Origin of the sequence: Amycolatopsis sp. EV170708-02-1 (assembly GCF_022479115.1) — a bacterium.
Classification (GTDB): Bacteria; Actinomycetota; Actinomycetes; order Mycobacteriales; family Pseudonocardiaceae; genus Amycolatopsis.
Window position 1 is genome coordinate 2688782 of record NZ_CP092497.1, and the last position, 57052, is coordinate 2745833.

A 57052-nucleotide genomic window follows, 5' to 3' on the forward strand; every position below is an offset into this window, starting at 1 on the left:
GCAGTTCGTCCTCGACCTCGCCGGCGGCGCGCAGGAGTGCCGCCCTGGCACGGGACAGCTCGTCCTGCCGGGTTTCCGGCCCGGCGTGGAGGCCGGCCAGCGCCTCGTCGAGTTCGGCCTCCGACCACACCTTCCTGACCCTATCGCCGTGCACTTTCGCCCTCCTCCGTTTTGCTCGATCCGTCCTTTGTGGACTCCGGTGCGTTGGCGCGCAGCCATCTCCGGATCCGGTGCAGCCGCGATCTCACCGTCCCGGCTGGGATCCCCAGCGCCTCGGCGACCTCGCCGGGATCCAGGCCCGCCCACGAGACCAGCAGCAGGGTGTCGCGGTCCGCGGCGCTCAGTTCGGCCAGCGCGCCCGCCAGCTGGGCCGCGCGGGACTGGGCGTCGACCCGCTCGGCGACGCGGCCGTCGTGCCCGGCCGAGACCGGCCGGTCGGCGGCCGCGAGCCGGGCCGTCGCGTTGAGGGCCCTCATCTCGGTGCGGACATGATGCCGCAGCAGGTTCGTCGCGATGCCGTAGAGCCACGCCCGCGCCGTCCCGGCCTCCGGGCGGTACGTCTCGCGCCGCCGGAGTGCCACGAGGAACGTCTCGGCGACGAGGTCGTGCGCGGTCTCCGTGCCGACACGGCGCGCGAGATAGCGCTGGAGCGGAGCCGCGTGGGCGTCGAAGAGCATGCCGAAGACGGGAGCGGGATCGGGGCCACCGAGATCCGGCCTGTCCGGTCCACGCGAGCCGGCCTGCTCGTGATCGTCTTTCATCACCTGCACGATCGCTCTTGCCCGATGACCCCTCCAGCGTTCATCCGATCCTACTTTCGTCGTGGGCCGACCGGGGAAAGCGCAGGTGAAGCCGCAGACAAAAGCCGCGGGACCGGCGATCATGTTCACTATTCACCATTCAAAAGTGAAACTGGGGAAGGATTACCATGCGTCGATTCAGGACCGTGGTCGTCGCCGCGCTCGCGGCGTCCGCGTTGATCACCGCTCCGGCGGTGGCCCAGGCGGGCAATGCCGTTGACGTGAACGCGATGGCGCCGCCCGCCAAGGTCGAAGGGGTCCGGGCGGCCGCGGAGCTCAACATCCAGTACCAGATCCAGGAGACCGGGTACTGGTGCGGCCCGGCCGCGACCCGGATCGCCATCTCGGCCAAGAACGGCAACCCGCCGAGCCAGCAGCAGCTCGCGAACGAACTGCCGACCACCACCAACGGCACCGACTGGATCGGGCAGGTCACCCGCGTCCTCAACAACCACGTCGCCGGTGGCTGGTACGAGACCAAGGAGATGCCGAACGACCCGCCGACCCAGGCGCAGCGCGACCTGCTGTGGCGCGACATCGTGCTGGACATCGACAAGGGCTACGCGATCGTCGCGAACATCGTCGCCCCGGCGGACAACCACCCGCCGGGCTACCCGAACTACACGATCTACCACTACTTCACGATCATCGGCTACAACAGCGACAACATGACGGTGAAGATCGCCGACCCGGCCAACTTCGGCGGCAACCAGATCTACTGGCTCACCTTCAACCAGCTCGCCACCCTGATCCCGCCGAAGGGCTACTCGGCCTGATCCCCGCCGCGTTTCGTCCTCTGAACGCGTTACTTGCACGCGCAAGGACCGCATTCAGAGGACGAAACGCGCGGGTTGTACGAATCTTGTACGGGAGGGCTCGAAGCTGACGGGCATGCGCATCAAGACGCTCGGTCTGCTGGCCGCCTCGCTGCTGGCCCTGGCCGCCACCCCGGCCATGGCCGCCGACGGCAACCCGCTCGAGAAGACCAACGGCTTCTACGTCGACCCGAACTCCAACCCCGCGGTCTGGGTCAAGGACCACCCGGGCAGCACCGCCGACAAGATCAAGGCCGCCATCTCCACCAAGGCCGGCGCGCGCTGGTTCGGCAACTGGAGCGGCGACATCAAGAAGGCCGTCGACGGCTACACCTACGCCGCCGACGTCGCGGACAAGCTGCCGATCCTGGTCGCGTACAACATCCCCGGCCGTGACTGCGGCGGCCACTCCGGCGGCGGCGCGGGCAGCCCGGAGGCGTACCGGACCTGGATCTCGAACTTCGCCGACGGCATCGGCGGCAAACCCGCGGTCGTCGTCATCGAGCCGGACGCGCTCGCGCAGGTCGACTGCCTGCCCACCGGTGAGCGCCAGACCCGCCTCGACCTCCTCAAGTACGCCGCCGAGCAGTTCGCCGCGAAGGCCCCGAACACCTGGGCGTACATGGACGGCGGCAACTCGACCTGGATCCCGGCCGCGACCATGGCCGACCGGCTCAACGCCGTCGGGGTGAAGTCGATCCGCGGTCTCGCGATCAACGTGTCGAACTACAAGACCACCACCGATTCGGCGAACTACGGCAAGGCGGTCAGCGCCGCGCTGTCGAGCAAGTACGGCTACACCAAGCCGTTCGTGATCGACACGAGCCGCAACGGCAACGGCCCGCTGGGCTCCGAGTGGTGCAACCCGGCCGGGCGCAAGCTCGGGGCGACCTCGCAGACCGGCGGCGGCGCCGAGATGCTCCTCTGGGTCAAGGTGCCCGGCGATTCCGATGGCAAATGCGGGATCGCGCCGAACGTCGAAGCCGGTCAGTTCAGCCCCGATCTCGCCCTGCGCCTGATCAGCGGCACCTGACCGCACCCCTGAAGCCCGTCGCGCCGGCTGCTCGTCTGTGACCTTCGTTCTCCCGAGAAGGCGAAGGCCACGACCCCTTGGACAGCAGCCGGCGCGACGCCTCCATTTCCACACTCCTGGTAGTACGGTGACCTGAGTCACAGTCTCTATCGAGGAGGGCGTCGCCGTGGAGTTCCAGCTGGGGATCGGTACCAGGAAGGGCTTGTTCCTCGCCCGCAGCGAGGACCGCGAGAACTGGGAACTCTCCGAGCCGAAGTTCCCGATGGAGGCGGTGCGCGCGGTCGCGCTGACCCCCGCCAAGGTCTACGCGGCCGCGGTCAACGAGCACTTCGGCCCGACGATCGCGACGTCCGGGGACTTCGGCGAGACCTGGGCCGAACCCGATCACGCCCCGGTGGCCTTCCCCGCCGACACGGAGACCGCGCTCGAAGGCATCTGGCAGATCGTGCTCGCCGGTGACGTCGTCTACGCCGGTGTCGAGCCGTCCGCGCTGTTCCGGTCCGAGGACGGCGGCGAGACCTTCGAACTCGTGCGCGGCCTGTGGGATCACGAGCACCGTCCACACTGGACTCCCGGTGGCGGCGGCCAGATGATCCACACGATCCTGCCGCATCCCACGGATCCCCGGCGGATCACCGTCGCCATGTCGACGGGCGGCGTCTACCGGACCGAGGACGGCGGCAAGAGCTGGACGGCGTCGAACCGCGGGATCAGCGCGGGATTCCTGCCCGACGAGGAGCCCGAATTCGGGCAGTGCGTGCACAAGGTCGCGATGCATCCGGCGCGGCCCGAACGGTTCTTCCTGCAGAACCACGGCGGTGTCTACCGCAGCGACGACGACGCGAAGACGTGGAAGTCCATCGCCGGCGGGCTGCCGAACGATTTCGGATTCGCCATGGTCGTCCATCCGAGCAAGCCGGACACCGTCTACAACTTCCCCTTGGTGGCCGACGTGCTCCGCTTCCCGCCGGAGGGCCGCTGCCGCGTCTACCGCAGCGAGGACGCGGGCGAGACCTGGACGGGGCTCGGAAACGGCTTGCCGGACAAGGGTTTCTACGCAGGCGTGCTCCGGGACGGCATGTGCGTCGACGCGCGGGACGGTATCTACTTCGGCACGCGATCCGGTGAGGTGTGGGCCAGTCCCGACGGAGGCGACAGCTGGCATCAGGTGGCCGCGCATCTGCCGGACGTGCTGTGCGTTCGGGCCCAGGTGGTCTAGATGGTCCGGGTCCTGCTGCCCGCGATGCTGCGGCCGCTCGCGGGCGGCGCGGGGACGCTCGAAGTCGACGCCCCGACGCTCGACGCCGTCCTGGACTCGCTCGGCGCCCGTTACCCCGCGCTGGAGCGCCGTCTGCGTGACGAGACGGGCGCGCTGCGGCGATACGTGAACTTCTATGTGGACGGTGAGGAATGCCGCCGTCTCGACGGCGCGAAGACCTCGCTCGCGGAGGCTGCGGAAGTGCAGATCATCCCGTCGGTCGCCGGGGGCTGAAGGGGACTTTCCCCGCATCCTGTGCGGGGAAAGCGCCCTTCACCTCTTGAGACGCGGGGAAAGCGTCCTTCAGCTCCTATTGGGAAAGCAGGTTCGCGCAGCGGATCAGCCCGATATGCGAGTACGCCTGCGGGTGGTTGCCCAGCGACCGCTCCGCGATCGGGTCGAACTGCTCGGGCAGCAGACCGGTCGGGCCCGCGGCGTCGACGATCTGCGTGAACAGTTCCTCGGCCTCGGTGCGCCGCCCGGTGAGCAGATACGCCTCGATGAGCCAGGCCGCGCAGATGTGGAAACCGCCCTCGCCGCCGGGAAGGCCGTCGTCGCGGCGGTACCGGTACACGGTGGACCCGCTGCGCAGCTCCGCCTCGATCGCGGTCACCGTGGACTGGAAGCGCGGGTCGGCCGGATCGATCAGCCCGGTCAGCCCGACGAACAGCGAAGCGGCGTCGAGGTCCGTTCCGTCGTAGGCGGTGGTGAAGGCCTGGACCTCTTCGTTCCAGCCCTTCTCCAGCACGTCCGCGGCGATCTCGTCACGCAGCGAAGGCCACGCGCCCGGCACCGCACGGCCGTAGACCTCGCCCAGTTTGACCGCCCGGTCGATGGTCACCCAGCACATCACCCGCGAGTACACCCGGTGGCGCGGCACGTGCCGCTCCTCCCAGATGCCGTGGTCCGGCTCGTTCCAGCGCCGCGTGACGGCCTCGGCCATCGCGCGCACCATCTGCCAGTCCTCGTCGCGCAGCTCGCCGCGCGCCTCCGCCAGCGTCTGCACGAGCTCGACGACCGGGCCGAACACGTCCAGCTGCACCTGGTGGTTCGCCAGGTTGCCGACGCGGACCGGCCGCGAACCGGCGTACCCGGGCAGCGATTCGATGACCGCTTCGGCGCCGATTACGCTGCCCGCCAAGGTGTACAGCGGGTGCAGCCGTTCCGGACCGGCCAAAGTGGACAGAACGCCGTGCAGCCACCGGAGGTAGCCTTCGGCCTCTTCGGTCGAGCCGAGGTGGACCAGCTCGCGCACGGTCATGGCCGCGTCACGGATCCAGCAGTAGCGGTAGTCCCAGTTGCGGACGCCGCCGATCTCCTCCGGCAGCGAGGAGGTCGCCGCCGCGAGCACGCCGCCGGTGTCGGTGTTCACCAGTCCGCGCAGGGTGAGCGCCGACCGGCCGACGAGGTCGGTCTGGACGCTGGGCAGCTTGAGCGTGCGCGCCCAGGTGCTCCAGTAGTCGCCCGCGCGCGCCCGGCGGTCCACTTCGGACAGTTCGTGTGCGCCGAGATCCGATGTGCCGCAACGGAGTTCGAGCACCACCGGGTTCTCCGGGGAGGGGGTGACGAGCGCCGTCGCGGTGTCGTTCATGCCGTCGGAGGTGATCTCCCACTCCACGCCGGGCGAGCGCAGCGCGAACGGTTCCGAGGTGCCCTGCACCAGGAGCCCGTCGCCCTCGGCGACCAGCTTCACCGGCACGCCGCCGAATTCGGGCCGCGGCGCGAACACGATCTCCGCCGCCGTCTCGCCCGAGATCACCCGGACGAGATCCGTGCGGTGCGCGGGGCTCTCCGGTTCGAGGTAGTCGGTGACGAGCAGCCGCGACCAGCGGGTCTCGACCGTCATCGTGTTCGGCAGGTAACGCTGCCCGAGCGGCAGGCCGTTGCGGTGCGGCTTGATCGAGAAGTGACCGGCGCCGGCGCCGCCGAGCAGGTCCGCGAAGATCGCGGGCGCGTCGGGGCCGGGGTGGCACAGCCAGGTCAGCCGGGCGTCTGGCGTGACCAGCGCGACCGAACGTTCGTTGGCCAGCAGGGAAAGCCGCTCGATCGGCGGCGCCTGCTCGCCGTAGAGCCAGTTGCGCCGCTCTTCGAGCAGGAAGGCGAGCGCCATCGCGACGTCGACGGTGTCCGGGACCCGGTACTGGGCGAGGCTTTCGCCGTCGCCGACCTTCACACCGAGGTCCGGGCCGGAGATCCGGGCGAACGCCTTCTCGTCGGTGACGTCGTCGCCGAGGAAGACCGCCGCCGTCGCGCCGACCTGGTGGCGCAGGGTGTCCAGCGCGCGGCCCTTGTCCGTCTGGACGACCGCGAGCTCGACGACCTCCTTGCCGTCGGTCGTGGACACGCCCTCCCATTTCGAAGGTCCATTGTGGACATCACGGAGAACCCGGCGGCCCGCCTCGTGTTCGGCGCGGCGGACGTGCACCGCGATGCTCGCGGGCTTGACCTCGAGCGAGACGCCCGGCACGTCGAGCACCAGGTTCTCCAGCTCGGCTTCGAGCCGTCTGTGGAGTTCGCGGGCCTTGTCGTCGAGCGCGTGGATGAAGCCGATGTCGAACTCGGACCCGTGGCTGCCGACCAGGTTCACCTCGGCCGGGAGACGGGACAGAGTGGCGAGATCGCGCAGCGCGCGGCCGGAGATGACCGCGGTGGTCGTCTCGTGCAGGCCGGCGAGCGACCTGAGGGCGCCTACCGATTCGGGCAGGGGACGGGCTTCGTCCGGGTTGGCCGTGATCGGAGCCAGCGTGCCGTCGTAGTCGCAGGCGACCAGCAGCCGCGGGGTGCGCGCGACCTGGACAATCGCGCGCCGCAGCTCGGCGGGCAGTGCCTCGGCGGTCAACGATTTCTCCTCGGGAAAGTATGCGGGGTAGGGGGATCAGTCGGCCGGTTCGGCACCGAGCGCTTGGAGGAACGAGCGCGCCCAGCGGTCGACGTCATGCGTGAGGACCTGTCGACGCATGGCGCGCATACGGCGGCGTCCCTCTGCGGGGTCGAGCGTAATGGCAGTCTCCAAGGCGTTCTTCACCCCGTCCAGATCATGCGGGTTGACCAGGAGCGCACTGGTCAGCTCGGCCGCGGCGCCGGCGAACTCCGAAAGCACGAGCGAACCGCCCAGGTCGTGGCGGCAGGCGACGTACTCCTTGCAGACGAGGTTCATCCCGTCACGCAGGGGAGTGACCACCATGACGTCGGCCGCGGAGAAGAAGGCGGCCAGCTCCGTCCGGTTCACGGACTGATGCAGATAATGCACGACCGGGTGACCCACGCGGGCGAACTCGCCGTTGATCCGCCCGACCATCTGCTCGATGTCGCCGCGCATCCGCTGGTAGTGCTCGACGCGCTCGCGGCTCGGTGTGGCCAGCTGGACGAACGTGACGTCCTCCGGACGGACGCGGCCCTCGTGCAGCAGCTCGTGCAGCGCCTGCAACCGCAGGTCGATGCCCTTGGTGTAGTCGAGCCGGTCGACGCCGAGCAGGACCTTCTTCGGATTGCCCAGGTCACGGCGCAGCTGGGCGGCGCGTTCGGCGACGCCCTTGGTCTTGGCGAGTTTGTCGAGGCCGATGGCGTCGATGGAGATCGGGAACGCGCCGACCCGCACCGTGCGGTCGCCGACCTGCATCAGGCCGGGGCGGGTGCGGATGCCGACCGCGCCGCGGCTGGATTCGAGACCGGCCAGCTGCCGCGCCAGCCAGAGGAAGTTCTGCGCGCCACCCGGCCGGTGGAAGCCGACGAGGTCGGCCCCGACCAGGCCGCGGACGATCTCGGTCCGCCACGGCATCTGCATGAACAACTCGACCGGGGGGAACGGGATGTGCAGGAAGAACCCGATCCGGAGATCGGGACGCAGCTCGCGGAGCATCGCCGGGACCAGTTGCAGCTGGTAGTCCTGGATCCACACGGTCGCGCCCTCGGCGGCGACCTTCGCGCTCGCTTCGGCGAAGCGCCGGTTCACCCGGACGTAGGACTCCCACCAGCTCCGGTCGAACACCGGCCGCGCCACCACGTCGTGGTACAGCGGCCAGAGCGTCGCGTTGGAGAAGCCCTCGTAGTAGTCGCGGACGTCGTCCGAGGTCAGGGAGACCGGGTGCAGTACCAGGCCGTCGTCGTCGAACTCCTCGACGTCGACGTCGGGCACACCCGGCCACCCGACCCAGGCTCCCTTGCGCGACCGCAGGAAGGGTTCGAGCGCCGACACCAGCCCGCCGGGGCTCGCCGTCCAGCGCCTGCTTCCGTCGGCGGTCCGTTCGAGGTCCACCGGGAGCCGGTTCGCCACCACCACGAAATCCGCGGAGGCCGTTCTGCTCGTCTCGGCAATCACTTCGTCCACCAGCCGCTCCCTCGAATCGCGGGTCGCTGCCCTAAGCGGAAACCCTATCGCGCGAGGAGGCCACGACCCGTCGCCGAGCGATCACTCCAAGCGTCGTTCGGCGGGTTCCAGCGGACCCGCCATCCGCGGCCCGGCGAATTTGCGTTCCAGCCTGCCGAGCCCCGTGCGCACCGGCTGCGCCAGGTATTCGCCGAGTACCACACCCGCTGCCAGGGCAAGCCCGATCGCGACCGCGGTCATCAGCGTCGAGATGTTCCCGCCGGACTCGACGCCCAATTGGTATAGACCACGATAGGTGGAGAGGCCGGGGAGGAGGGGCGTGATGCCGGACACAGCCACCACGAGCGGCGTCACCTTGAGGCGCCGGGCGAGCACGCCGCCGCAGAAACCGACCAGCGTGGCGGCGACCGCGGACGAACTGACGGCCTGGAAATCGGTCAGCATCAAGGCCCCGTAGACCGCGCCGCCGACGGCGCCCGCCGCCCCCGCGACGATCATCGCGCGCAGCGTCGAATACGAGGCGAGCGCGAAGCAGGCCGACGCGCCGACGCTGCCGAGGATGATGATCGGCAGGTCCTGCGGCGTCGACGAGACGACCTCGGGCAGCGGCGTCAGGGGGAGATCGAGCAGCAGCGCGATCTTCAGCGCCAGCACCACGCCCGCGATCAGCCCGGCACTCATCAGCGCCGTTTCCATCGTGCGCCCGGCCGCCGTGACGTAGTAGCCGGTGATGGCGTCCTGCACGGCGGAGACCGTGGAGAGCCCGGACAGCAGCACGGTGACGGCCGCCGCGACGACCAGCGTCGGTTTGTCCGTGGTGAGCAGGTCGCTGCTGACTATCGCCATCGCCGACAGGGTCGCGACCAGGCCGCCGATCACCTGCTGGAAGAAGAACGGCAGCGCGAAGCGGTTCAAGAACCGGCCGAGCCGGTCGATGACCGCGCTGATCACCAGCGCGACCAGCGCGACGTCGATGCTGCCGCCGAGGATCAGGGTGATGAACGCGGCCAGTCCGCCCCAGGCGGCCGTGGCCACCCAACGGGGGTACGGGTGCGGCGCGGTCGTGATCCGCTGCAGTTCCTGCTGGGCCTCTTCGGCGCCGATGTTGCCGCGGACGATCCGGCGGACCAGGGTCTCGGTCTGGGTGAGCCGCGTGTAGTCGAGGCTGCGCGAGCGGACGACGCGCAGCGCCGTCACCGGCGCCATGTCGGTGCCGCGGTGGCAGGTCACCGTGATCGATGTGAAGATCACGTCGACCTCGCAGTGCGGGAGGCCGAGCGCCGAGGTCAGCGCGATGATCGTCGCGGTGACGTCGGAGGCGCCGGCGCCGCTCGACATCTGGACCTCGCCGATGCGCAGGACGAGGTCCAGGACGAAGTTGACCGTCGTGTCGTCCGGCGGCTGCGGGCCCATCGCCTCTTCGACGTCGACGGCGGGCTGCTCGGCCGTCGGCGCTTCGAGGATCTGCCAGGCGCGGCGGCGCAGCAGATTCGGGCGGTGCGAGCGAGTCTGGGGGATCGATCGCTCTCCGTCACGCTGGCGCGGCGCTTCCAGCAGCCATTCGCCACGTTCGGGTGTTTCGTCCTGGTTCTTTCCGACACCGCGTTCGCCGCGCTGGGCTCCCTTGGTGTGCTCGTTGATCTTCATGATCGATCCACCTCCTCACTCCGGTTCGAGGGACATTCCCGAGGAGCATCGGGGCCGGTGCCTCGACCGTTGCAGGAAACCCGAAGTGGCGTCCGCCACGTCGGAGGAAGATCATCGCGACCCCGCCGGTTTACGGCACACTGCATGCCATGGCGTCCTCTGTGAGCAGGCGTTCCGTTCTTCGCGCGGCCGGTGTCACCGCCGCCGGAACCGCGGCGACATTCACCCTTTCGGGTGCATCTAGCGGGGCGGAGGCCCCGGTTTTCGCGCACGGGGTGGCCTCGGGTGACCCGATGCCCGATTCGGTTCTCCTCTGGACGCGGATCACCCCTTCGCCCGAGGCCGTTCCGGGATCCGGAAAAGGGGCGGCGGTGGACGTCCGGTGGGAGGTGGCGGAGGACGCCGGATTCGCCAGTGTCGTCGCTCGCGGTCACCTTCGGACCGGCCCGGAACGCGACCACACGGTGAAGGTGACGGCGGGCGGGCTGTGCGCGTCGACCGGGTATTGGTACCGGTTCACGGCTCAGGGGAAGGTCTCGCCGACCGGCCGGACCCGCACGGCGCCTTCGCGCGACGAGGACGTCGAGAGCCTGCGCTTCGGCGTGGTCTCGTGTGCGAACTGGGCTGTCGGTCACTTCGCCCCCTACGGCTATCTGGCCGGCCGTGACGACCTGGACGCCTTCATTCACCTGGGTGACTACCTCTACGAAGGAAATCCCAACCCTGCAAGTGATCTCCGGCCTTCGGTACCGCCCAACGAGTTGATCACCCTGGGGGACTACCGGCAACGTCACGCGATGTACAAGACCGACGAGCATCTCCGGCGGCTCCACGCCCGGCACCCGATGATCGCGACCTGGGACGACCACGAGGCCGCCGACAACGCCTGGTCCGGCGGATCGCCGTCACACGACCCGGCGACCGAGGGTGACTGGGCGGACCGGATGCGGGCCGCGCACCAGGCGTACTTCGAATGGATGCCGGTGCGGCATCGCGGCGACCGCTTGTACCGGCGGCTGAAGTTCGGGAGGCTGGCCGACCTGACCATGCTGGACCTGCGGACATACCGGACGCGGCAGCCCGGCGCGGCTTCGGCGGAGGGCACCATCCTCGGCGCCGATCAGCGTGAGTGGTTCCTGGACGGCCTCGCGCGCGGGACCGCGTCCTGGAACCTGATCGGGAACTCGGTGATGGTCACGCCCATCAAGATCCCCGCGCTGCCCACCCGCGAACGGCTCGCGCTCGACGACCTGCTCGACGGCCAACCGACCACGGTCAACACCGACCAGTGGGACGGCTACACCGCCGACCGGCGACGGGTCCTCGACGCCATCGCCGCACAGGGCCGGGGCAACACGGTGTTCCTGACCGGTGACGTCCACTCGTCGTGGGCGAACGACGTGCCGCGGGACGGAGCGAGCGTCGCGGTGGAGTTCGTCTGCCCGTCGGTCACCTCGGACAACATCGACGAGCAGCTCGGCGTCCCGCCGCGGACCGGCTCGCTGAAGGTCGAGGCCGCGATCCGCGCGCTGAACCCGCACGTGCGCTTCGTCGAACTCGACTCGCACGGTCCCGGCGTCCTCGAAGTGACCCCGGAGGCCGTCCGGATGAACTGGTACTACGTCGCCGACCGCCGCGACCCGGCGACCTCCGTGACGTTCGCGCACGCCTTCCGGGCGGTGGCCGGGGAGCCCCGGGTGCGCCCTGCGGAGCGCTGAACGGGCGCCGATATACTGGCCTTGCCCAGGCTGCCCTGGGCAAGGCCGCTATAGCTCAGCTGGTAGAGCATCTGTCTTGTAAACAGAAGGTCAGGGGTTCGAGCCCCCTTGGCGGCTCACTTCATCTTCCACCGAAAACACTCATCTACTTGGCGTTTTCTATCTTCAGCTGTTGCTAGCGGCCTAACGCGTGGGTGCCCGTCGGCGTTACCGAGACCTCCGGGGTGCCCGTGGGGTGCCCGGGCGTTTTCCGTCGCGGTACGACGGCCACCGTGGCTTCGGCGGCCGAGCGCGCCAGCTCAGGCAGAACGCTCGTGTAGGTGTCCCGCGTGACGACCCATGACGGGTGTTCCTGGACCACCTTCAGGTCGATGCCTGCCTGGAGCATGAGTGTGGCCGCGACGTGCCGGAGATCGTGCAGCCGGATCGGCGGAAGGCCCGCGGCTCGGCAATGCCGCTCGAACTCGTCGCCGATCCACGACGGCCGAAGGGCCGATCCATCCGGCTGCGTCCAGACCCGCCCGGAGTCCACCCATGCCGGGCCGACGCGCAGCCGTTCACGACGCTGCCGGGCGCGGTGCTCACGCAGGAGCCGCTTCCCCTCATCGTCGATCGGCACTCGCCGGGTCGACGCCTCCGACTTCGGATCGCCCTCCTCTACCTCGTACTCGACTTCGGTCAGCTGCGTGTTGATCTCGATCTCGGCCGCCTTGTCGTAGACCTCGGTCCATCCGAGGCCGGCGTCGGCATCATCACCGCCGACCAGAACACCGCCTTGCAGAGCCTGCTCGTCGCCGTCATCGCACTCGTCGGGGCGGCCACCAGCGCGGCCGCAGCGTTCGGCGTCCGCCGCCAGGCCGAACCGCTCGTGACCCCGGTCGCCGACCCGCGCGACGACGACGGCACCCGCCTCGTGCCCATTCCGGGCGCGTAGGACCCACCGAAAGAGGACGCTCGCATGAGCGAGACGAAGCTGACCCGTTCTGAGGTCGAAGCCCATCCGGCCGACCCGCACTTCAACCCTGGCCACCCCGACCACAAGGCGTGGGCCAGCGGCCCGAAACCACCGGACATGCCGCCGGGGCTGGCATCGTCGAGCAGTTCAAGGACGATGAAGTCGCGCTGGCGAACGCCCCGGCCGAAGCCGGGATCGTCGCGGCGCACACCGACGCCGAGGTCGACGCTGAAGACCGCTACGCCAGTTCGCGCCGACCGGCCTCGGTGAGCATGTAGTACGGCCGCCCGTCGGAGGTGGACGCGTCGAACTCGCGGTCGACCCAACCGAGGTCGCGCATCTGCGCGAGCATGTCCGCCAGCCGCCGATGACTGACGGACGCTGCACGCCGGAGATCCTGGGCGTAGAAGCGCCCTTCGGTGCCTCCCGCAAGGAACACGTCCGCCAACCGGCTCATCTCTCGGGCTGACCGCATGGGCCGATTCTAGTCGTCCTCGTCGCCTCCTGGCGGCCGTGGAAGCCAAGCGAAGCGCCATGACGTACCCGTGTCACCCGGGCGAGTTGGCCCGGCCGGTTGCACCGGTGGCCAACTCCCCGCGCTCCCGGGAACCGCGTTTCCGGCCTGGCCACCGACAAGGCAGCTTCGGCGGTCGCGTTGCCGTCGTCGTTTCTTGGGCACGGCTACCCCTCTTCGGAGGGTCCGGCGGCTTGGGGACGTTGGGCGGACCAGAGTTTTTGTCGGTCGGCCGTGTGGGTGTGTCCTTGCCCGGCCCCGGATTCGTGGGGCTGGTCCCCGCAGGGTTGCGTTCGCGCGCCATTACCGGCCTTTCCTGGTTGTGGCTGAAAGGCCGGGGGCGGGATGGGGTCCGCCCCCGGCACCCGCCGCGGGTGCATTCCCCAGACGCGGCGGGAGAGCCGGGAGCAGGTCGCCGCGTGCCGCTCCCGGCTGCCCGCCGTCCTCTGGCAACCAGGACGGCGGGGATCTGGAACCTGGTCGGCGCGCAGGGGAGGACCCTTGCGCCGACCAGGCGACCCGACGCCACGCGGGTGAGAGGGGTCCGCGGCGCCGGGTGGACTAGTGAAATGGCCGTCGCGAGCGGCCTAGATCCCCTCGTGGTGGTGTTCGCACTTCCAGGCGTCGCCGCCGTCCTTGTAGACGATCTGGCAATGCAGGCACCGGCGCTTCAGGACGAGACTCTCAGGCCACGTGGTGTAGATCGACGGATCGACCCGGCGGTGCTTGAGTGAAGCGAGCGGCGTGGCTTTCGTGACGACACCACGCGTCGCCTGGAGCTGTACCGCGGTCACGGTCCACGGCCCTTTGTCTCCAGGCGGACGATGTCGTCCTGCGCCTGCCTCAAGTTCGTGACGACCCTCGCCAATTTCGCACCCGGCAGAACCGCCGTAGGCCCATCGCCCAGCGCCATCGCGACCACGAGCCGCCCGCCGCCGTCTCTGGTCAGGCCGACCATCACGTCAACCGGTCGCCCGACTGTGTCGACCGTGCGCACCTGCCGCTCAAGACGCCATCCCCGAGTAGTCACATTCTTGACACTAAGAGCGACAATGCCTGGTGAGAGGAGCCCCGAGGGGTGGCCATTCTGAGGGGTGGCCAGAATCCGGGGCCGGGCGACGTGAGGGGTACCTGTGGAGCAGAACAGCATTGGCGAACTGCTCCGAACCCTGCGAGGCGGCACGGGTCGGTCGCAAACCGATCAGGCCGCCGTGCTGTCCGAACTGTCGGGACAGGCCATCACCCGAAACGAGATCTCCCGTTGGGAGAGTGAGAAGAGGCTGCCGACGCCGTTCTGGCAGCGATACATAGCTGGCAGTTTCGGAGTAGAAGAGAAGAGGGTCAGCCGTGCCGTTTCGGCTGCACGGGCGAAACGGCGAAAGGGGAGGGTGGGCGGAGTGCAGCGGCGGGAGTTCATCGGAGCAATGGCCGCGTTGGCAATTCCGCTTGCTCGTACCGACCAGCCCACTGCCCGCCGGATCGGCCGTTCCGATGTCGCCGAATTGCGCCGCCGAACGGCTCGGCTCCGGCGTCTCGACAACATCATGGGGGGCGCCGAAACCTTCCCGGTCTACCGGGCCGAAGCGGACTTCACTCAGCGTTTGATTCGCGAATCCAGGCACACCGAGGACATCGAGCGGGAACTGCTCGCGTTGCTCGCCGAACAGCAGCAGCAAGCCGGGTGGGCGGCATTCGACCACGGGCAGCACGCACTCGCGGAACAGCTCTACGAAGACAGTCGCCAGAACGCCGAGGATGCGCGGGCATTGGATCTCGCGGGGAATGCGCTCGCCTACGCGGCGTACCAGCAGACCACGAAGCAGCAGAGCGGAACCGCCCTCGCCGCGGACTCGTACGAAGTCGCCCGGCGGGTGGCAACACCGAAGGTCTCGGCGCTGCTGCTCGAGCGGAAAGCATGGGCACATGCAACCGCCGGGGAAGCGGCCGAGGCGGATCGCGCGCTCAACCTCGCGCGCGAGACGCTGAATGAGCCGTCCGACCGGCCAGAACCCGACTGGGTGTTCTGGGTCGACGACGCCGAAATCGACATCATGGCCGGTCGTTGTTGGACCGAACTCCGGCGGCCGCTGCGCGCGGTCCCGGTTCTCGAACGGGTCCTGGCGGGCTTCGACGACACACACGCACGGGACAAGTCCCTGTACTTGACGTGGCTAGCCACGTCCTACCTTCAGGCGCGCGAAGTCGAGCAGGCCGCGGCCACACTGGGCCACGCGGCGGACCTGGCGGCCGGTGTCACGTCGGTCCGCCCGGCACGCCGGATCGAAACGGTGGCGCGCCGTCTCGCCCGCCACCGTTCGACCCCGGCCGTCGCCGACCTCCTGACCCGTCTGAAGGCCTAGCTGCGGCGGGTGGACTCCTCGGCCCACGCCAGGTAGTCCGCAGAGCCGCGGACCAGCTCGACGGCCGTAACCTCCGGCTTGTCCCACGGGTGGTTCGCGATGATGTACGCCTCCAGCTCGGCGTACCTGGCGTCAGTCGTCTTGAACGTCACGTTGAACTCCTCGCCCCGTCCGCTTTCACCGAGGTGCCAGAAGAATGACGTGACCGGTCCACCGACCTGCGCGGTACCCGCGAGACGGGCCGCAACGGCCGCGCCCGCCAGCTTCTCGCCAGACTCGCGATCAGGGGTAGCTGTCGTCACGACAAGGTGAACAGTCATGCCGCCAGACTAGAGCGGTTGTCAGCGGCTAGCAGCGACGATCACGCACCCCAGCCACACCAGCCCGGAGATCACGGCGGTCGCGATCAGCCGCACGTCGGCCGCGGCCGCGACGATCTCCGCGTGGTCGTGCCCGACTGCCGCGTACAGGTCGCCGGCGCTGGTCGCCCGGAACTGCCATACGTGCGCGACTTCGTGCGCCACCGTCGCCGCCGGATAGCGGCACTGGATCCCGGTGGAGAACGTCAGCAGCTCGGGCTCGGAGTAGCCGTACACGTTCGCCGCGCCGATCTCGGCCTCCATCGCCGCTGGCGAGATGAGCCGCACTTGCACCTGGTGCTCGCGAGTTGCTCGAGCGACCACCGGATCACCGATGCTGGATCGCAACTCGTCGCGGCTGCTCGCGTGGCTGCTGGTTGGCTCGCGCATACGATGCCGAAGAGGAGAAGGAGCCCGGCAAGTCGGCTGGTGAATCGGCGTAAGAACTGATCCCGCATTGAAGTTCGCTCCTCCGCTTGGCGGAGATGAGGATCTTCAGTGGGTGCCCGGACGTTAGAGAACATGCGGGCACCCCACGGTTCTAAGCGGCACGAAAATGGCCTCTGACCTGGAATCGCAGGTATCAAGCAGTATCGCCCGGTGCCTGCCAAACCTGACCTGGTACGTCTTGTAAACAGAAGGTCAGGGTTCGAGCCCCCTTGGCGGCTCAAGATCGAATATCTCCGGGCCAGGCGAAGGTGGCGTGTCGCGAAAGCCACTTTCGAGACGTGTGATGTCCCGAAAGTGGCTTTCGCGACACGAACGCGGATGGGGCCGCGAGAGGCCACCGGGCACATTCGCTAGCCCCGTTGTCACTCAAGACCCCGGTGCTGCTCGCAGGGGGTCCACCGCCCTCAGGGGTTGATCCGGCTGTACGCCGGCTTCGGCCGCAGGTTCGCGTCGAACAGGCAGGCCGCGCCTTCGCCGGGGAACGTGTCCGGCACCCACGAGTGGCGGTCGGTGAAGCCCCACGTCGTGAACTCCACACACCGGGCGACGGCGTGGCAGCCGTCCCAGAGTTGCTTGAAGTAGGTCGCCTGCGTGTTCAGTTTGGTCGAGTCGGCGGGCATCGGGATGCGAACGTCGGCCTCGGTGATGGCGACGTCGACGCCGAGTGCGGCGAAGCGGGCGAGGTTCGCCTGGTAGCCGCCGGGGAAGCCGTACCGCGTCGCGAGGTGTGCCTGGAAGCCGACGCCGTCGATCGGCACGCCTTGCTGCTTCAGCGTCCGCACGAGGTTGTACAGGGCGTCGCTCTTCGCGTTGAGTCCTTCGGTGTTGTAGTCGTTGATGTACAGCTTGGCCGAGGGATCCGCCGCCCGTGCCCAGCGGAACGCGTCGGCGACATAGCCGTCGCCCAGTTTCTGCTGGAACACCGACGCGCGGCGGGTCCCGTCGTCGTTGAACATCTCGTTCACGACGTCCCAGGCCCGGATCTTTCCTCTGTACCGCCCCATTTCGGTGTTGATGTGCTGTTGCGTCACCGAGCGCAGTTCCCCGGCGGAAAGGTTGTTGACCCAGCCGGGCAGCTGGCTGTGCCAGACGAGCGTGTGCCCGCGGACGGATTTGCCGTTCCGCTGCGCGTAGTCGACGATCGCGTCCGCGCCGGACCAGTTGTACTGGCCGCGGTTCGCCTCGACGACGCCCCATTTCATCTCGTTCTCCGGGGTGACGCTGTCGAATTCCCGGGTGAGCACCGAACGGTAGTCGGCTTCGTTGGCCAAGTGGTTCGCCGCGACGGCGCTGCCGACGTAGCGATTCGTGATGTCCTTCAGCGGGCCGGCGGCCGAAGCCGTTGGTGCGTTCCAAAACGCGACACCCGCCATGGCGGTCAAGAGAGCGACTGTTCGTTTCAGGGAAATGGTGTTCATCGTGGATCTCCTTTCGGAAATTGAACGGTGAAATCAGCCCTTCACGGAACCGGTCAGCCCGCCGACGATCCGCCGTTCGGCGAGCACGAAGAAGGCGAGCGCGGGGATCATCGACAGCGCGGTGAACGCGAGCACGCGTGCGGTGTCCTGGGAGTACTGGGATTGGAACGTCGCCACGCCGAGCGGCAGGGTGAAGTTCGCGGAGTCGTTGAACACCAGCAGCGGCAGCAGGTAGAAGTTCCAGCTGGTCACGAACGCGAGCACGGCGACGGTGGTGAGCGCGGGCGCGGAGAGCGGCAGCAGGATCCGCCAGAAGAACCCGAGCCTGCTCGCGCCGTCGAGTACGGCGGCGTCCTCGATCTCGCCGGGGATCGCCCGCATGAACGGCCGGAGGATCACGATCGTCACCGGCAGCGAGAAGGCCGCTTCGGGGATCGCCACGCCCCAGAAGGTCTCCAGCATCCCCAGCTGACGCAACCACAGGTACAGCGGCAGGGTCGCCACGCCGAGCGGGAACAACAGGCCGAGCGTGAACAGCGTGTAGAACCCCTCGCGACCCTTGAAGGTGTAGCGGGACAGGGCATACGCGGCCATCGATCCCAGTGCCACGGTCAGCGCCGTGGCGATCACCGCGATCAGCGCGCTGTTCCCCAGGAACGTCCAGAACGCCGGTGAACCGAGGATCGCCGCGTAGTTGTCCCAGACCCACGGGCCCGGCAGGCCGGTGGGCGAGGCGTTGATCTGCGCGGTGGTGCGGAACCCGCCCAGCACCACGAACAGCAGCGGCACCACGGTGATCCCGAGGACGGCGATCGCGGCGACGTAACCGACCGGCGTCCCGGCGCGGCGCATCAGTCCACCATCCTGGTCAACGCGCCATCGGTGTCCCGGCGCAACGCGAACCTCTGGTACAGCAGCGCGAACACGAAACAGATCACGAACAGGATCACCGCGACCGCGCTCCCGAAACCGAATTCGTAGCGTTTGAATCCGTGGTCGACCAGATAGGTCGCCATGGTCGCCGACGCGTTGGCGGGCCCGCCGAGGGTCATGATCCACACCAGGTCGAACAGCTGCAGCGAGCCGATCACCGACAGGAACACCCAGATCCGGATGGTCGGTCCCAGCAGCGGCAGCACGACGTGCCGGGTGGTCTGCCAGGCCGACGCGCCGTCGAGCGCGGCCGCTTCCCGCAGTTCGGCAGGCACGCCTTGGAGCCCGGCGAGCAGCAGGATGATGCCGAAGCCGATGTACTTCCAGGTGATCACCGCGAACAGGGTGTAGAGCACGATCCCGGGGTCGGCGAGCCAGTGCTGGACCAGCCCGCCGAGGCCGATGCCGCGCAACATCTGGTCCACGAAACCGTTCGGCTGCAACATGAGCAGCCAGATCACCGCGGTGATCGCCTCCGACAGCACGTAGGGCGCGAACACGAGCGCGCGGAGGACGGCGCGCCCGCGCAGCTTGCGGTTGAGCAGCAGCGCCAGCCCGATGGACAGCGGGAGCTGCACCACGAGGGACAGCCCCGCGATGATCAGGTTGTGCCCGATGGCGCCCTGGAACACCGAGCCGGACAGGGCGTCGGCGTAGTTGCCGAGGCCGACGAAATCGTCGAGCGGGCCGAAACCGTTCCACTCGTAAAGGCTGTAGAACGCCGCGATCCCGATCGGGACCAGCACGAATCCGGCGAACAGCACCAGTGCCGGCCCGAGCAGGAAGGTCAGTTCCAGCTTCTTGCGCACTCCCGGCGTCCGCGTCCGGACGGCGGGTGCGGACGGCCGCGCCGCCGCCCGCACCCGCGTGGCCGTCGCCGTCACTTGTCGCCCGCCGCGGCCTTGTTCACCGCGTCGACGATGCCTTCCGGGGTGCCCTGTCCGGCGAAGAAGTTCGCGACGGCGTCGTTGAGCGCGGCGCCCACCGCGGTCGGGAACGCCTTGTCGAAGTACATCTGCACGTACGGCGCCTTCTGCCCGTAGTCGAAGACGGACTTCAGCGACTCGGTCTTGAGGGATGCGGCCGCCGACGCGGTCATCGGCAGTCCGGCGCCCTTCGCCGCGAGCTGGTTCTGCACCGGTTCGCTGCCGAGATACCGCAGGAAGTCCGCGCACGCCTTCACCGCGCGGGTGGTGCAGGAGAAGCCGTCGCCGCCGCCGAGCACCGCAGCGGGATCGCCTTGGCCACCGGGGACCGCCGGGAACGGGAACCAGCCGACCTTCGAGTCGAGGTCCTTGTCTTCGGTGAGCGAGGACATCGTGCCGGGCTCCCAGTCGCCCTGCAGTTCCATCGCCGCCTTGCCGTTGGCCACCAGCCCGGCCGAACTGCCCGCGCCCTGCTGGGCGGGGGTGCCGGTGAAGCCGGGCTGGAACGGCTGGGTGGCCAGGAACGCCTGGAGGTCACGCCCGGCCTTGGTCCAGCAAGGATCATCGAGTTTCACCGCTTTGACCGACTGTTTCAGCGTGTCCGCCGAGCAGGCCCGGAGCGCGAAGTAGTTCCAGTAGAACGCGTCCGGCCACCGATCCTTGCCGCCGACCGCGATCGGCGTGATGCCCGCCTGCTTGAGCTTGGCGACGGCGGCGTTCAATTCGTCCAAAGTGGACGGAGGAGCGGTGATGCCCGCCTGCGCGAAAAGATCCTTGCGGTACCAGAAACCGACGAAGTGCTGCTCCCAGGGGATCCCGTACTGCTTGCCGTCGACCTGCCAGCTCTCGGCGAGTTTGCCCACCGTGGAGAGCCAGTCCTTGGCCGCGTCGGTCAGATCCGCGACCTTGCCCGAGGTGGCCTGCGACGCCAGCTCGCCACCGCCCCAGGACTGGTAGACGTCCGGCGGTTCGTTCGACTGCAGGGCGAGCGGGACCTTGGTGGTGAACTCCTCGTTCTGCAGCGGCTGCCCCTTGATCGTCACCTCGGGATGCGCCTTCTGGTAGTCCGCGACGACCTGGGCCCAGATCGACTTGATCGGGTCGGTCGTGCCGTTGTGCCACCAGGTGAGGGTGACCGGTCCGCTGGGCTCGGCCGCGGTCTCGGTACCCCCGGAGCAGCCGGCGAGCGCGAGCGGGATGGCCGCCGCCAGCGCGGCGGCGGCGGGGATTCGGCGGTTCGAAAGCATGGTGAGTCCACTCCTGACGACTTCGGCCGAGTAGGACAGGGCGTGACTGCGCCCGGACTGGCGATGAGTTTGCGCGCCTGAAATTCCGATGTCAATCGTTGTCGATAACGTTTTACATGGCTAGTCTGACCGTATGCAGCCCAGTTCGAGGGTCACGATCCGTGACGTCGCGGCCCGCGCCGGCGTCTCCGTGGCCACGGTGTCCAAAGTGATCAACGACCGCTACGGCGTCGCCGCCGCGACCCTGGCCAAGGTCCGCGCGGTGATCGACGAACTCGGTTACGAGGCGAGCCTGGTCGCCCAGAGCCTCCGCAACCACAAGACGAACGTGATCGGGATCCTGGTCGCCGACCTCGAACCGTTCTCCACCGAACTGCTCAAGGGCGCCGCCGACGCCATCCGCGGCACCGGCTACGAACTCGTCGTCTACTCCGCCGGCGGCCGCGTCGGAGATCCATCGGGCTGGGAGAAGCGCTATCTGTCAAGGCTTTCCGGCACGCTGGTCGACGGCGCGGTGCTGGTCACGCCGGTGGCTTCGCTGGAAGCCGTCCCCGGGACGCCGGTGGTCGCGGTCGACCCGCACACCGGCCCTTCGACGGTGCCCACCATCGATTCCGACAACCTGCGCGGCGCCCAGCTGGCGACCGAGCATCTGCTGGAACTCGGCCACCGCCGGATCGGTTTCCTCGCCGGACGGCCGGATCTCGAATCGGCCGAACTGCGCAAGACCGGGTACCTGCGGGCGCTCACCGCGGCCGGGGTCCCGATCGACGAGGACCTGATCCGGCTCGGCGCCTACGATCCGGAGATCTCCGCCCGGTCCGCCCGCGAACTGCTGACCGGCGCGGACCGCCCGACGGCGGTGTTCGCCGCCAACGACATCTCGGCGATCGCGACCGTCGGGGCCGCCGGGGAACTCGGCCTGTCCGTGCCGGACGACCTGTCGGTGGTCGGCTTCGACAACGTCCCCGAGTCCGCGCTCTGCTCCCCGCCACTGACCACAGTGGACCAGCCCATCCGCGAGATGGGCCACCGTGCCATCACCCTCCTGATCTCGCTGATCAGCGGGGAACCCGAGAAGGAAACCCACATCACGCTGTCCACGGGTCTCGTGGTGCGCCGCTCGACGCGTGCCCTCGAAGCCACGACGAAGGGCGGACGACCTTGACCACCCAGCCCAGCGAGCCGCCCCGGCCATGGCACGACACCGCCGCGGATCCCGCCGAGCGCGTCCGCGCTCTGATGGACCGGATGACCTTGCGGGAGAAGATCGCCCAGCTCTACGGCGTCTGGGTCGGTATCGACTCCGGCGGCGAGATGGCCCCGCACCAGCACGACTTCGCCGACGCGGCACTGGACTGGGACGAACTGGTACGTCACGGGATCGGCCAGCTGACCAGGGTGTACGGCACCCGGCCCGTCGATCCGGTGGTCGGCGCGCACAGCCTGGCCCGCTCCCAGCGGGAGATCGTCGCCAACGGGCGGTTCGGCATTCCGGCGCTGGTGCACGAGGAGACGCTCACCGGCCTCGCCGCCTGGCAGGCGACGGTGTATCCCTCCCCGCTGTGCTGGGGAGCGAGCTTCGACCCGGATCTCGTGTACCGCATGGGCGCGCGCATCGGCGGCACCATGCGGCGGCTGGGTGTCCATCAAGGACTCGCGCCCGTGCTGGACGTCGCACGCGACCTGCGCTGGGGCCGCGTCGAGGAGACCATCGGCGAGGATCCCCATCTGGTCGGCACGATCGGCAGCGCCTACGTCGCGGGTCTGGAGTCGGCCGGGGTGATCGCGACGCTCAAGCATTTCGCCGGCTACTCGGCCTCGCGCGCCGGCCGCAACCTCGCCCCGGTGTCGGTCGGGCCCAGGGAACTGGCCGACGTCCTGCTGCCGCCGTTCGAGATGGCGTTGCGCGCGGGCGCCCGTTCGGTGATGAACGCCTACATCGACAACGACGGCGTCCCCGCCGCCGCGGACGAAGCGCTGCTGACGGATCTGCTGCGCGGTACCTACGGCTTCTCCGGGACCGTGGTCGCGGACTACTTTTCCGTGGCGTTCCTGCACAAACTCCACGGTGTCGCGGCCGATCGCGGCGACGCCGCCGGGCAGGCGCTCGCCGCTGGGATCGACGTGGAACTGCCCACTGTGGACTGTTACGGCGAGCCGTTGCTCGCGGCGGTGGAGGAGGGCGCGGTCGGCACCGCCGTCGTCGACCGCGCCCTCGAACGCGTGCTGCGGCAGAAGTGCGAACTCGGGCTGCTCGACGAAGACTGGGTGCCGGAGGTGCCCGACGAGATCGACCTCGACGACCCGGAATCCCGCGCGCTGGCGAGGGAAATCGCCGAACGTTCGATCGTGCTGCTGCATAACGACGGCGTGCTTCCCCTCGCTTCGACTCACAAGGTCGCCGTCGTCGGGCCGCGGGCGGACGAACCCGGCGCGATGCTCGGCTGCTACTCGTTCCCGATGCACGTCGGCGTGCACCATCCGGAGGTGCCGTTCGGGGTTTCGGTTCCGACAGTGCTCGAAGCGCTCGGTGAATACCACGAAGTCACCCATGCTCTCGGCTGCCCGGTGCTCGGCGGCGAGGACACGGACATCGCGGAGGCCGTCACCGCCGCGAAGGACGCGGACGTCTGCGTCGCCGTGCTCGGTGACCGCGCGGGGCTGTTCGGCGGCGGCACGTCGGGCGAGGGCTGCGACGCGCCGGACCTGAAACTGCCGGGGCGGCAGGAAGAACTTCTCGAAGCCTTGCTCGGGACCGGGACGCCGGTGGTACTGGTGCTCCTGTCCGGACGGCCGTACGAGCTTTCGCGACAGGCCGATCGGCTCGCGGCGATCGTCTGTGGCTTCTACCCCGGTGAAGAGGGAGCGGTGGCGCTCGCCGGTGTCCTCAGTGGACGGATCAACCCCTCCGGCAGGCTCCCGGTCGGGTTCCCCGGAGAGAAGGCGTCACAGCCGTCGACCTATCTCACCGCTCCGCTCGGGCAGCGCAGCGAGGTCAGCACGGTCGACCCGACACCGCTGTTCCCGTTCGGGCACGGGCTTTCCTACGGCGCCGTCAGCTGGGACGACGTCACCGTGGTGGACCCTTCGTGGCGGACCGACGGCCGCTGCCGGATCCGGGTGACGCTGAGCAACACCGGCGACCGCACCACGACGGAAGTCGTCCAGATCTATCTGCACGATCCGGTGGCCGAGGTCGCGAGGCCGGTCCAGCAGCTGATCGCGGCGAAACGAGTCGAACTCGCTCCCGGCTCGACCGAGGTGGTCGAGATCGGGCTGCACGCCGATCTGACCTCCTACACCGGACGAGCGGGCACGCGGCTCGTCGAGCCCGGCGACGTCGAACTGCGGGTCGGCACCTCCAGCTCGCGGATCGTCGCGACGCTGGCCTGCACGTTGACCGGGCCGCGCCGCGAGGTCGGCTTCGATCGGGTGCTGACTCCGGACTTCGGTTGAGGGTACGGAGAAGCTGGTGCGCCGCGGCGGCGTTCCGGCACTCGACTCGCCACCACGACGCCACCAGCAAGACGCGAAGGGGCCCATCACCGCATCAGACGCAGCGAAAGCACCCTTCAGCCCAGCTGACGCGCCTTACCCCTCACTGGAACGATCATTGCCCGAGCACCGCGCAACTGGTCGCGTTCAGCACGAAGGCGCTCGGCGACGGATTGCCGCCCGTCCACGAACCGGTGAAACCGATCGTGACCGAGCCGCCCGCCGGGATGCGGGCGTTGTACGAAGCGTCGGCCGCGACGACGTCCGCGCCCGTTTGTGACGGCACCGCGTGCCACATGTTCGTGACCCGCTGCCCCGCCGGGAAGGTCCACCGGATCCGCCAGCCGTCGATCGCGGTGGCCTGCCGGTTGGTCACCGTCACCTCGGCCTGGAAGCCGTCCTGCCACTGGCCGGTCACGCGGTAGCCGACGGCGCATCCGCCGGGGTCGGGGCCGGTGCCGCCGTACACGGTCGCCTCGCGGGAGGTCGCCTTGATTCCGTCGGCGCCGTTGAAGATCCGTTCGCCCCAGGCGGTGAGCCGCGCCGGGTCGAAGCCGGTCACCATGTCCAGGTACTCGACGCCGCCGCCGTTTCCGCTCCAGCTCCAGCCCAGATAGCCGATGCCTTGCGCCCGCGTGGTCGCCAGGATGGTGTCCTCGTCGGGGTTTCCGTCGGAGTGGTCGTGCCCGAACTCGCCCACCACGATCGGCAGGCCCGCGGCGCGGAAGCGGCCGAGGTAGTCGTCGATCTCGGCGGCCGTGTCGAAGACGCCGTACATGTGGATGGAGAACACCGTGTTGCGGTCCGGATCCGACTCGAACACCGCGGCGGCGTTGTCGCGCATCGTGAACGTCCAGTCCTGGCCCCAGTTCGGGGCGTCCACCATGAGCGTGTGGCCGAAGCCCGCCGCGCGCAGACGCTGAACGGCGGCCGAGGTGTCCGACGCCCAGGTCTGGTAGCCGCTGTTGCCGTACGGCTCGTTGCCGATGTTGACGATCACGTACTTCTCTTGCCCGGCGAGCGCGCTCCGCACCGAAAGCCAATAGTCCACGGCCTGCGCGAGGGTCGCCGCGCCGGACTGTTCGCCGTGGCCGGTGGTGTCGTGCACTTCCAGGACGCAGATCAGCCGGTTCTGTTTGCACGACGACACCACGGCGGCGACGTCCGCAGTGTCGTTCTTCGCCCACCGCTGGCCGGATGCGAGCACCACCCGCACCGTGTTGGCGCCCAAGGCCTTGATATCCGCCAAAGCTCCGGTCCTTTGTGGATACCAGGTGTGGGCGTGGTTGACACCGCGCATCACGAACTCGGCGCCGTTCGACTCGTACAGTCTGCCGCCGGACACGTGGAACCCGGCCGGAGCCGCGGCGGCGGATACCGGCGGGCATACGACTGCTATCAGCGCGGCCACGACGGCCAGCGTTCTTCTCATCGCCGTCCTCCTCGTTCACGGGGGCCAGGTCCCGCCGGGGGCGGCCGGCGGGACCTGGGGCAGGGGCTCAGCCGAACAGTTGCACGTGCAGCGAGAACGCGGTCGCGATCTCCGCCTGCGCCCAGAACCGGTGGTAGGTGAACGTCGGTGCCGCTCCACCGTCCAGATAGGACTGCACCTTCGGCCACTGCGGGTCGTCCCGGTAGAACGACCGGATGGACAGGAAGTCCGCGCCCGCGGCGATGGGATCGCCACTGGGCATCTTCCCGGTCCAGCCTGGCGGCACGTACACGCCTTCGCCGGTGGACGAATCGTATTCGTCGTCGAACCGGTTGTAGTCCGTGCGCGTTTCCGGGACCGCGATGCCGATCGAGTCGGTGTGCGCGAGCATCGCGTCGAGGAGACCTTCGCCGACCGTCCGCGCCTGCGCGTTCCCGGACCGGGCGGCGTAGTTCAGCAGGATCTTCGAGTACGACGCCGCGACGCCGACGTCCTGGCTGTGGTTCAGCACCCGGACCCGCAGATTCGCGTTGCTCCCCGGCGCGGCCGGGTTCCACGTGTCGGGTTTGCCGGTCCAGTCCAGGTCGGACGGGATCCGGAATTCCCCGCCGGAGCCGACCGTCGTGTTCGCGATGGCCCACGGCACCCACTTGTCGAGGATGCGTTTCGCCCGCTCGTCCCCGGTCAGCTGGTACAGCGCGGCGACCCGCTCCAGGCCCCACGCCTGGAACCCGAACCACCGGTTGGACGGCGGGTCGTGCCAGACGGGCTGATGGTCGTAGTACATCCCGTAGAACGTCGGCGAACCGGCGGGCGGGGTGGCGTACTGGCCGTCCCAGCTGTTCGTCGCGCCGCCGGCGATGCCGCCGTCGGCGGATTGCAGCCACTGCAGGAATTCCAGCTGCCGGTCCAGGCTTTCCGCCCAGTCCTTCGCGCCGGTCGCCGAGAGCGGCTTGAGCGCCGGGTCGTTGGCGAGCGCGTGCGCGGCGAGCGGGTTCTGGTAGCCCTGGTGCGCCGCGCCGTCACCGATGCGCCACGCCCAGCCCGCGGACGTGTCGGTGGCGCCACCCCACGCGTAGTACCACGACATGAGGTAGTGCGAGCTGTTCTTGCCGCTGCCGGCCGGGCACGTGCCGGGGCCGACGCAGTCGCCGATCTTCTTGAAGTACTTGTCGAACATGGCGTACCGCAGATAGTCGCCCATCTTCGACGCCTTCTTCACCACGTCGGCCACCTGGGCGCCCTTGCCCTGCGCGGTCGCCCACTGGTTGGCGAGGTGCGCCACCTGGACGGCGCGCGCGTCGGCGTCGGGCGCGTTGGTGTACTTCCACTGCTTGGCGTAGCTCGCGTCCTTGGTGAACAGGTCGAGGTACCCGTTCGGCCCGCCGTGCGCGAACGTGTCGCAGGAAGGCTGCGGGATGGTCTCCCACACCGATTCGCTGGACCCGCGCTGATAGGTGTTGATGTACGCGGGCGCGGTGGTGCCGTCGCCGCACCGGCCGAAACCGTACGTGTTGTCGACGTCCAGCAGCCAGTGCATGCCGTAGACGTCCGAGGTGCCGTAGGCCTGGCGCAGTTCTCCGGCGATCGGGTCGGACCCGACGGGGACGCCGCCGTCCAGAACCGCCGGATACCGGTCCATCCTCGGGTGCTCCGGCGCGTAGGTCGCCGGGTCGGCGGCGTTGTACTTGTCGTTGGTCGGCTGGTCGGCGTGCGCGGGGATGATGAACTTCTCCATCGACGCCCACGCCTGGTTGAACGGCGCCCAGTCACCCTCCAGCTGTCCGTACGCGGCTTCCAGCCACAGGTAGTAGCTGAACGCCTCGGAAGTGGTCTGGTGCCCGTGGTCCGGCGCCTCGACCAGCAGCGTCTCCACCGAGTGGTACGGCACGAGCAGGCCGTCGAAATTCCGGAAGTAGCCGCTGTCCGCGTCCTTGATCTTGTGGTACTGCTCAAGGAAGGCGGCCCGGTAGTCCGAGGCGGAGGCGTCGATCTCCGCCACGTCGAGGGTGGCCGCGGTGAGGCCGGGCCCGGTGATCGAGAACGCGGCGGTGGCGAGCGCGCCGCCGTTGGGCGAAGAAGCGATCGTCACGGTTTTCGCCGTGTTCCACGTGGTCTGGTCGAACGTGAGCGTCGCGGGCGTGGCCGTGAGGTCGGCGCTGCCCGCCGTGCGTGCCACGTCCAGCGTGACCGGGCCCGTCGGCCGGGTCGCGAGTTTCACGTCCACTCCCGCCGAGCCGCCCTGTTTGACGCGGACCGTCGAGGGGGTGGCGACCACCGTCGGTGCGGCCAGCACCCGCACCGCGACCGGCGCGGAAACCGTTGCCGCGCCGAGGTTGTCGATGGCCCGCGCGGTGACCGAATACTCGCCTGCCGTCGCGCCGGTCCAGGTGTACTCGAACGGTGCGGTGGTATCGGAGCCGAGCCGGGTGGTGCCCGCGTAGAACTCCACCGAGGACACCGAACCGTCGCTGTCGGCGGCCGACGCCGCCAGCTCGATCGGTGACGACACGGCGAACGCCGCGTTGTTCTCCGGCTTCGTGAGCCGCACCGCCGGAGCCGTGTTCGGGCCGGCGCAGCTGACGCCGTTGACCTTGAAATCGGCAGGCACCCGGTTCGCGGTGCCGGTCTTCGCCGCGTTGAAGCCGAATTGGACGGACGCGCCGGGGCCGATGCCGCGCTGCCAGTCCGCGCCGCGGACGCTCACCGCACCACCGGACTGCGTGTACGTACCGTTCCACAGCTGGGTGATCCGCTGGCCGTCGGCGAAGCTCCAGGTCAGGTTCCAGTCGGGGATGGCGTCGCCGCCCTCGTTGCGGATCGAGACCGTCGCGCCGAAGCCGTTGTCCCATTCGCTGCTGATCTTGTACGTCGTCGTACAGGAAACCGCGGCCGCCGTGGCCGTCGGCGCGACACCGGTGACGACCGCGGCCGCGAGGGCGACGGTGGCGGCCAGCGCCGTGACGGGACGTGCTCTGGTGGAGCGCGCCAGTGGTCGTGATCTCACAGGTCCTCCTCGTCCGAGCGGATTTCCGGCAACCTCAAAGAGGTGGAACCGGCCCAGGGCCACGTGGGCAGGCAATGGCCCTGAGCCGGGGTAGCGGGAGCGGATGAGTCTGAGAGCGCTCTCATGAGCGTAGCGGCGGACCGTCCGATTTGTAAGGGCGTCTTTCGGCGAAGTGTTGTGATCCGGCCGTTTTCGGAGTAGAGCAGAAAAGCATGAGGCGACTCGCCACCACATTGTTGATCTCCGCCGGAATACTCGCCGGCTGTTCCGCGCCCGCGCCGACGGCCACCACCGGCGCCGAGGCGCTCGGCCCTAGACTGACCACAATGGACGGTCTCGTCGAATGGATCGACGAGACCGCGGGGAATTGCGCCGAGGTCTCCCGCCGGGACGTCGGAGAGCTGCGCACGTTCGTCGGGCCGGATATCGCCGCGCGCTTTCAGCCGCATGTGGCCGAATGGGCCACCTGCCGGGTGTCACCGGAATTCCCGGTCGTCGGTCTCCTTCTCTTCGACGGCGACGAGCAGCGAAGATTTCAGGAATCCTGGCATAAGGCGATGGTGGCGGGCGAGATCGCCGACGGGCCGACCTTCGCCTTCGGCAACGGTTTCGCGGTCTCCGCGGGGTTTCTCGGGGTGAGCAAGCTGGGGCTGTACTACTTCCGGTGCGGAGCCGTCGATCCCCGGGTGCGTCAGGTGCCTTCGGACGTGGCGGGGTGCGTGTTCGCCAACCCGGAGCACGGACATGGGCACCACTGAAACCGCCGTCGGGTGCTCGCGAGCGGTGGGGGCTGAAGGACGCTTTCCCCGCATGCGATGCGGGGAAAGCGCCCTTCGCCGCGTGAGACGCGGGGAAGGTCCCCTTCAGCCACCGGTGCTACGGGCTCGCGCAGGTCAGCTCCGGCGCGGCGATACTCCCCGTCGCGTTGGCGCTCAACCCGAACGAGCGGGTGGTGCCCGCCGGTAATGACCCGTTCCAGCCCGCGTTGCCCACGGTGGCCCGCGCGCCGTCCAGGGTGAGGGTGCCGTTCCAGACGCTGCTGATCGTCTGCCCCGCCGGAACGGTCCAGCCGACCCGCCAGCCGGACAGCGTCGTCGTGCCCGGGTTGGTGACGGTCACTTCCGCCTGATAGCCGCCGTTCCAGCTGCCGGTCGTCGTCCATTTCGCCGTGCACGCGCCGTTGGGCGGTTCTCCGGGATCGGGGGGATCGTCGACGACGCCGACCCCGGTGACCTCGCCGTTGCCGCCGTCGAACACGACGTCGGAGCAGCCGTAGAACGTCTCGGTGCTGTCGGATCGCTTCCAGACCGAGTAGACGACATGCTTGCCCGACTTGGCTGCCGGGAAGCTGCCGGTCCATTTGTACTGGCCGTCCACGCTGCCGACGTTGCCGCTCACCTGCGGGTGATCGACCGTGAGGAAGGGCTGTTCTTCGAGGTCGTCCCAGCGCAATGGCCGGCTCGGGTCGTATCCGTCCTTGGTCACGTACAGGAAGAACCAGCCGGGGTGGGCGGCCCACGCGTTGTAGGAGAAACCGAACGACGCGCCCGCCGTCAAATGGGTCACCGGCCAGTTCCCCGCGCGGTCGTAACCCGCGAAGTTCGGATTCCCGCCCGAGCAGAGCTGCCCGTCCGGGATGAACCCCTCGGTGCGGCCCGCGCCGTCCGAACGGAGTACGGAGAACCAGTTGTAGAGCGAGTTCTCCCCGCTTTGTGCGACGGCCGCCTTGCACGCCGAGTTCTTTCCGACGATGTTGCCCTGCGGTGTCAATCCGTCCTGCCAGCAGAAGAACGTTCTGCTACCCGGTTTCATCAGGGCGCCGTGTGCCGACGCCGATGGAGCGTTCAGTGTCGCGGTCACGAGGCAGGCCGCCATCGTGGTGACGACGGCCAGTATCGCGGTCATTGCCTTTCTGCGTCTCATCGCGCCTTCTTTCCGACAAAAGGACTGGGAGCGCTCCCAGTGTCGGCACCTTAGCGCGGGCCCGGCGCCGGGGGAACAGGGCCGAACGAGTGAGAATGGTCCGGTATCGGCGATTTCGCGTAACGGTCTTCCCTGCCGGGCGGTGCCGGGTTAAATTGTGGGAGCGCTCCCAAAATTCGGCCTTCCGAAAGGATCACGACGTGGTGATCGACAAGTGGCGTGTACTGCTTCCCGCTGTGCTCATCGCGGCCGTCGTCGTTCCGGGGGCGTCTTCCTCGGCGGCGGAGGGGGCGGCCGAGTACGAGCGGATCGTGAACGGCGACTTCTCGGCGGGTGGCGCCGACCCTTGGTGGACCGGGGCGAACACCCGAGGCTCGGTGACGGACGGGGAGTATTGCGTCGACGTCACCGGCGGCACGGCCAACGGGTACGACGCCTTGTCCGGCCAGAACGGCGTGCCGTACGAGGCGGGCCAGTCCTACACGCTGAAATTCGACGCGCGGGCGACCGTCGCGCAACCGCTTTCCGCGGTCGCGGGAGAAGCCGTCGATCCGTACCGGCAGATCGCGCGGACCGACGTGACCGTCACGCCCGTCAAGCAGACCTTCACGCTTAGATTTGTGTCCACATTGGACTTTCCGGCTGCGGGCAACGGCCAGTTCGCGTTCTGGTTCGGCGGTCATTCGTTCGGCAACACCGTCTGCGTCGACAACGTTTCGCTCGTCGGTGGCGTGCTGCCGCCACCGGGCGTGGAACCCGCCGGGCCGCTGCGGGTGAACCAGGTCGGTTACGTGCCCGGCCTGCCCAAGCAGGCGACCCTCGCGACCGGCTCGGCCACCCCGATGACCTGGACGCTGCGGGACGGCGCGGGGGCGTCCGTCGCCACCGGCCAGACCACTCCGAAGGGCCACGACGCGGCGTCGGACGAGAACGTCCACACCATCGACTTCTCGTCCTATGACCGGCAAGGCAGCGGCTACACGCTGAGCGTCGGCGGCGACGTGAGCCGCCCGTTCGACATCTCCCCGACGGTCATGAACCGGCTGCGGTCCGACTCGCTCGCGTTCTTCTACCACCAGCGCAGCGGCACACCGATCGAAGCGCGCTACGTGGGGGAGGAATACGCGCGGCCCGCCGGACATGTGAACGTGGCGCCGAACCGGGGCGACGACGACGTACCCTGCCGGGCGGACCTCGAGTGCGGATACACCCTCGACGTGCGCGGCGGCTGGTACGACGCCGGCGACCACGGCAAGTACGTGGTGAACGGCGGCATCGCCGCGTGGCAGTTGCAGAACGCCTACGAGCGGGCGGCGCTGTTCGGCGACAAGGCGGCGCTCGGCGACGGCACCCTCGCCGTTCCCGAGCGGTCGAACGGCGTTCCGGACGTGCTCGACGAGGCGCGGTGGGAACTCGAATTCCTGCTGAGCATGCAGGTTCCCGACGGACGGCCGCTGTCCGGGATGGCCCACCACAAGATCCACGACGAGCAGTGGACCGGCCTGCCCACCTTGCCGCATCAGGACGCGCAGCCGCGCAGGCTGTCCGCGCCGAGCACCGCGGCGACCCTGAACCTCGCGGCGGTGGCGGCACAGGCGTCGCGACTGTGGGCTCCCTACGACGCCGCGTTCGCGGCCCGCGCGCTGTCCGCCGGCGAGAAGGCCTACGCGGCGGCGAAGGCGCACCCCGGCATGATCGCCGACCCGGACGACGGCGTCGGCGGTGGCTCGTACAGCGATCCCACGGTGACCGACGAGTTCTACTGGGCGGCCGCCGAACTGTACGTGACCACCGGGCGGTATCGCGCGGACGTGACGGATTCCCCGCTGTTCGGCGGAAAGAGCTTCAACGCGCGCGGCTTCGACTGGGGTGCCACGGGCGCGCTCGGTGACGTCTCCCTGGTGCTGGCACCGCGCGAGGTGTCCACAGAGGACATCAGGTCCGCGATCGTCACGACCGCGGACGCGCACCTCGCGACCATGGCGTCCGCCGGGCACCCGGCGCCGTACCGGACCGGCGACGGCGGGTACGAGTGGGGATCGAACGGCTTGGTCGCCAACAACGGCATGCTGCTGGGCCTCGCCCACGACCTGACCCGCGCGGTGAAGTACCGGAACGGCGCCTTCGCCGCGATGGACTACCTGCTGGGCCGTAACCCGGTCGACTTCTCCTATGTCTCCGGTTGGGGCGACCGGCCGGTGCGCAACGTGCACCACCGGCACTGGGCGAACCAGAAGGACCCGTCGCTGCCGACCGCGCCGCCCGGTGCGCTGTCCGGCGGGCCCAACAGCGCGTTGCAGGACCCGGTCGCGCAGCGGCTGCTGCCCGGCTGCGCGCCTCAGCGGTGCTGGGCCGACCACATCGAGGCGTACTCGCTCAATGAGGTGACGGTGAACTGGAACTCGGCGTTCGCGTGGCTGTCGAACTGGGTGGCGGAACACTCGGCCGCGACGACGGCGGCGGGCTGCCAGGTGACGTACACGGCGTCGACCTGGCAGACCGGGCTGTCCGCGGCGCTCACCGTGAAGAACACCGGCACGACCGCGTGGGACGGCTGGGCGTTGACCTTCGCCTTCGGTGGTGACGAGCGGATCACGCACGGCTGGAGCGCCGCGTGGAGCCAGACGGGCGCGGCGGTCCGGGCAGGCAACGCGTCGTGGAACGCCGTGGTCGCGCCCGGCGCGTCGGTGTCCATCGGCTTCAACGCGGACAACACCGGTACCCATCGCTCGCCGTCGGAGTTCAGCGTCGACGGCGAACGGTGCGCTCCCGCCTGAGTTTCCCGACGATTCCCCGGAGGTAGGAATGGCGCTCAAGACATGGACCGCGGTGATCGCCGCGCTCGCGGTGGTCCCTTCGACCGCGGGGACGGCGCAGGCCGCGCCGGCCGGGTTCTACGTCGACCCGCAGACCAACGCCGCCCGCTGGGTCGCCGCGAATCCGGGCGACGGCCGGGCCGCGGTGATCCGCGACCGGATCGCGACGGTGGCGCAGGCGCGCTGGTTCACCACGACGAACACCGGCACGGTGCGAGGGCAGGTCGACGCCTTCGTCGGCGCCGCGGCCGCCGCGAACCAGATCCCGATCATGGTGGTCTACAACATCCCGAACCGCGACTGCGGTGGCGCCAGCTCCGGCGGCGCGCCGTCGCACGCCGCTTACCGCGCCTGGGTGGACGAGGTGGCGGCCGGTCTCGGCGGGCGGCCGGCGTCCATCGTGCTCGAACCGGACGTCCTGCCCCTGATGACCAATTGCCAGAACGCCGGGCAGCAGGCCGAGACCAGTGCGTCCATGGCGTACGCGGGCAAGCGGCTGAAGGCCGGGTCGGCGGCGGCCAAGGTGTACTTCGACATCGGGCATTCCGCGTGGCTGTCGCCGGGTGAAGCCGCCGCGCGGCTGCGGGCGGCCCAGATCTCCGCCGCCGCGGACGGCATCTCCACCAACGTTTCCAACTACCGGAGGACCGCGGACGAAGTGGCCTTCGCGGGAGCGGTGCTCGCCGGGATCGGAGACGGCAGGCTGCGCGCGGTCGTGGACACGAGCCGCAACGGCAACGGACCCGCGGGTGGCGAGTGGTGCGATCCGCCGGGCCGCCGGATCGGGACGGCCAGCACCACGAACACCGGGGACGGGCGGATCGACGCGTTCCTGTGGGTGAAGCCGCCCGGCGAGGCCGACGGCTGTATCGCGTCGGCAGGCCAGTTCGTCCCGCAACGCGCCTACGAACTCGCGACTTCCTGACTCAGGCGCGCCTCCCGGGGCGGGGCCGGGTGGTGGGGTGAGGGCTCCCTTCGCCGCGTCTAATGCGGTGAAGGGAGCCTTCGGTGCTCGGCACAGGGCGGATCAGGCCTTCAAGACGGCGGTCTCGGCCGCTTCCCGCGCCGGGCGGATCCGGCTCAGCTGCACGAGGCTGAAACCGAACAGCAGGACACCGAGCGGGACGTGGACCGCCGTCACGTGCGCGATCCCGAGGAACACCTGCAGCAGCGTGAGGCCGAGGAACACGGCCGCGGGCAGGATCGGTCTGGCGGAGCCGCCGCCCGGCCGCCACACGAGGACCGCCGTCAGCACGTGCAGCATCGAGACGACGAACAGCGTGTAAGCCGTGGCGCTGTGCAGGGTGTGGCCACTCGGCATGGTCAGCAGCAGACCGGCGGAGATCGGGGTGAGGAAGACGGCCAGGGTCTGCACGGCGATCGCGACGCGCAACGGGGTCGGCATAGGAACTCCTTCGAGTGGACGTGTCACCACGTGGACGAGGGAGCCATCGAAAACGTGACAGGGCTGTCGGTGGACACGTCGCCCGGGGTACAGCCGCGGTTCCAGCCGTCGGCGACGACCAGCCGCTTCTCGGAGTCCTTGTGGTTGATCACGCGGGCGGGTAGCCGGGGACCAGTCCCGCCGGGACCGTGTGATCATCCGCTCGGCGACGGAGAAACGGAGCGTGTGATGGTTCGTGCTGCTCTGCTCCCCGCGGTCCTCGTGCTCGGCGCCGGACTCGTGACGGGATGCGGGTCGCCTGAGCCCGCGCCGCCACCGGAGCTGCCGTGCCCGGTCACTCCGCAGGCGGTGGAGGTCACCGGACCGGGGCAGCGGGACACGGTCGTGAGCCGCGACGCGGCGGATTACCGAGGGCCCGGCCCGCATCCCGTGCTGGTCGTGAGGGTCGGCGGGCGGAAGGTGGCCGGTGGCCTGTCCTTCGGCCTGGCGAAAGAGGGCGACATCCGCGACTTCCCGAAGGCCTGGAGCCCGCCGTCGATCGCGGTCGCTTCGCCAGGGGTGCGGCTGGTCGCCTGCCGGTACCTCGTCGAACGAGGGACGACGAGAATCGACGAAACCTGCCGGTACACCGGCGGCTATCTGCAGCAGTTCCGGACGGCCCGGTGGGCGTTCCGCGTCTGGGAGGCGAAGACCGGGCGCTTCGTCGGCGGGTTCGATCTCGTGGGGAAGCGGGCCGATTGCCCGCCGTCGGTCCGGGAACAACCGTCGAAGGATCTCGAACCCGGCACCGCCCGGCCGGAGGATCGCGAGGTGATCGACGGCCTCCGTCCCTTCGTCGAGAAAACCGTTCCCTGAGCCGGAAATCAGCGAACGCCGACGGCGAGCAGTTCCTCGGGCGTTTCGAGCCGCGGGCACGTGAACGTCGACGTGTCGCTCTCACGCCAGATGACGTGCACGGGAAGGGCGAACCAGCCGCCGAAGGAGTTGCCGAGCACGGTCACGGCGTCTTTCGAGTCCTCGGCGGCCGCTCGGCTCGGTCAGTTGGGCAAATTGCCGGCCGCCGTCCTCGGTCCCGATCCGGCGGCGTGGCGACGGCCTACGGATCTGTAGACGCTGTACGCGATCACCGATCCGAACGTGAGTATCGGGTAATCGAACGCGAAGCCGAATTCGACGACGGGAATGAGGAACACCGCCACATAGATCAGCAGTGACGGTTCCGGATCCTTGCGGCCCTTCGCTTTCTTGGCCTTCAATTCGGCCGCGTAGCGAGCGGTCTTCCCCCAAGGTTTGACCACCGAGACCCAGAGCATGAAGGCCGTGGCGCACGCCATTCCGCACGTGCCGACCAGGATCGGGATCCTCGGCTCTTCGGCACCGGCTCGCAACGCCTCGATGACCGCCGGCAGCAGCCTGCTCACCACGGTGCTGGCGATGACCAGCGCGGCCACCGTGATGACGAACTTGACCATCACCCAGCGATGCTTGAAGAAACCCCATGACGTCAGCGCGGACAACATCATCCCGGTGTACGCGGCGATGATGGCCGCCGGGTCGAGAATCGTGTTCTCGAGGAATTCGGCGAGTTCGAATGTCGTCAGGCGGGCGGGACTGGCGGAGGCCCAACCGTGCAGCAGCAGGGCCAACTGTGCCAGCTGCATCGTGCACCACGCCACGGCGGCCAGTACATGGAGCCACAACAGCAGTTGTCTGGCGTGTTTCGTCCGGGAATTCGTCTTCATGGGAAATGAGCGTGCTCGAACCGGTCCGGGCGAGCATCGGGGCATCTCCCGAGACATCGGGTGCGGCGCCCTTAGGGGAAATCGCTGCCCGTCGCCGAGGCCTTCCGCGCAATTCCGAAGCGGTTTCACAAAAGCCGGGGAACACGAGGTAAACCGGAGTAATCCGCATCCGATTCGGATGGTCCCTCGGTTTTTGCGGACCGCGCGCCCGTTTTCGTCACGCCGACCGGCTCGGTGAAAACCCTGAACATGTCCTCTGGCTCGGCCCGACGAGGTCGGCGACAGGCGAGCCCTTGGACTTGACATGCAGCCACGCGGCTGCCTAGCCTGCAAAGGCAGCCAAGAGGCTGCATATCAGGGAGAGCGGCATGGACGAGGTCTTCAAGGCATTGGCGGACCCCAGCCGTCGCCGGTTGCTCGACGACCTGAACGCCCGCAACGGGCAGACCCTGCGTGAGCTGTGTGCGGGGCTGGACATGGCGCGGCAGTCGGTCAGCAAGCATCTGGGCGTCCTGGAGGCGGCCAATCTGGTGACCACGGTGCGCCGTGGCCGCGAGAAGTTGCACTACGTGAACGCGGAGCCGATCAACGCGATCGCCGAGCGCTGGATCGACCGCTACCACCAGGGCCGCGTCGACGCGCTCGCCGACCTCAAGAAGGCATTGGAGCAGGAACCCATGAGCACCGACGAATTCGTGTACACCAGCTACATCAGGACGACACCGGAGCGGCTTTGGCGGGCGCTCACCGATCCGGTCTTCACCAAGCAGTACTGGGGATGTGAGTTCACTTCGGACTGGAAGCCCGGGTCCACGATGGCCTGGGAGCAGCTCGGCGTGAAGCTGGAGGACCCCGAGCAGGTCATCCTGGAGGCCGACCCGTACCGGCGGCTGTCCTACACCTGGCACACCTTCACGCCGGAGTTCGCCAAGTCGGTCGGCCTCGACGACGACGTTTCGGCGAAGCTCCAGGCGGAATCGCGGTCGAAGGTCACCTTCGATCTCGAACCCGTCGGCGACACGGTGAAACTGACCGTGGTGCACGACGGTTTCGACCCGGGCAGCACCGCGTTGGAGATGGTCAAGGGCGGCTGGCCGTCGATCCTGTCGAGCCTCAAGACGCTGCTCGAGACCGGTGAGCCGCTGCCCGAACCCGCGTAACCCGGTCGACGTCGCCGGGGTGATCGGGCACGATGCGCAGCGTGCCCCTGGAGATCGCCTGCGACGAGTCCGGGTCCGAGGGCGGGAAACTGATCGGCGGGGAGACCGACGTGTTCGCGCACGCGGGGTCAGGCTGAGCCTCGAAGAGGCCGCCGCCTGCCTGGCCGAACTGCGGCGAAGGATCCGTTCGCCGGCGGTCGAGTACAAGGCGAACCATCTGCTCCGCACGAAGCACCGGCGGGTCCTCGAATGGTTCCTCGGGCCGCTCGGCCCGGTCCACGGACGGGCGCACGTGTACCTCGTGGACAAGAAACGGCTGCTGGCGAACGAGCTCCGCGCGCTCGCCGGCCCGGGGATCCGGCCGGACGACGAACTCCTCGCCGCGTTCAACGACGTGCTGCGGACCAGGAATCGCCGGGATCCGGCGGCGGGGTCGTTCTTCGCGATGGCCGGGGACACCGCGGAATTGAGGGCGAAGGTCGCCGAGGCACGCGACGCCAAGGCCCTCGATCCGCTGGTGCCCGCGATCCTCCGTGCCATCGAGTACTGGAGCGCGGGCGGGGAGCCGGTCTTCCTCGTCCACGACGAGCAACCGTCGCTCAAAGGCGACCGGCTTGCCCGGATCGAGTCGAGCCCGGGATTGGCCGGGGTGAAGTTCGTGGATTCACGGACCGATCCGCGGGTGCAGGTCGCCGATTTCCTGGTCGGTGTCGCCCGCCGGATAGCCGAGGACGCCTTGAACGGGAACGGTGACGAGATATTGACCGGATTGCTCGCGCCCTATGTCGATTCCGCGTCCCTCTGGGACTGATTCACTCCATGGCACGCCGAATCGCTCGGCTGGACGGTTGCCCGGCGCGGCGGCGGGCTGGAAACGTCGGAACGGATCCGACACCGGCCCGGGAGGCAGTCGCAGATGCAGGCTTTCACCTTGCCCGAGTTCTACGTGCCGCATCCGGCCAGGATGAATCCGCACCTCGAAGCGGCGCGGGCGCACAGTATGGCCTGGGCCAGGGAAATGGGGATGCTCGATTCGCCGTCGCCGTCCGGTGACGTCGTCTGGACCGAGCAGGCGCTGGCGAAAATGGATTACGCGCTGCTCTGCGCGCACACCCATCCGGACTGTGACGGGCCGTCCCTCGATCTGGTCACGGACTGGTACGTGTGGGTGTTCTTCTTCGACGATGATTTCCTCGCGCAATTCAAGTACACCCGGGACACCGCGGGCGCGAAGGCGTATTTGGACCGGTTGGAACTGTTCATGACCGGGCCGGGGGAAACGTCACCGGAACCGGGGAATCCCGCCGAAGCCGGGCTTGAGAATCTTTGGGCGCGCACCATTCCCTCGATGTCGGAGGCCTGGCGGCGGCGGTTCGTCACCAGTACGCACAACCTGATGGTCGAATCGCTCTGGGAACTCGACAACATCGACCGCGGCCGGATCGCGAACCCCATCGAATACGTCCAGATGCGTCGCCGTGTCGGCGGCGCGCCATGGTCGGCGAACCTCATCGAGTACGCCGTCGGCGCCGAAGTGCCGGACAGGATCGCGGCGACCAGGCCGATGGAGGTGCTGCGTGACACGTTCGCCGACGCCGTCCACCTTCGCAACGATCTCTTTTCCTACCAACGCGAAGTGCGCGAAGAGGGGGAGAATTCCAACGCCGTCCTGGTCTTCGAGAAGTTCCTCGATCGCCCGACTCAGGAGGCCGCCGATCTCACCAACGACCTGCTGACCTCGCGGTTGCAGCAGTTCGAGAACACCGCGCTCGTCGAGCTACCCGCGCTGCTGGCCGAACGAGACGTCTCGCTGTCCGAGCAGATCGCGGTCGGCCTCTACGTCAAGGGCCTGCAAGACTGGCAGTCCGGCGGACACGAATGGCACGTGCGGTCGAGCCGGTACATGAACGAGGGCGCGGCTTCCGGCGCCCAAGGGACGGGCCTCGTCCAGCGGGTGCGGCAGCAGGCGCCACCGCCGTTCGCGAAGGTCGGACGGCTGCCCCTGCCGGAATTCCGCATGCCGTACCCCGTGCGCACCAGCCCCCACCTCGCCGCCGCCCGCGCATACGCGCCCGGCTGGGCGCGCGAGATGGGGATGTTCGGCGAGGGGGTCTGGGACGAGCGCCGGTATCGCGGCATCGACCTCGCGCATTGCGCCGCGATGATCGACGCGGACGCGGACTTCGAACGGCTGAAGCTGTCGACCGACTGGCTCACCTGGGGCACCTACGGCGATGACTATTTCCCGCTGGTCTTCGGCACGAAACGGGACCCGATCGCCGCGAAACTGTGCAGTGACCGGCTTTCCCTGTTCATGCCGCTCGACGGCGAGCCGGCGCCGAAACCGTCGAACCCGATCGAGCGAGGCCTCGCGAACCTCTGGGACCGCACCGCCGGGCCGCTGACCGCGCACGGGCGGGCGGGGTTCCGGCGGGCGGTCGAGGTCATGACCGCGAGCTGGGTGTGGGAGGTGGGGAACCAGGCGCAGAACCGGGTCCCCGACCCGGTCGACTACGTGGAGATGCGGCGGCGGACGTTCGGCTCCGACCTGACGAAGAGCCTCGCGCTCCTCGAACTCGGCGACGTCGTGCCGCCGGAACTCTTCCAGAACCGCGCGCTGTCCGAACTCGACACCGCGGCGCAGGACTACGCGGCGTTCGCCAACGACCTTTTCTCGTATCAGAAGGAAATCGAGTACGAGGGCGAGGTGCACAACCTCGTGTACGTCGTCGAACGGTTCCTGGAGGTGGACCGGATCGAGGCCCGCGACATCGCCGCCCGGCTGATGAACGCGCGGCTGGACCAGTTCGAGCAGCTCGCCGGCGAGGGCCTGCCGCGGATGTGCGACGACCTCGGGCTCGGCGACGACGTCCGCGCGGCGCTGACCGGATACGCGGACCACCTCAAGGACTGGATGGCCGGGATCCTGGAATGGCACCGGAAGTGCGTGCGGTACCTGCCGGAGGAGCTGGAGCGCGCCCGCACCCCCGAGCCGCCGTCGTTCTCGCTCGTGCCGAGCGGGATCGGCATGTCGGCCTGGCGGATCGGGAGCGGGGCGCGCTAACGCGACCGGGGTGGGTAGTCCCCGTGGCCGGCCGGGCATGTCGCGAAAGCCACTTTCGGGACGTCAGATGTCTCGAAAGTGGCTTTCGGGACGTCGGCGGCGGCTCGCTGGCCTGGGGAGCGTGTTGCGAAAGCCACCTTCGCAACGTCTGGTGTCCTGAGTGGCTCGTGAGTTCCGATGCGACGAATGGAGCTCGCCGCGGCACGGTCGAGTATGGAGGATCGAGGACGTTGAGCGTCCCCAATCCTCCACGCTCGAATCACCCGACCACTGAGGAGCGCAGCCTAGAACGCGGTCAGCACGATCCGCGCCGTCCGCGGGTCCCCGTCGTGCACCAGCGACTCGAAGTGCCCGACGTCGTCGAAGGCGAATCCGTACGCCTTCCCGTCGACCATCTGCTCGTGCACGATCCGCGAGTAGTGGTCGGTCACGGGCTGCTTGTAGAACTGGCCCGCGTCATACGTCGGCTGCGTGTGCAGCGAGCCGAGCGTCGAGCGGTGCAGCGCCGCGCACAGTGTCCGCGCGATGGGGCCGACGACCTGGTCGTTCGGCGCGTGCAGCCGTCCGTCGCAGTTGAAGACGTCGCGGGTGCTCGGCTTGGTGAACGACGCGACCTCGGCGCCCGAGGTGTCGGTGAAACGCAGGACGTCGTCCCCGCCGGTCTTGCCGGTGAACTTCTTGCCGGGTTCGGCCTCGAACGGCACCACGGTGAGCGGTGTCGACTTGTAGGTGTTCCAGGCGCTCGTGACGTAGCCGTCGAGGTAGGTCCCGCTGAACTTGCCGGTGTCGAGCCCCTTGCCCGGCGCGAGCACCCGCAGCCGGTTGTACACCAGGTTCGAGAAACCGGACTGCCCCTGGACGGCGTTGAAAATGGCCTCGCGGCCGCCGGGCTTCAAACGTCCGGCCTCCTTGTTCGCGCCCGCGCCGTTGGTCAGCCCGACGGCGTGCGGCACGCTGAACATGTCGACCTGCGAGCTGTTGATGAACAGCCCGCCGTTGTCGTAGGTGAATTCGCTCCAGTCGAACAGGATGTCGCGGTTCGGGTCGCCGTCGGCCCACGGCGCGGGCTGTACCAGGCCGTCCGGGGTGAGGAAGAACTTGATCTTCTGCCCGAAGGACATGTAGACCCGGCCCGAGAGCATGCGCGGGATCCGCAGCGTGGTCGAGCCGCCGTTGCCGGGGCCCGCGATCGAGACGTCCGGCGCCGGGCTCGGCGGGTTCGAGCCCGCCGGCCACGGGGTAAAGGCGCCGGCGGCGTTGACATAGCCCAGCTTGCCGGTGTTGAGGTTCGTGCCGAGCACGTAGAGGTGGACCGCGTCGGTGCGGTTCGAATTGTTCGTCACGGTCAGCGGCAGCGGATCGGGCCCCGCGGCGGTCGCGGTGGGCGCGGAAAGCGCCGAAACACCGGTGACCAGGGGAGGGCGACCGCCAACGCGGTCAAAACGCGCCGGATTTTCTTGCGGATGCGCACAGTTCACTCCTCGGCGGAATCCCGCCGCGGAGCGTGGACGCGCCGCGGCGGTGCTTGCGGATGTCGGCCGGGGGCGCGTTCCCGGCCTGGGCGTGACCTTGGCGAGGGGTCTCAGCACGGGAAGTTACGTCGCGGGACGCCGATATGTCCAGACCACTGGTGGGAATCTGTCCGGTTTTCCGCCGGGACGGACAATTCGTGGCGGACCTTCGTCGATTGAGGTGGCCGGGTTCCTCGACTACCGTTGTCCGGGTTCCGTCCTGGACCCCGGCGGCCGGGTTTTCTCATCCGTGGGGAGCGGGACATGAGCGACGAGTTTCCGATGCGAAGAACCGGCGGCGAGACGTGGATTTCCGCCGCGGGCTGGGACAGCCTCGCCAAGGCCGCGGCGGACGGCGAGCCGCGCGGCATGGACGACCTCATGTCCGCCGTTGCGGTCTGGGCAAGGCAGTACTCCGACAGCCGCCTCGGTGGCCGCGAGCTGACCTATCTCGAACCGGCAGACGTCGCGCAGGAGATCTGCCTCGCGGTACTGGTCGCCGTCCCCGGATACGGCCTGCGCGGCGGTTCGTTCCTGTTCCTCCTGCGCGCCATCGCGGCGAACAAGGTCGCCGACGTGTTCCGGAAGGCGGCGCGGAGCAAGCAGGTGCTGACCGGCGAACTCCCCGAACGCCCGGCCGGGGCCGCCGACGAACCGGAGCAGCGCGCGCTGCGGACCGACCTCGGGGTCCGGCTCGGCAGGTTGATGCGGACGCTGCCCGTCTCCCACCGCGAGGTGCTGGGGATGCGGGTGATCGGCGAGCTGACGTCGAACGAGACCGCGGCGGCGCTCGGCACCACGTCGTCACGGGTGCGGGTGACCAAACATCGCGCGATCAGCAGGCTGCGGGCCTGCGCTCAGCGCCAGGACGCCTTGAGCTGAATCCTGATCAACAGCCGGACCAACGGATTCTCCCGTTTGGCGCGGGTTTCGAGAATGCGAACGCACATGGCCCCTCCAGAGCTCGCCGTCGAGCACCGTCGCCGAGGGCCAGGACGACGGTCTCGGCTCCCACCCTAGGCGCGGTCCGGGGAGCCGGAACCGGCTGAACGGACCATTGGCCGCCATCCGGACCGGCCGTTCGGCTCTTCGGGCTACTGCATTGGTGCCGAGAAGTCGGTGAAAGCGCGGCAAAGAGACGCAATCGTGCGAGAATGGTCATGGCGCGCTGGCGCTGTTCGCTCCGGCCCCCGGTGGTCTCGTCCGAATCCGGACCCGCCCGGGAGGCTTGCCATGACGTTCCGACGGAATGATCGCGCCGTCCTGGTCTGGTCGAAGATGCGTTTTCTCGCCTCGGAAACCGATTCGGCGGTGACGGTGGAGCACGCCTGCGTCGTATGCGGGGAAGCGCTCGAGGCGGCCGGTGTCGGGCTCACCCTCGCCACCGAAAAGGGTTTGCCGGAGCCGGTCTTCGCGACCGATGCGCGCAGCCGTGAATTGGACGAGCTGCAGTTCACCTTGGGCGAAGGGCCGGCATTGGACGTTTCGCGCGGCGGTATGCTCGTCGTCGTAACCGATATGACCAGTTCGGAGGCGACACTCCGATGGCCGGTGTTCGCGCCCGAGGCGATCGACGGCGGCGTGAAATCGATCATCGCGGTGCCGATTCAGGTCGGTGCGATCACTTTGGGTGCGGTCGGCTGCTATCGCGAATTCGCCGGGTTCCCTTCGCGGGAGTGCCTGGCGAAAGCGCTCGTTTGCGCGGAAGCGGTCATCACCCTCGCCTTGGCCGATACCGGTGGGCCGGTTCTCGGCGAGTTGATCGACCGTGAATTCACCGAACACCGCGCCCGGGTGCATCAGGCCGCCGGCGTGGTGTCGGCCCAGCTCGAAATCGGGCTTCCGGACGCGCTCGCCCGCCTGCGTGCCTACGCCTACGCCAACGGCCGGAAGCTCGAAGAAGTAGCCGAGGACGTGGTGCGGCGTCGGCTCACGTTCCGGCACGAGCCATGATGGATGTGTGCGATAAGGAGATACCGGAGAGATGACCGACCTGGTGGCCGATCTGAGGGAGACCTTCGTGCAGCTGGCGGACACCCTGGTGGACGACTTCGATCTCGTCGAATTCCTCGACGTGCTCACGTTCAGATGTGTGGAGCAGCTCGGCGTCTGCACCGCGGGACTGCTGCTCGCCGACCCCCGCGGCACGCTCGGCATGGTGGCCGCTTCGGACGAGCGAACCAGGTTGCTCGAACTGTTCCAGCTGCGGAACTCCGAGGGGCCGGGCCTGGACTGCTACCGGGACGCCGAGCCGATGGCCTGCCCTGATCTGGTGGGTGTGCGCGGAAGATGGCCGAAGTTCGCGCAGGAGGCGGAAAACGCCGGATTCCGTTCCGTGTACACCTTGCCGATGCGGTTACGGGAAGAGGTGATCGGCGCGCTGAGCCTGTTCGGCACCCGCCCCGCCTCGCTCGACGACGAGGGATTGCGGCTGGGGCAGGCACTCGCGGACGTCGCCACGATCGGCATCCTGCATCACCGTGTGCTGCAGCGGCAGGAGATGATCACCGGGCAATTGCAGACGGCGTTGAACAGCCGGGTGGTCATCGAACAGGCGAAAGGTGTTCTCGCCGAACGGCTCCGCGTTTCGGTCGGTGACGCGTTCGGCGTATTGCGCGCGTACGCGCGGAGCAACAACCGCAAGATCATCGCGGTGGCGAAGGGGATCATCGACCGCACCGTGGAAATCCCGCGCTGAGCGATACCGGTTCGGCGCTTGTCCGCCTCCGGCCGATTCCTAGACTGGATGGGTGTTTTCCCTGGAGCAGCTGGTCAGTTTCGTCGCGGTGGCCGAGGAACTGCACTACGGCCGGGCGGCGGAGCGGCTCTCGATGACCCAGCCGCCGTTGAGCAGGCGGATCCAGCTGCTGGAGCGGGAACTGGGTGCCGAGCTGTTCGACCGTACGCACCGCACGGTCCGGCTGACGCCCGCCGGACGGGTTTTCCTGGCCGAGGCAAGGAAGATCCTGCGTTCGTCGCACGAGGCGACGCTGTACGTCCGCCGCGTGAAGAAAGGTGAGGTCGGCGTCGTCACGCTCGGTTTCACCGCCACGGCGGCTTATTCGTATCTCGAACGGGTCATCGCCGCGGCGAACGCCGAAGTGCCCGGCGTCGATCTCGTGCTCCGGGAGATGGTGACGGCGGCGCAGGTGGAGGAGCTGCTGGCGGGCGGGATCGATCTCGGCATGATCAGGCCGCCGGTCGCCGGCGCCGACATCGTGACCATGCCGCTGTGGCGGGAGCCGCTGCTGGCCGCGCTGCCGTCGGCGCATCCTTTGGCCCGGCGCAAGAAGAATCCCGACGTCCGCGACTTCGACGGCGAGCCGTTCATCATGTATTCGCCGTCGGAAGGCCGGTATTTCCACGATCTGCTCGTGGCGGTGTTCCGTGCCGCCAGGGTGGCGCCGGACTACACGCAGTACCCCTGCCAGGTGCATACGGTGCTCGCGCTGGTGAAGGCGGAACTCGGGGTAGCGCTGGTGCCGGCCGCGGCCGGCACGCTGCGCTTCGAAGGGGTGGTGCTCCGTCCGGTGGGCGGGGTCGAGGGCCGCCCGGTGGAACTCGAACTGATGTGGCGGCGCGGCAACGACAACCCGGCGCTCGGCGCGTTGCTCACCGCCGTCGGCAACCTGGCGCGGCGCGGTCTTCAGTCCACTGTGGACTGATCCGGCCAGGCGTCGCCCCATTCGGCGTCGCGGGCCGTCCGGTAGGCCGGGCCGTGCCGTTTGGTGACGATCTTCTCGGTGAGCCCGGCCTCGGTGCACAGGGACAGGCTGACCATGCCTTTGCGTTTGGCCGGATGCCGCAGGATACGGGCGCCGGCGCGGTCCGGCGCCGTGCGGGAGGCGACGACGTAGGCGAACTTCTCGTCCTCGAAGCCGAGCGTCCCGGCCTTGAGCTGCCGGTGCAGGCCGGTGCGCGGGAGGCGCGCCGAGAAATGGCACCAGTCCTTGCCGCGCGGGATCGGGCACGCGCCTTCGTGCGGACAGGGCGCGACCAGGGAGAGCCCGAGTCCGACGAGCTGATCCCGCGCGGCGACGATCCGCTCGTAGCCCGCGGGGGTACCGGGTTCGATCAGCACCAGCATCGAGGACTTCGCCGAGAGCCAGCGGACGGTGTCGGCGCGGCGGGCTTCGGGCAGCTCGCCGAGGACGTAGGAGAGTGTCACCAGGTCGGCCTCGGGCGCGGGCGCCGCCGGGTCGATGAGGCCGCGCCGCCAGGTCGAGGCCCGGACGGCCTGGTCGCCGGCGTGCTCCGCGAGCCGCCGCCCCAGCGCGATCGCGCCGGGGACCTGCTCGACGACGGTGCTCTCCTCCAGCGACGGCCACACGTCGGCCGCCGCCCAGATCGCGGCACCGGTTCCCCGCCGATGTCGATTTGTGTCCGCGGAGCGAACCCAGGCGTGCGAAGGGCGGCTTCGGCGAGAACAGCGTGGACAGCCGCGTACGTGGCCGGCATCCGGTAGCCCGCGTACGCCGCGATGTCCGCTTCGGACGAGAGGATGGGCGCGTTCGCGGGGGCGTTCTCGCGGTAGCGCGCGCTGAGCCGCTCGACGGACTGCGTCAGCCTGTTCTGCGGGTACTTGCCCAGCTCTTCGTCGAGGGCGGAGCGGAGGGCTTCGGGGAGTGCGGACACGGTGGCAGATTCTCGCATGGGTGGTTGACCTGCGGTTTTCCGGCTGCTCGAATACTCGCGGAAAAAAGTTCGGGGACCGTGTCGAAACCCGGGGTGCCCGATCGACGCGTAGATGTGGCAGGGACGAGCCCCGCCGGGAACGGAGACTTCGATGCGGTTCATGGTGATTGTCAAGAGCGACGAGAAGACCGACGTGGCGGGCGCGCAGCCGAGCGCCGAGGAGCTGCAGGAGATGGGGAAGTTCAACGAGGAGCTGGTGAAGGCCGGCGTCATGCTCGCGGGTGAAGGCCTGCTCCCCAGCGCCGAGGGTTTCCGCATCCAGTACTCCGGCACCACCGAGGCGCGCGTCGTCGACGGGCCGTTCGCCGAGAGCAAGGAACTCATCGCCGGTTTCTGGATCCTGCAGGTCAAGGACCGGGCCGAGGTTGTCGAATGGATGAAGCGCGCGCCGTTCCGCGAGGGTGAGATCGAGATCCGCCGGATCGCGGAGATGGAGGACTTCGACAACGCGACCCCCGAGATCGTCGAGCACGAGCAGAACCTGCGGAAGCAGGCCGAGGCGAACTAGTGGTTGCGGTCGTCGCGCCGACGCTGTTGATTGGTCGGCGTGACGGCAACGACAGACTCCCGTTCGGCGATCGACGCGGTGTGGCGGATCGAATCGGCCCGCCTCATCGCCGGTCTCGCGCGGATGACGCGCGACGTCGGCCTCGCGGAGGAGCTGGCGCAGGACGCGCTGGTCGCCGCGCTCGAACAGTGGCCTGAGTCGGGCGTCCCGAGGAACCCGGGCGCCTGGCTCATGACCACGGCCAAACGCCGGGCCGTCGACACCTTCCGCCGCAACGAGCGGTACGAGAAGAAGCTCGGCGAGATCGGCCGCGAGCAGGAGTACGAGGAGGAACCCGACTTCACCGCGGGCCTCGACGACCACATCGAAGACGATCTGCTGCGGCTGGTGTTCACCGCCTGCCACCCGGTGCTTTCGACCGAGGCCAGGGTGGCGCTGACGCTGAAGATGATCGGCGGGTTGCAGACGCACGAGATCGCGCGGGCGTTCCTGGCCAAGGAGACCGCCATCGCGCAGCGGATCGTCCGGGCGAAGAAGACGCTCGGCGACGCCAAGGTCCCGTTCGAGGTGCCCGAGGGGGCGGACAGGGTCGCGCGCCTGTCCTCGGTGCTCGAAGTCATCTACCTGATCTTCAACGAGGGGTATTCGGCGACGGCGGGCGAGGACTGGATGCGGCCCGCGCTGTGCGAGGAGGCGCTGCGGCTCGGGCGGATCCTGGCCGGGCTGATGCCGAAGGAACCCGAGGTGCACGGGCTCGTCGCGCTGATGGAGATCCAGGCTTCGCGCTCCGCCGCCCGCGTCGGGCCGAACGGCGAACCCGTGTTGCTGATGGACCAGGACCGCGCGAAGTGGAACCGGATCCTGATCGGCCGCGGTCTCGCCGCGCTGGAACTCTCCGAGTCGCTCACGGGCGGCGCTTTCGGCGTCTACGCGGCGCAGGCCGCCATCGCCGCCTGCCACGCGCGGGCGCGGACGGGCGAGGAGACCGACTGGGCGCGTATCGCCGTCCTGTACGAAGGGCTCGGGAAGCTGAACCCGTCGCCGGTGATCGAGCTGAACCGCGCGGTGGCGTTGTCGATGGCCGTCGGGCCGGAGGCGGGGCTGGAGATCGTCGACAAGCTGACGTCGGAGCCCGCGCTCAAGTCGTACCATCTGCTGCCGAGCGTGCGCGGTGACTTCCTGTCGAAGCTCGGCCGCCTCGACGAGGCCCGCGCCGAGTTCGAGCGCGCGGCGGAGATGACCGGCAACGACCGGGAGCGCACCCTCCTGCTGAACCGGGCCGCCGAGTGCACCCCTCGCGATTAGTCCTCTGAACGCGGTAGTTCGCGCCACGAACTACCGCGTTCAGAGGACGAAACGCGTCAGGCGGGGGTGGGGCGAAGCGCGGTCAGCGCCCGGTGCTGGCCCAGCCGGACCGCCTGGACGGAGCAGCCGAGCGCGAGCGCGGTGTCGTCGGCGGAAAGCCCGACGAGCGACCGCAGCACCATGATCTCGCGCTGCTGTCCCGGCAGCCCCGAAAGCGGGTTCGGCAGTTCGGCGGTCGTCCGGTGGAAGTCGTCGACCAGAGCGCGGGTGACGTCGTAGGCGAACGCGAGCAGTGCGCGCGCCCCGGCCGCCCCGGCGACGATCTCGCGGCAGCTGTCCTTGGCGACCGCGTCGGCGATGTCGTAGTTGCCCGACCGGCGGCCGATCCGCGCCCGGCAGTAACGCACGACCAGGACGCGGACGGCGTCGACGAGTTTCGAAGTCGGCTCCATCCGCCCGCCGGCCTCCTCCGACCGCCGCGAACCGTGTCCTTCCATCGGCTCCCTCTCCCACCTTTCAGATGAGCACGGCCGAGGGGGAGGGAGGTACGGTCTTTTTGCCCACACGGGTGGGTCATGCCTCGATGAAGACGATCCGCTCCGGCTCGATCGTCAGGTTCACGGTCTGCCGCTTCACGCTCACCAGGGTCTCGAATTCCGTCGCGTGCCCGTCCGGGACGGTGAACAGGCGGTCGTTGCGGGAATCGAGGAAATCGGAGAAGGCGCTCAGCGAGACCCCGCCGCTTTCGTCGAGCGCGAGATAGTCGACGAGCCTGCGGAACAGTTTGGGCAGGATCACCAGTTCGTCGGCGAGCTGCCGCCGCGACGCGAGCTTGAACCCGGAGTTCGTGACGTCCTGCGGCCACAGCCCGAGCCCGTTCTGGCGGGCCTTGACCGCGGCTTCGGCCAAGGCGTCACGGAGATCGGGATAAAGCAGTGAATAGAACGTCGGGTAGACGAGGCCGTCCGCGACCTGCCGGTAGTTCGCGGAGTTCTTCAGCGTTTTGACGTCGAGATGGACCTTGGAAAGGTCCGCCGACCGTCCGGGCCGCTGCCCGGGAAAGGCGAACGCCACGGCTCGTCCGTATTTGTCGGCGAATCGCGTCAGTATGTGACCCGGTACCTTGATCGGGGCCGACGAAGTGACCGTTCCCCGCTCGTCGCGTTCCACCGTTTTGAAGCCGAGGCACTTCAGCAGGTTCGCCGCGGCGGCGTCGGCGAATTCCGCGGGCTGGTGCCACATCCCGCCGGTTCCCCTGGCCTGGTAATGCGTTTCGAGCGCGTCGATCGCGTCGAGCCGCAGCTGCATCCCGCCCCGCGAATTGAGCCGGACCTTCAGGCCCGCCTTCTTGGTCGCCTGCGGGTCTTCGGGATAGAACCGCACCGAATCGCCGTCCGGTGAGGCTCCGACAAGCTGGAACGTACCTTTGATCAGCGTCATGGGCATGAGGACAACGGTAGTTCGCATTCCGGCGGGTGAACCATGCGTTCATCCATCCAGCCCAATGGCCGGTTAAGATCGGATGACCATTGTGGACATTCTTGTAAGGGCAATGACGGTCGGCGCCGAAAGCCGGCGAGTCGTCCGTCTGATCACGTGCGCCGTCCGTCTGATCACGCGTGCCGTCCCGCCAGGCACGTTCACGACGGGATCATGAACCTCAGCACGGTCGCCTGAAGCAACGAGATCACCCCGACCACGGCGGTCAGCGCCACGGACCACAGGAAGGTCTGCCGCAGCAGCGCGCCCTCCTTGCCGGATTGGCCGATCGCGGTGGCGCCGATGGACAGGTTCTGCGGCGAGATCATCTTGCCCATCACGCCGCCGGAGGTGTTGGTGGCGCCCGCGAGGATCGGGTCGACGTGCAGTTGCTGCGCCGAAATCACCTGCATCGGCCCGAAGAGACTGTTCGTCGACGCGTCCGAGCCGGTGAGGAAGACGCCCAGCCAGCCGATGTAGGCGGAGAACAACGGGAACAGCACCCCGGTGGTCGCGAGCGCGAGCCCTAGGGTCTGCGTCGCACCCGAGTAGTTCATGACGAAGGCGATCGCGAGGATCATGAAGATCGTCGCCAGCGCCCACCGCATCTGGTGCAGTGTCCGGCGGTAGGTCGTCAGCAGCAGCCGCGGTTTCGCGCCCATCGCGAACCCCGCCACGATCGCCGCGATCAAGGCGACCGTTCCCGGCGAATAGAGGAAGTCGACGGTCAGCGTCGCCGCGTACGGCGTGTCCTTGGGCGTGATCGGCGCGTGCTGGACGACCTCCTTGTGAAGCCCCGGCCACGCGAACACCCAGTCGGCCTTGTGCAGCAGCTTCGTCAGGTCCAGCCATTCGGGCAGGTTCTTGAAGATCGTGCCGATCCGGGAAAGGAAGATCGCCGCGATCAGCACGATGTACGGCGCCCACGCGTACAGCGCGCCGCGTCCGGCCTTCGCCGCGCCGAGACTCGACCCGGCCTTCACCGGTTCTTCGCCGTCGAAACGCCAAACCGCCGACGGCTGCCAGAACCGCGTCAGTATCCACAGCGAGGCCATCGCGGCGAGCGCGGCGACGACGTCGACGAGGCTCGGGCTGATGAAGTTCGAGGTGACGAACTGCATGACCGCGAACGACAGCCCGGCCGTCAGCACGGCGGGCCAGACCTCGATCATCCGCTTCCAGCCCGCGAGGACCACGAGCAGGAAACCGGGGACGATCAACGCCAGCAACGGGAGCTGGCGCCCGACCATCGACGAGAACAGTTCCGTCGCCTGCTCCTGTTTCATGCCGAGGATCGGCGCGGTCAGCCTGCCCAGCACGATCAACGGGTTGCCGAGGCCGCCGAACGCGACCGGCGCGGTGTTCGCCAGCAACGCGAGCACGACCGCCTTCACCGGCGGGAAACCGAGCGCGGCCATCATCGCCGCGGTGATCGCGATCGGCGAGCCGCCACCCGCGATCCCTTCCAGCAGCGCGCCGAAGCCGAACGCGATCAGCAGCGCCTGGAGACGGCGGTCCTCACTGAACCCGGCGAGGACCGCCTTGATGTCGTCGAACCGTCCGGTCGCGACGGTGACGTTGTGGAAGTACACGGCGTGGAACGCGATCCAGGCCACCGACCACACCCCGAACACCAGCCCCATGGCCGCGGAATCGAGGGCGAGCCCGGCGGGCATGCGGTACAGCAGGACCGCGACCAGCAGCGCGGTGATCAGCGCCAGCCCGGCCGAGAGGTGCGCCGAACGGCGCAGGACTCCCAGCGTCACCAGCAGCACGATGATCGGCAGCGCCGCCAGCGCGGCGGACAGCCACAGCCCGCCCGCGGGCTGGTAGTCCTGGAGCCAGCCCACTTCAGGCCCTTTGTGCCCGGACGTAACCCAGCCGGAGCGACAGCGCGGCGGCGGTGCCTGCCACCGTCGCGCCGAGTTCGTCGGTGCGGCGGAGCACGCGGCCGGCGGGGCCCGCGACGCTGATCGCGGCGATCGGCCGCCCGGTGTGGTCACGGACGGCGGCGGCCACACAGCCCACGTCCGGCTCGTTCTCGACGTCGTCCACGGCCCAGCCGCGACGGCTCGTCCTGGCCAGGTCGTCGAGCAGGCGGACGGGGTCGTTGATCGTCTTGAGCGTGAGACTGTCGAGTTTCATCCGGCGGATACGTTCGACGCGGTCCTGTTCGGGCAGCGCCGCCAGCCACGCCTTGCCCAGCGACGTCGCGTGCTGCGGGCGGCGGGTGCCGAGACGGCAGGCCAGGGTGACGGCGTTGGCACTGCGTTCGGTGGCGACGTAGACCATCGTGTCGTTGTCCGGGACGGCGAGGTAGGTCGTCTCGCCGCTCCGCTCGGCGAGCGAGGCGAGGTAACGCGGCGCGCAGCGGTGGAGGTCGGTCGCCGCCATCGCGCGGGCACCGAGTTCGACCAGCCTGGTGCCGAGCCGTACGCGGCCGGTGGCGCGATCGGCTTCGAGGTATTCGAGGTTCTTGAGGGTGCCGACGATGCGGTAGGCGGCGCTCCTGGAGAGACCTAGTTGCCTGGCGATCGCGTTGGTGGAAATCTCCTGGTTCTGGCCGACGTGCTCGAGAACCGCGAGACCGCGCTCGAGTGTGCCACTGGAATCCAGCCCGCGTGGTGTGCCCACTTCGCCCTCCGTAGGACCGGGGTGCCGATCATCGGCACCTGTTTCCGCTAAGCGGATTCGGACGTTAACAGCTGGGCCCACCCTTGGGAAGGTTTCTTAACAAACTGACGACCGGACAAGTTTTCCCAGCTCGCGGGCTTCCCGTCAAGATCACCGGTTTGGACCAATCCCTTCGGCGGGGTCCGATTCGGCGTATGACATCAGGGGTCATTCTTCTGTTCACGGACATGAAAGAACCCTCGCCGGAAAATCGCGGCGAGGGTTCGGCCCGGGGTCCGTTTCTAACGCACCGAGAGATTCGCGACCGCTCGGACGACGGCCGTGCAGCGGTCTTCGACGTAGTCCAAACCGGCTTCTTCGGCGATCCGGCGGGACTCGGCGGAGACGATGCCCTGCTGCAGCCAAAGCGCCTTCGCGCCGATCGCGACGGCCTGTTCGGCGATCGGCGGGGTATCGGCGGACGGGCGGAAGACGTCGACCAGGTCGACGGGCTCCGGGATGTCGGTGAGCGAGCGGTACACCTTCTCGCCCAGCAATTCGTCGGCGGAGGGGTGGACGGGGATGATCCGGAACCCGTGTGCCTGCAGCACGGCGGCGACCCCGTGCGAGGCCTTGGCCGGATCGCGGCTCAGCCCCACGACGGCGATCGTCTTCGATCCGGCGAGGATCTCGGTGGCGCGATCGGTCATATCCGGTACAACCACGGCGGGCGGCCGCGAATTCCGCCTGATCACGCGAGACCGCCGCCTAAAGCTTCCAGAGCCGCAGGCCGCGCACCCGGTACACCGGCCAGACGACGTGCCAGGGGCGGCGCCGCAGGAAGACCGCGGAACAGGTGAGGACACTGCGCGCGGACGTCGTCGCGACGTCGTGGCGGTCCGGCCAGATCTCGCCGTGCCGCCCGGCGGCGATCCGGAAGACGTTGACCAGGCCGCGGCCCTGCAGGTCGAATTTCGCGCCGGTGTCACCCGGATCCGGCTTCAGGGAAGCGATCTCCGGGCCGAACGCGGCCGCGGGCGCAGGCCCCGCGTCGGCGGGGAGATCACCGACGGTCGCCGAGACGGCCTTGCCGTAGAGACGCCGGGTGTAACGCTGGAGCAGCATCCGCTCCCACAACGGCAGGACGCGGCGGTGCTTGAGCAGCGCCGAACACTCCGCGTGCCCGATGGCGAAGATGTCGGTCAGCTCGTCGTAGGCGTTGTGCGCGGTTGACCCGTTGAGATGCACCCGCACCTCGTAACGGATACGCGCGGTGAGCTCGTCGAGCTCCTCGCGGCGGTCGATCCTGGTCTTCGCCCGGGAGAGCGTCCAATCGGACATGGGAGCAGGCTAGGTGATGATCGGGGTCGTGCGAGACCCTTTCGGCCTAATCTGTGCGTACCGGCCAGTGGAACGGCCGTCTTGTGCGGGTCCGGGGGACGGGGCAGAGTCCGACGGGTCGGAAGGAGCCCATGGACGCCAGCACGCTGCAGGAGGCCGCGGCCGCGCTGCTCAGCGCGTACGAGACCGGCAAGCCGATCGCGCCCCTCATCGAGACCTATCCCGCCGCGACGCTGGAGGACGCGTACCGCGTCCAGCAGCGGCTCGTCCGCCATTGGGCCGAGCGCGGCGACGGCGTGCGCGGGCACAAGGTCGGCCTCGCCTCCGCCGCCATGCAGCGGCAGATGGGTGTCGACCAGCCCGACTACGGCCACCTGACCGCTTCGATGTTCCACCTCGAACACCAGCCGATCCCGATCGGCGGGTTCCTGCAGCCGAAGATCGAACCGGAGATCGCGTTCGTGCTCGGTTCGCGGCTGCGCGGCCCCGGCGTCACGGTGGCGGACGCGCTGCGGGCGGTGGACTTCGTCGTCCCGGCGCTGGAGATCGTCGATTCCCGGATCCGGGACTGGAAGATCAGCATCGTCGACACCATCGCGGACAACGCGTCTTCGGGCGGTGTCGTCCTCGGCAGCAGGCCGACCGCGATCGGTGACGTCGATCTCCGCCTGGCGGGCTGCGTCCTGCACCAGAACGGTGAGATCGCGGCGACCGGCGCCGGTGGCGCGGTGCTCGGCTCGCCGGTGAACGCGCTGGTCTGGCTCGCGAACACGGTCGGCCCGCTCGGTGTCGCGCTCGAACCGGGGCATGTCGTGCTGCCGGGCTCGATGACGCGGGCGATCCCGGTGAATCCGGGTGACACCGTCGTCGCGACGATGGCGGGGCTCGGCAGTGTCACCGCGAAGTTCTCCGGGGAGGAACGGCCGTGAGTCTCGATGTGCGGGAGGCGGCGGAAGCGCTGCTGTCCGGGGAAGAACGCGAGCCACTGACCGACGCGTGGCCGGAGCTGGACGTCGACACCGCGTACGCGATCCAGGACGAGGCGCTCCGGCTCAGGCTGGAGCGCGGCGAGACGCTGATCGGGGTCAAGCTCGGCCTGACCTCGCGGGCGAAGCAGCAACGCATGGGCATCGACTCCCCGTTGCTCGCGTGGCTCACCGACGCGATGGTGCTCCCCGCCGGGGTGCCCGTGCCGTCCCTGATCCATCCGCGTGCCGAGCCGGAGCTGGTTTTCGTTCTGGGACAACGCCTTTCGGGACCAGGTGTGACGGCGGCGACCGCGATGGCTGCGGTGGACCGCGTCTATGGCGGCGTCGAAGTCATCGACAGCCGCTACCGCGACTATCGCTTCGCACTGCCGGACGTCGTGGCGGACAACGGTTCTTCCGCGTACGTCACGCTCGGGCCGGTGGGCGCGGAGCCGTCTTCGCTGGATCTCTCGCTGGAGGCGGCCCTGCTGGAGGTCGACGGCGCGATCGTCGACACCGCCACCGGGGCGGCGGTGCTGGGACATCCGGCGGAAGCGCTGGCACTGGCGGCCAACGCCCTCGGCGCGCGCGGGCGCGCGCTGGAGCCGGGTTGGCTCGTGTTCACCGGCGGGATGACCGACGCGGTCGACGTGCGCCCGGGTGCACGGGTGGCGGCGCATTTCTCGCATCTGGGCTCGATCACGCTCGCCGGGGGTTGACCCGCGAGCCATCAGCAAGACGCGAAGGGGCCCATCACCGCATCAGACGCGGCGAAAGCCTCCTTCGGCCCACGCTCGCCTCACCTCTCGATGACGTCGGCGCGGTCGGCCGTCCGGACCAGACCGCGCGTCAGCCGGGGCCAGATCGCGCGCGGTAGGTCGTGCCCCATCCCCGGCACTATGTCCACTTCGGACTCCCGCAATGCGCGGGCCGTCGCCCGGCCGCCGGAAACATGCACGAGCGGATCCTTCGAACCGTGCACGACGAGCGCGGGCACGCCGAGTTTCCGCAGCGCGCGGAAGCGATCCCGGCTCGAAACGATCGCCGCCAGCTGTCGCGCCGTCCCGCCCGGGTTGACGCCGCGCTCGAAGGACCGCTCCGCGCGCTCACGCATCCGGGCCTCGTCGAAGGGGTAACCGGGCGAGCCGATCACGCGGAACGTGCGCACCAGCTGCTCGACGTACTCCTCGCGGCCACGCGGGGGCGCCGAAAGCAGCATCGCCATCGCCTTGGCGCTCGGCCGCCCGACGAACCGGTTGCCGGTGGTCGACATGATCGACGTCAGCGACCGCACCCGCGACGGGTACTCGATGGCCAGCGTCTGCGCGACCATCCCGCCCATCGACGCGCCCACGACGTGCGCGCTCGCGACGCCGAGTTCGGTGAGCAGCCCGGCGGCGTCGCCCGCCATGTCCGCCAAGGAGTACGGCGCCGTGCGCAGCGTGTACGCGAGCGGCAGGTTGACCCGGCCGGTCATCCGGCTGGACCGGCCGGCGTCGCGGTTGTCGTAGCGGATGACGAAGAAACCCTCGGCCGCGAGGTTCTCGCAGAGCTCGTCGTCCCACCAGATCATCTGGGAGGCCAGTCCCATGATCAGCAGCAACGGCCTGCCGTCCGGCGAGCCGAACGTCTCGTGGCACAGCTGGATACCGTTCACCTCGGCGATCTTCTCGGGCATTCCGACAGTCTGACTAACCGCCGCGATACGCGCGAGCCTGGATCTCGTAAAGCTCGTGGTAGAGCCCTCCTTCCTCGATGAGTTCGGCGTGCGTGCCCTGCTCGATCAGGCGCCCCTTCTCCAGTACCAGGATCCGGTCCGCGGAGC

General features: G+C 68.9%; 53 protein-coding genes, 1 tRNA gene and 1 pseudogene (2 of these 55 cut by a window edge). 25 read left to right on the plus strand and 30 right to left on the minus strand.

Translation table 11 applies throughout. The features are described from left to right. Together MJQ72_RS12330 and MJQ72_RS12335 are read right to left on the minus strand one after the other, a co-directional pair. On the minus strand, window positions 1-130 hold the start of the coding sequence (locus MJQ72_RS12330; RefSeq protein WP_240599320.1) for a CU044_5270 family protein. It extends 989 nt beyond the left edge of the window; the window shows 130 of its 1119 coding nt (coding positions 1-130); its start codon is at window positions 128-130; the stop codon falls past the left edge of the window. A gap of 10 nt (window positions 131-140) precedes the next feature. Then, window positions 141-770, minus strand: a complete 630-nt coding sequence (locus tag MJQ72_RS12335) for an RNA polymerase sigma factor (RefSeq protein WP_240599321.1) — start codon at window positions 768-770, stop codon at window positions 141-143. Window positions 771-928: 158 nt separating this feature from the next. Between MJQ72_RS12335 and MJQ72_RS12340 the strand changes: the two genes are divergently transcribed. The 4 genes from MJQ72_RS12340 to MJQ72_RS12355 all read left to right on the plus strand — a co-directional run bounded on the left by MJQ72_RS12340 (window position 929) and on the right by MJQ72_RS12355 (window position 4140). Continuing rightward, on the plus strand, window positions 929-1576 hold the full coding sequence (locus tag MJQ72_RS12340; protein WP_240599322.1) for a C39 family peptidase: 648 nt from the start codon (window positions 929-931) through the stop codon (window positions 1574-1576). 115 nt (window positions 1577-1691) lie between these two features. Next, complete coding sequence (locus MJQ72_RS12345) at window positions 1692-2648, plus strand: glycoside hydrolase family 6 protein (protein WP_240599323.1); 957 nt, start codon at window positions 1692-1694, stop codon at window positions 2646-2648. A gap of 166 nt (window positions 2649-2814) precedes the next feature. Beyond that, window positions 2815-3867, plus strand: coding sequence for an exo-alpha-sialidase (locus MJQ72_RS12350; protein WP_240599324.1), 1053 nt, complete (start codon window positions 2815-2817; stop codon window positions 3865-3867). Next, a complete protein-coding gene (locus MJQ72_RS12355; protein ID WP_240599325.1) occupies window positions 3868-4140 on the plus strand; it encodes a MoaD/ThiS family protein in 273 nt (90 codons plus the stop codon). A 76-nt stretch (window positions 4141-4216) separates the two neighbouring features. Here the strand turns inward: MJQ72_RS12355 and otsB are convergent, their stop codons facing one another. From otsB to MJQ72_RS12370, 3 genes are all read right to left on the minus strand, one after another. Continuing rightward, window positions 4217-6745 (minus strand): trehalose-phosphatase, encoded by a 2529-nt coding sequence (gene otsB, locus MJQ72_RS12360; protein WP_240599326.1) that lies wholly within the window; start codon window positions 6743-6745, stop codon window positions 4217-4219. Between the two features lie 36 nt (window positions 6746-6781). Further along, a complete protein-coding gene (locus tag MJQ72_RS12365) occupies window positions 6782-8233 on the minus strand; it encodes a trehalose-6-phosphate synthase (RefSeq protein ID WP_016337688.1) in 1452 nt (483 codons plus the stop codon). Window positions 8234-8314: 81 nt separating this feature from the next. Further along, window positions 8315-9880: a threonine/serine exporter ThrE family protein gene (locus tag MJQ72_RS12370; protein WP_240599327.1), complete on the minus strand. Its 1566-nt coding sequence runs from the start codon at window positions 9878-9880 to the stop codon at window positions 8315-8317. Window positions 9881-10029: 149 nt separating this feature from the next. On the opposite strand from MJQ72_RS12370, the gene MJQ72_RS12375 reads away from it, so the two are divergent. Both MJQ72_RS12375 and MJQ72_RS12380 read left to right on the plus strand, forming a co-directional pair. Then, a complete protein-coding gene (locus MJQ72_RS12375; RefSeq protein ID WP_396426939.1) occupies window positions 10030-11598 on the plus strand; it encodes an alkaline phosphatase D family protein in 1569 nt (522 codons plus the stop codon). A 44-nt stretch (window positions 11599-11642) separates the two neighbouring features. Beyond that, window positions 11643-11715, plus strand: a tRNA-Thr gene (locus tag MJQ72_RS12380). Window positions 11716-11773: 58 nt separating this feature from the next. Here the strand turns inward: MJQ72_RS12380 and MJQ72_RS12385 are convergent. Further along, window positions 11774-12628 carry a site-specific integrase gene (locus MJQ72_RS12385; RefSeq protein WP_240599329.1) on the minus strand — a complete coding sequence of 285 codons (855 nt, stop codon included), beginning with the start codon at window positions 12626-12628 and terminating at the stop codon, window positions 11774-11776. A gap of 14 nt (window positions 12629-12642) precedes the next feature. Between MJQ72_RS12385 and MJQ72_RS12390 the strand changes: the two genes are divergently transcribed. Further along, on the plus strand, window positions 12643-12831 hold the full coding sequence (locus MJQ72_RS12390) for a hypothetical protein (protein WP_240599330.1): 189 nt from the start codon (window positions 12643-12645) through the stop codon (window positions 12829-12831). On the opposite strand, the gene MJQ72_RS12395 is transcribed toward MJQ72_RS12390, so the two are convergent. Next, entirely contained in the window at window positions 12792-13028 is a 237-nt protein-coding gene (locus tag MJQ72_RS12395; RefSeq protein WP_240599331.1) for a helix-turn-helix transcriptional regulator, read from the minus strand. The genes MJQ72_RS12390 and MJQ72_RS12395 overlap by 40 nt on opposite strands. Window positions 13029-13654: 626 nt before the next feature. Beyond that, window positions 13655-13861 (minus strand): hypothetical protein, encoded by a 207-nt coding sequence (locus tag MJQ72_RS12400; protein ID WP_037341706.1) that lies wholly within the window; start codon window positions 13859-13861, stop codon window positions 13655-13657. Window positions 13862-14200: 339 nt separating this feature from the next. On the opposite strand from MJQ72_RS12400, the gene MJQ72_RS12405 reads away from it, so the two are divergent. After that, the gene (locus MJQ72_RS12405; RefSeq protein ID WP_240599332.1) at window positions 14201-15427 is read left to right on the plus strand and encodes a helix-turn-helix transcriptional regulator; all 1227 of its coding nucleotides are present in this window, start codon (window positions 14201-14203) and stop codon (window positions 15425-15427) included. Here the strand turns inward: MJQ72_RS12405 and cutA are convergent. The 6 genes from cutA to MJQ72_RS12435 form a co-directional block, all read right to left on the minus strand. After that, on the minus strand, window positions 15424-15747 hold the full coding sequence (gene cutA / locus MJQ72_RS12410) for a divalent-cation tolerance protein CutA (RefSeq protein WP_240599333.1): 324 nt from the start codon (window positions 15745-15747) through the stop codon (window positions 15424-15426). The two genes, MJQ72_RS12405 and cutA, sit on opposite strands and share 4 nt — an antisense overlap. Before the next feature lie 21 nt (window positions 15748-15768). Beyond that, window positions 15769-16176 carry a hypothetical protein gene (locus MJQ72_RS12415; protein WP_240599334.1) on the minus strand — a complete coding sequence of 136 codons (408 nt, stop codon included), beginning with the start codon at window positions 16174-16176 and terminating at the stop codon, window positions 15769-15771. A gap of 464 nt (window positions 16177-16640) precedes the next feature. Next, window positions 16641-17654 (minus strand): endo-1,4-beta-xylanase, encoded by a 1014-nt coding sequence (locus MJQ72_RS12420; RefSeq protein WP_240599335.1) that lies wholly within the window; start codon window positions 17652-17654, stop codon window positions 16641-16643. Between the two features lie 33 nt (window positions 17655-17687). Further along, window positions 17688-18506, minus strand: a complete 819-nt coding sequence (locus MJQ72_RS12425; RefSeq protein ID WP_240599336.1) for a carbohydrate ABC transporter permease — start codon at window positions 18504-18506, stop codon at window positions 17688-17690. Beyond that, entirely contained in the window at window positions 18506-19471 is a 966-nt protein-coding gene (locus MJQ72_RS12430) for a carbohydrate ABC transporter permease (protein WP_240599337.1), read from the minus strand. Before MJQ72_RS12430 ends, MJQ72_RS12425 begins: the two co-directional genes overlap by 1 nt. Continuing rightward, window positions 19468-20760, minus strand: a complete 1293-nt coding sequence (locus MJQ72_RS12435; protein WP_240599338.1) for an ABC transporter substrate-binding protein — start codon at window positions 20758-20760, stop codon at window positions 19468-19470. The genes MJQ72_RS12430 and MJQ72_RS12435 overlap by 4 nt, the downstream gene beginning before the upstream one ends. 133 nt (window positions 20761-20893) lie before the next feature. On the opposite strand from MJQ72_RS12435, the gene MJQ72_RS12440 reads away from it, so the two are divergent. Continuing rightward, window positions 20894-21928, plus strand: coding sequence for a LacI family DNA-binding transcriptional regulator (locus MJQ72_RS12440; RefSeq protein ID WP_240599339.1), 1035 nt, complete (start codon window positions 20894-20896; stop codon window positions 21926-21928). A 74-nt stretch (window positions 21929-22002) separates the two neighbouring features. After that, a complete protein-coding gene (locus MJQ72_RS12445; protein WP_396426986.1) occupies window positions 22003-24219 on the plus strand; it encodes a glycoside hydrolase family 3 N-terminal domain-containing protein in 2217 nt (738 codons plus the stop codon). A 154-nt stretch (window positions 24220-24373) separates the two neighbouring features. On the opposite strand, the gene MJQ72_RS12450 is transcribed toward MJQ72_RS12445, so the two are convergent. Both MJQ72_RS12450 and MJQ72_RS12455 read right to left on the minus strand, forming a co-directional pair. Continuing rightward, the gene (locus MJQ72_RS12450; RefSeq protein WP_240599341.1) at window positions 24374-25690 is read right to left on the minus strand and encodes a cellulase family glycosylhydrolase; all 1317 of its coding nucleotides are present in this window, start codon (window positions 25688-25690) and stop codon (window positions 24374-24376) included. Between the two features lie 67 nt (window positions 25691-25757). Continuing rightward, window positions 25758-28697, minus strand: coding sequence for a glycoside hydrolase family 48 protein (locus tag MJQ72_RS12455; RefSeq protein WP_240599342.1), 2940 nt, complete (start codon window positions 28695-28697; stop codon window positions 25758-25760). Between the two features lie 212 nt (window positions 28698-28909). Between MJQ72_RS12455 and MJQ72_RS12460 the strand changes: the two genes are divergently transcribed. Continuing rightward, window positions 28910-29455, plus strand: coding sequence for a hypothetical protein (locus MJQ72_RS12460; RefSeq protein WP_240599343.1), 546 nt, complete (start codon window positions 28910-28912; stop codon window positions 29453-29455). A 118-nt stretch (window positions 29456-29573) separates the two neighbouring features. Here the strand turns inward: MJQ72_RS12460 and MJQ72_RS12465 are convergent, their stop codons facing one another. Further along, window positions 29574-30620 (minus strand): lytic polysaccharide monooxygenase, encoded by a 1047-nt coding sequence (locus MJQ72_RS12465; RefSeq protein ID WP_240599344.1) that lies wholly within the window; start codon window positions 30618-30620, stop codon window positions 29574-29576. Window positions 30621-30820: 200 nt separating this feature from the next. Here MJQ72_RS12465 and MJQ72_RS12470 point away from each other — a divergent pair, with 200 nt between their 5' ends. Continuing rightward, entirely contained in the window at window positions 30821-33397 is a 2577-nt protein-coding gene (locus tag MJQ72_RS12470) for a glycoside hydrolase family 9 protein (protein WP_240599345.1), read from the plus strand. A gap of 28 nt (window positions 33398-33425) precedes the next feature. Next, complete coding sequence (locus MJQ72_RS12475) at window positions 33426-34361, plus strand: glycoside hydrolase family 6 protein (protein WP_240599346.1); 936 nt, start codon at window positions 33426-33428, stop codon at window positions 34359-34361. Window positions 34362-34463: 102 nt separating this feature from the next. On the opposite strand, the gene MJQ72_RS12480 is transcribed toward MJQ72_RS12475, so the two are convergent. Continuing rightward, a complete protein-coding gene (locus tag MJQ72_RS12480) occupies window positions 34464-34841 on the minus strand; it encodes a hypothetical protein (protein ID WP_240599347.1) in 378 nt (125 codons plus the stop codon). A gap of 228 nt (window positions 34842-35069) precedes the next feature. On the opposite strand from MJQ72_RS12480, the gene MJQ72_RS12485 reads away from it, so the two are divergent. Continuing rightward, window positions 35070-35696: a hypothetical protein gene (locus MJQ72_RS12485; RefSeq protein WP_240599348.1), complete on the plus strand. Its 627-nt coding sequence runs from the start codon at window positions 35070-35072 to the stop codon at window positions 35694-35696. An 8-nt stretch (window positions 35697-35704) separates the two neighbouring features. On the opposite strand, the gene MJQ72_RS12490 is transcribed toward MJQ72_RS12485, so the two are convergent. Both MJQ72_RS12490 and MJQ72_RS12495 read right to left on the minus strand, forming a co-directional pair. Then, window positions 35705-35842 carry a hypothetical protein gene (locus MJQ72_RS12490; protein ID WP_240599349.1) on the minus strand — a complete coding sequence of 46 codons (138 nt, stop codon included), beginning with the start codon at window positions 35840-35842 and terminating at the stop codon, window positions 35705-35707. A 36-nt stretch (window positions 35843-35878) separates the two neighbouring features. Next, entirely contained in the window at window positions 35879-36583 is a 705-nt protein-coding gene (locus MJQ72_RS12495; protein ID WP_240599350.1) for a hypothetical protein, read from the minus strand. A gap of 368 nt (window positions 36584-36951) precedes the next feature. Here MJQ72_RS12495 and MJQ72_RS12500 point away from each other — a divergent pair, with 368 nt between their 5' ends. The 3 genes from MJQ72_RS12500 to MJQ72_RS12510 all read left to right on the plus strand — a co-directional run bounded on the left by MJQ72_RS12500 (window position 36952) and on the right by MJQ72_RS12510 (window position 40807). Next, window positions 36952-37743: a metalloregulator ArsR/SmtB family transcription factor gene (locus MJQ72_RS12500; RefSeq protein ID WP_240599351.1), complete on the plus strand. Its 792-nt coding sequence runs from the start codon at window positions 36952-36954 to the stop codon at window positions 37741-37743. Further along, complete coding sequence (locus MJQ72_RS12505; protein WP_240599352.1) at window positions 37718-38554, plus strand: NAD-dependent protein deacetylase of SIR2 family; 837 nt, start codon at window positions 37718-37720, stop codon at window positions 38552-38554. Before MJQ72_RS12500 ends, MJQ72_RS12505 begins: the two co-directional genes overlap by 26 nt. 105 nt (window positions 38555-38659) lie before the next feature. After that, window positions 38660-40807: a terpene synthase family protein gene (locus MJQ72_RS12510; RefSeq protein ID WP_240599353.1), complete on the plus strand. Its 2148-nt coding sequence runs from the start codon at window positions 38660-38662 to the stop codon at window positions 40805-40807. A gap of 284 nt (window positions 40808-41091) precedes the next feature. Here MJQ72_RS12510 and MJQ72_RS12515 read toward each other — a convergent pair whose 3' ends face one another. Then, window positions 41092-42150, minus strand: coding sequence for a beta-1,3-glucanase family protein (locus tag MJQ72_RS12515; protein WP_240599354.1), 1059 nt, complete (start codon window positions 42148-42150; stop codon window positions 41092-41094). Between the two features lie 432 nt (window positions 42151-42582). Here MJQ72_RS12515 and MJQ72_RS12520 point away from each other — a divergent pair, with 432 nt between their 5' ends. The 4 genes from MJQ72_RS12520 to MJQ72_RS12535 all read left to right on the plus strand — a co-directional run bounded on the left by MJQ72_RS12520 (window position 42583) and on the right by MJQ72_RS12535 (window position 45983). Next, entirely contained in the window at window positions 42583-43200 is a 618-nt protein-coding gene (locus MJQ72_RS12520; RefSeq protein ID WP_240599355.1) for a sigma-70 family RNA polymerase sigma factor, read from the plus strand. 237 nt (window positions 43201-43437) lie between these two features. Next, complete coding sequence (locus tag MJQ72_RS12525; protein WP_240599356.1) at window positions 43438-44271, plus strand: GAF and ANTAR domain-containing protein; 834 nt, start codon at window positions 43438-43440, stop codon at window positions 44269-44271. A gap of 31 nt (window positions 44272-44302) precedes the next feature. Next, window positions 44303-45016 (plus strand): GAF and ANTAR domain-containing protein, encoded by a 714-nt coding sequence (locus MJQ72_RS12530; RefSeq protein WP_240599357.1) that lies wholly within the window; start codon window positions 44303-44305, stop codon window positions 45014-45016. A 52-nt stretch (window positions 45017-45068) separates the two neighbouring features. After that, a complete protein-coding gene (locus MJQ72_RS12535) occupies window positions 45069-45983 on the plus strand; it encodes a LysR substrate-binding domain-containing protein (protein WP_240599358.1) in 915 nt (304 codons plus the stop codon). Here the strand turns inward: MJQ72_RS12535 and MJQ72_RS12540 are convergent. After that, window positions 45965-46971, minus strand: a pseudogene (locus MJQ72_RS12540) (small ribosomal subunit Rsm22 family protein). The gene MJQ72_RS12535 and the pseudogene MJQ72_RS12540 sit on opposite strands and share 19 nt — an antisense overlap. Window positions 46972-47104: 133 nt before the next feature. On the opposite strand from MJQ72_RS12540, the gene MJQ72_RS12545 reads away from it, so the two are divergent. Together MJQ72_RS12545 and MJQ72_RS12550 are read left to right on the plus strand one after the other, a co-directional pair. Beyond that, window positions 47105-47521 (plus strand): YciI family protein, encoded by a 417-nt coding sequence (locus tag MJQ72_RS12545; RefSeq protein WP_072029709.1) that lies wholly within the window; start codon window positions 47105-47107, stop codon window positions 47519-47521. Between the two features lie 30 nt (window positions 47522-47551). Continuing rightward, window positions 47552-48826, plus strand: coding sequence for an RNA polymerase sigma factor (locus tag MJQ72_RS12550; protein WP_240599359.1), 1275 nt, complete (start codon window positions 47552-47554; stop codon window positions 48824-48826). Between the two features lie 56 nt (window positions 48827-48882). Here MJQ72_RS12550 and MJQ72_RS12555 read toward each other — a convergent pair whose 3' ends face one another. The 6 genes from MJQ72_RS12555 to MJQ72_RS12580 form a co-directional block, all read right to left on the minus strand. Further along, the gene (locus MJQ72_RS12555) at window positions 48883-49278 is read right to left on the minus strand and encodes a sigma factor-like helix-turn-helix DNA-binding protein (protein WP_240599360.1); all 396 of its coding nucleotides are present in this window, start codon (window positions 49276-49278) and stop codon (window positions 48883-48885) included. 121 nt (window positions 49279-49399) lie between these two features. After that, a complete protein-coding gene (locus MJQ72_RS12560) occupies window positions 49400-50272 on the minus strand; it encodes a nuclease (protein ID WP_240599361.1) in 873 nt (290 codons plus the stop codon). Between the two features lie 194 nt (window positions 50273-50466). Further along, window positions 50467-52155, minus strand: coding sequence for an L-lactate permease (locus MJQ72_RS12565; protein ID WP_240599362.1), 1689 nt, complete (start codon window positions 52153-52155; stop codon window positions 50467-50469). A 1-nt stretch (window position 52156) separates the two neighbouring features. Next, on the minus strand, window positions 52157-52939 hold the full coding sequence (locus MJQ72_RS12570) for an IclR family transcriptional regulator (RefSeq protein ID WP_037335451.1): 783 nt from the start codon (window positions 52937-52939) through the stop codon (window positions 52157-52159). Window positions 52940-53220: 281 nt separating this feature from the next. Continuing rightward, window positions 53221-53628, minus strand: coding sequence for a CoA-binding protein (locus MJQ72_RS12575; protein ID WP_240599363.1), 408 nt, complete (start codon window positions 53626-53628; stop codon window positions 53221-53223). Between the two features lie 58 nt (window positions 53629-53686). Beyond that, on the minus strand, window positions 53687-54259 hold the full coding sequence (locus MJQ72_RS12580) for a hypothetical protein (RefSeq protein ID WP_240599364.1): 573 nt from the start codon (window positions 54257-54259) through the stop codon (window positions 53687-53689). A 131-nt stretch (window positions 54260-54390) separates the two neighbouring features. Here MJQ72_RS12580 and MJQ72_RS12585 point away from each other — a divergent pair, with 131 nt between their 5' ends. Together MJQ72_RS12585 and MJQ72_RS12590 are read left to right on the plus strand one after the other, a co-directional pair. Beyond that, the gene (locus tag MJQ72_RS12585; protein ID WP_240599365.1) at window positions 54391-55188 is read left to right on the plus strand and encodes a 2-keto-4-pentenoate hydratase; all 798 of its coding nucleotides are present in this window, start codon (window positions 54391-54393) and stop codon (window positions 55186-55188) included. Then, complete coding sequence (locus tag MJQ72_RS12590; protein WP_240599366.1) at window positions 55185-55946, plus strand: 2-keto-4-pentenoate hydratase; 762 nt, start codon at window positions 55185-55187, stop codon at window positions 55944-55946. Before MJQ72_RS12585 ends, MJQ72_RS12590 begins: the two co-directional genes overlap by 4 nt. An 80-nt stretch (window positions 55947-56026) precedes the next feature. On the opposite strand, the gene MJQ72_RS12595 is transcribed toward MJQ72_RS12590, so the two are convergent. After that, entirely contained in the window at window positions 56027-56905 is an 879-nt protein-coding gene (locus MJQ72_RS12595) for an alpha/beta fold hydrolase (RefSeq protein ID WP_240599367.1), read from the minus strand. Between the two features lie 13 nt (window positions 56906-56918). Then, window positions 56919-57052, minus strand: partial view of an ABC transporter ATP-binding protein gene (locus MJQ72_RS12600; RefSeq protein ID WP_240599368.1) — the 3' end only. It continues 1768 nt past the right edge of the window; 134 of the gene's 1902 nt are visible here — the last part of the coding sequence; the start codon falls outside the window, past its right edge — the gene reads right to left on this strand; its stop codon occupies window positions 56919-56921.

Bases quoted from the DNA above. Each gene is read 5' to 3' on its own strand.
- MJQ72_RS12340 (WP_240599322.1), top strand. From the start codon at position 929: ATGCGTCGATTCAGGACCGTGGTCGTCGCCGCGCTCGCGGCGTCCGCG.
- MJQ72_RS12345 (WP_240599323.1), top strand. From the start codon at position 1,692: ATGCGCATCAAGACGCTCGGTCTGCTGGCCGCCTCGCTGCTGGCCCTG.
- MJQ72_RS12355 (WP_240599325.1), top strand. From the start codon at position 3,868: ATGGTCCGGGTCCTGCTGCCCGCGATGCTGCGGCCGCTCGCGGGCGGC.
- MJQ72_RS12370 (WP_240599327.1), bottom strand. From the start codon at position 9,880: ATGAAGATCAACGAGCACACCAAGGGAGCCCAGCGCGGCGAACGCGGT.
- MJQ72_RS12375 (WP_396426939.1), top strand. From the start codon at position 10,030: ATGGCGTCCTCTGTGAGCAGGCGTTCCGTTCTTCGCGCGGCCGGTGTC.
- MJQ72_RS12395 (WP_240599331.1), bottom strand. From the start codon at position 13,028: ATGCGGTCAGCCCGAGAGATGAGCCGGTTGGCGGACGTGTTCCTTGCG.
- cutA (WP_240599333.1), bottom strand. From the start codon at position 15,747: ATGACTGTTCACCTTGTCGTGACGACAGCTACCCCTGATCGCGAGTCT.
- MJQ72_RS12415 (WP_240599334.1), bottom strand. From the start codon at position 16,176: ATGCGCGAGCCAACCAGCAGCCACGCGAGCAGCCGCGACGAGTTGCGA.
- MJQ72_RS12420 (WP_240599335.1), bottom strand. From the start codon at position 17,654: ATGAACACCATTTCCCTGAAACGAACAGTCGCTCTCTTGACCGCCATG.
- MJQ72_RS12425 (WP_240599336.1), bottom strand. From the start codon at position 18,506: ATGCGCCGCGCCGGGACGCCGGTCGGTTACGTCGCCGCGATCGCCGTC.
- MJQ72_RS12435 (WP_240599338.1), bottom strand. From the start codon at position 20,760: ATGCTTTCGAACCGCCGAATCCCCGCCGCCGCCGCGCTGGCGGCGGCC.
- MJQ72_RS12440 (WP_240599339.1), top strand. From the start codon at position 20,894: ATGCAGCCCAGTTCGAGGGTCACGATCCGTGACGTCGCGGCCCGCGCC.
- MJQ72_RS12445 (WP_396426986.1), top strand. From the start codon at position 22,003: ATGGACCGGATGACCTTGCGGGAGAAGATCGCCCAGCTCTACGGCGTC.
- MJQ72_RS12450 (WP_240599341.1), bottom strand. From the start codon at position 25,690: ATGAGAAGAACGCTGGCCGTCGTGGCCGCGCTGATAGCAGTCGTATGC.
- MJQ72_RS12460 (WP_240599343.1), top strand. From the start codon at position 28,910: ATGAGGCGACTCGCCACCACATTGTTGATCTCCGCCGGAATACTCGCC.
- MJQ72_RS12465 (WP_240599344.1), bottom strand. From the start codon at position 30,620: ATGAGACGCAGAAAGGCAATGACCGCGATACTGGCCGTCGTCACCACG.
- MJQ72_RS12475 (WP_240599346.1), top strand. From the start codon at position 33,426: ATGGCGCTCAAGACATGGACCGCGGTGATCGCCGCGCTCGCGGTGGTC.
- MJQ72_RS12480 (WP_240599347.1), bottom strand. From the start codon at position 34,841: ATGCCGACCCCGTTGCGCGTCGCGATCGCCGTGCAGACCCTGGCCGTC.
- MJQ72_RS12485 (WP_240599348.1), top strand. From the start codon at position 35,070: ATGGTTCGTGCTGCTCTGCTCCCCGCGGTCCTCGTGCTCGGCGCCGGA.
- MJQ72_RS12495 (WP_240599350.1), bottom strand. From the start codon at position 36,583: ATGAAGACGAATTCCCGGACGAAACACGCCAGACAACTGCTGTTGTGG.
- MJQ72_RS12500 (WP_240599351.1), top strand. From the start codon at position 36,952: ATGGACGAGGTCTTCAAGGCATTGGCGGACCCCAGCCGTCGCCGGTTG.
- MJQ72_RS12510 (WP_240599353.1), top strand. From the start codon at position 38,660: ATGCAGGCTTTCACCTTGCCCGAGTTCTACGTGCCGCATCCGGCCAGG.
- MJQ72_RS12520 (WP_240599355.1), top strand. From the start codon at position 42,583: ATGAGCGACGAGTTTCCGATGCGAAGAACCGGCGGCGAGACGTGGATT.
- MJQ72_RS12530 (WP_240599357.1), top strand. From the start codon at position 44,303: ATGACCGACCTGGTGGCCGATCTGAGGGAGACCTTCGTGCAGCTGGCG.
- MJQ72_RS12545 (WP_072029709.1), top strand. From the start codon at position 47,105: ATGCGGTTCATGGTGATTGTCAAGAGCGACGAGAAGACCGACGTGGCG.
- MJQ72_RS12555 (WP_240599360.1), bottom strand. From the start codon at position 49,278: ATGGAGCCGACTTCGAAACTCGTCGACGCCGTCCGCGTCCTGGTCGTG.
- MJQ72_RS12560 (WP_240599361.1), bottom strand. From the start codon at position 50,272: ATGCCCATGACGCTGATCAAAGGTACGTTCCAGCTTGTCGGAGCCTCA.
- MJQ72_RS12575 (WP_240599363.1), bottom strand. From the start codon at position 53,628: ATGACCGATCGCGCCACCGAGATCCTCGCCGGATCGAAGACGATCGCC.
- MJQ72_RS12580 (WP_240599364.1), bottom strand. From the start codon at position 54,259: ATGTCCGATTGGACGCTCTCCCGGGCGAAGACCAGGATCGACCGCCGC.
- MJQ72_RS12585 (WP_240599365.1), top strand. From the start codon at position 54,391: ATGGACGCCAGCACGCTGCAGGAGGCCGCGGCCGCGCTGCTCAGCGCG.
- MJQ72_RS12595 (WP_240599367.1), bottom strand. From the start codon at position 56,905: ATGCCCGAGAAGATCGCCGAGGTGAACGGTATCCAGCTGTGCCACGAG.